At 66.7% G+C, this 54,326-nt stretch carries 63 protein-coding genes (1 of these 63 running past the window's edge); 33 read left to right on the forward strand and 30 right to left on the reverse strand.

The window, feature by feature from the left end; all coding sequences use genetic code 11:
* Window positions 1-300: 300 nt before the first annotated feature.
* Both CQY20_RS05480 and CQY20_RS05485 read left to right on the forward strand, forming a co-directional pair.
* Window positions 301-708, forward strand: coding sequence for a hypothetical protein (locus CQY20_RS05480; protein ID WP_097938821.1), 408 nt, complete (start codon window positions 301-303; stop codon window positions 706-708).
* A 107-nt stretch (window positions 709-815) separates the two neighbouring features.
* Window positions 816-1,226 (forward strand): hypothetical protein, encoded by a 411-nt coding sequence (locus tag CQY20_RS05485; RefSeq protein WP_097938822.1) that lies wholly within the window; start codon window positions 816-818, stop codon window positions 1,224-1,226.
* Between the two features lie 63 nt (window positions 1,227-1,289).
* Here the strand turns inward: CQY20_RS05485 and coaA are convergent, their stop codons facing one another.
* The gene (gene coaA, locus CQY20_RS05490) at window positions 1,290-2,228 is read right to left on the reverse strand and encodes a type I pantothenate kinase (protein ID WP_097938824.1); all 939 of its coding nucleotides are present in this window, start codon (window positions 2,226-2,228) and stop codon (window positions 1,290-1,292) included.
* A gap of 30 nt (window positions 2,229-2,258) precedes the next feature.
* On the opposite strand from coaA, the gene CQY20_RS05495 reads away from it, so the two are divergent.
* The 4 genes from CQY20_RS05495 to CQY20_RS05510 all read left to right on the forward strand — a co-directional run bounded on the left by CQY20_RS05495 (window position 2,259) and on the right by CQY20_RS05510 (window position 7,499).
* Entirely contained in the window at window positions 2,259-3,470 is a 1,212-nt protein-coding gene (locus CQY20_RS05495; protein WP_097938826.1) for a DUF885 domain-containing protein, read from the forward strand.
* Between the two features lie 93 nt (window positions 3,471-3,563).
* Window positions 3,564-5,039, forward strand: a complete 1,476-nt coding sequence (locus tag CQY20_RS05500) for a glycine hydroxymethyltransferase (protein ID WP_097938828.1) — start codon at window positions 3,564-3,566, stop codon at window positions 5,037-5,039.
* 67 nt (window positions 5,040-5,106) lie between these two features.
* On the forward strand, window positions 5,107-5,934 hold the full coding sequence (locus tag CQY20_RS05505) for an acyl-ACP desaturase (RefSeq protein WP_097938829.1): 828 nt from the start codon (window positions 5,107-5,109) through the stop codon (window positions 5,932-5,934).
* Window positions 5,935-6,185: 251 nt separating this feature from the next.
* A complete protein-coding gene (locus CQY20_RS05510) occupies window positions 6,186-7,499 on the forward strand; it encodes an RNA 5'-3' helicase PhoH2 (RefSeq protein WP_097938831.1) in 1,314 nt (437 codons plus the stop codon).
* A 63-nt stretch (window positions 7,500-7,562) separates the two neighbouring features.
* Here CQY20_RS05510 and CQY20_RS05515 read toward each other — a convergent pair whose 3' ends face one another.
* Both CQY20_RS05515 and glpX read right to left on the reverse strand, forming a co-directional pair.
* Complete coding sequence (locus tag CQY20_RS05515) at window positions 7,563-8,999, reverse strand: class II fumarate hydratase (protein WP_272938796.1); 1,437 nt, start codon at window positions 8,997-8,999, stop codon at window positions 7,563-7,565.
* A 23-nt stretch (window positions 9,000-9,022) separates the two neighbouring features.
* Window positions 9,023-10,051: a class II fructose-bisphosphatase gene (glpX, locus tag CQY20_RS05520; protein ID WP_097938833.1), complete on the reverse strand. Its 1,029-nt coding sequence runs from the start codon at window positions 10,049-10,051 to the stop codon at window positions 9,023-9,025.
* 55 nt (window positions 10,052-10,106) lie between these two features.
* On the opposite strand from glpX, the gene CQY20_RS05525 reads away from it, so the two are divergent.
* Complete coding sequence (locus CQY20_RS05525; protein WP_097938835.1) at window positions 10,107-10,742, forward strand: DUF4245 domain-containing protein; 636 nt, start codon at window positions 10,107-10,109, stop codon at window positions 10,740-10,742.
* 34 nt (window positions 10,743-10,776) lie between these two features.
* On the forward strand, window positions 10,777-11,571 hold the full coding sequence (locus tag CQY20_RS05530; protein ID WP_097938837.1) for a dienelactone hydrolase family protein: 795 nt from the start codon (window positions 10,777-10,779) through the stop codon (window positions 11,569-11,571).
* Here CQY20_RS05530 and CQY20_RS05535 read toward each other — a convergent pair.
* Genes CQY20_RS05535 through CQY20_RS05545 form a run of 3 tightly spaced genes read right to left on the reverse strand, consistent with a single transcriptional unit; the run spans window position 11,552 to window position 14,437 of the window.
* Window positions 11,552-12,784, reverse strand: a complete 1,233-nt coding sequence (locus tag CQY20_RS05535) for an AI-2E family transporter (protein WP_097938839.1) — start codon at window positions 12,782-12,784, stop codon at window positions 11,552-11,554. The two genes, CQY20_RS05530 and CQY20_RS05535, sit on opposite strands and share 20 nt — an antisense overlap.
* A gap of 52 nt (window positions 12,785-12,836) precedes the next feature.
* Window positions 12,837-13,667: an SDR family NAD(P)-dependent oxidoreductase gene (locus CQY20_RS05540; protein WP_097938841.1), complete on the reverse strand. Its 831-nt coding sequence runs from the start codon at window positions 13,665-13,667 to the stop codon at window positions 12,837-12,839.
* Window positions 13,664-14,437, reverse strand: coding sequence for an SDR family NAD(P)-dependent oxidoreductase (locus CQY20_RS05545; protein WP_097938843.1), 774 nt, complete (start codon window positions 14,435-14,437; stop codon window positions 13,664-13,666). The genes CQY20_RS05540 and CQY20_RS05545 overlap by 4 nt, the downstream gene beginning before the upstream one ends.
* Before the next feature lie 61 nt (window positions 14,438-14,498).
* Here CQY20_RS05545 and CQY20_RS05550 point away from each other — a divergent pair, with 61 nt between their 5' ends.
* The 3 genes from CQY20_RS05550 (at window position 14,499) to CQY20_RS05560 (ending at window position 15,910) form a co-directional block, all read left to right on the forward strand.
* On the forward strand, window positions 14,499-14,963 hold the full coding sequence (locus CQY20_RS05550; RefSeq protein WP_097938845.1) for an SRPBCC family protein: 465 nt from the start codon (window positions 14,499-14,501) through the stop codon (window positions 14,961-14,963).
* Between the two features lie 145 nt (window positions 14,964-15,108).
* On the forward strand, window positions 15,109-15,384 hold the full coding sequence (locus tag CQY20_RS05555) for a dsRBD fold-containing protein (protein WP_097938847.1): 276 nt from the start codon (window positions 15,109-15,111) through the stop codon (window positions 15,382-15,384).
* A 1-nt stretch (window position 15,385) separates the two neighbouring features.
* A complete protein-coding gene (locus tag CQY20_RS05560; RefSeq protein WP_097938849.1) occupies window positions 15,386-15,910 on the forward strand; it encodes a 2'-5' RNA ligase family protein in 525 nt (174 codons plus the stop codon).
* Here the strand turns inward: CQY20_RS05560 and CQY20_RS05565 are convergent.
* The 4 genes from CQY20_RS05565 to CQY20_RS05580 all read right to left on the reverse strand — a co-directional run bounded on the left by CQY20_RS05565 (window position 15,885) and on the right by CQY20_RS05580 (window position 19,037).
* Window positions 15,885-16,979 carry a 3-beta-hydroxysteroid dehydrogenase gene (locus CQY20_RS05565; RefSeq protein WP_097938851.1) on the reverse strand — a complete coding sequence of 365 codons (1,095 nt, stop codon included), beginning with the start codon at window positions 16,977-16,979 and terminating at the stop codon, window positions 15,885-15,887. The genes CQY20_RS05560 and CQY20_RS05565 overlap by 26 nt on opposite strands.
* A gap of 62 nt (window positions 16,980-17,041) precedes the next feature.
* Entirely contained in the window at window positions 17,042-17,254 is a 213-nt protein-coding gene (locus CQY20_RS05570) for an exodeoxyribonuclease VII small subunit (protein ID WP_097938853.1), read from the reverse strand.
* Entirely contained in the window at window positions 17,251-18,480 is a 1,230-nt protein-coding gene (xseA, locus tag CQY20_RS05575) for an exodeoxyribonuclease VII large subunit (RefSeq protein WP_097938855.1), read from the reverse strand. Before xseA ends, CQY20_RS05570 begins: the two co-directional genes overlap by 4 nt.
* Window positions 18,477-19,037 (reverse strand): lipid droplet-associated protein, encoded by a 561-nt coding sequence (locus CQY20_RS05580; RefSeq protein ID WP_097938857.1) that lies wholly within the window; start codon window positions 19,035-19,037, stop codon window positions 18,477-18,479. Before CQY20_RS05580 ends, xseA begins: the two co-directional genes overlap by 4 nt.
* A 53-nt stretch (window positions 19,038-19,090) precedes the next feature.
* Here CQY20_RS05580 and CQY20_RS05585 point away from each other — a divergent pair, with 53 nt between their 5' ends.
* Window positions 19,091-20,092, forward strand: coding sequence for a 4-hydroxy-3-methylbut-2-enyl diphosphate reductase (locus CQY20_RS05585; protein WP_097938859.1), 1,002 nt, complete (start codon window positions 19,091-19,093; stop codon window positions 20,090-20,092).
* A gap of 107 nt (window positions 20,093-20,199) precedes the next feature.
* Here CQY20_RS05585 and CQY20_RS05590 read toward each other — a convergent pair whose 3' ends face one another.
* On the reverse strand, window positions 20,200-21,357 hold the full coding sequence (locus CQY20_RS05590) for a DUF6542 domain-containing protein (protein ID WP_337424957.1): 1,158 nt from the start codon (window positions 21,355-21,357) through the stop codon (window positions 20,200-20,202).
* A 131-nt stretch (window positions 21,358-21,488) separates the two neighbouring features.
* On the opposite strand from CQY20_RS05590, the gene ychF reads away from it, so the two are divergent.
* The 5 genes from ychF (at window position 21,489) to CQY20_RS05615 (ending at window position 25,387) form a co-directional block, all read left to right on the forward strand.
* Window positions 21,489-22,568, forward strand: coding sequence for a redox-regulated ATPase YchF (gene ychF / locus CQY20_RS05595; RefSeq protein ID WP_097938863.1), 1,080 nt, complete (start codon window positions 21,489-21,491; stop codon window positions 22,566-22,568).
* A 9-nt stretch (window positions 22,569-22,577) separates the two neighbouring features.
* Window positions 22,578-23,180, forward strand: coding sequence for a YdcF family protein (locus tag CQY20_RS05600; RefSeq protein ID WP_097938865.1), 603 nt, complete (start codon window positions 22,578-22,580; stop codon window positions 23,178-23,180).
* Between the two features lie 18 nt (window positions 23,181-23,198).
* Window positions 23,199-23,945 (forward strand): alpha/beta fold hydrolase, encoded by a 747-nt coding sequence (locus CQY20_RS05605; RefSeq protein ID WP_097938866.1) that lies wholly within the window; start codon window positions 23,199-23,201, stop codon window positions 23,943-23,945.
* A 41-nt stretch (window positions 23,946-23,986) separates the two neighbouring features.
* On the forward strand, window positions 23,987-24,763 hold the full coding sequence (locus CQY20_RS05610) for a maleylpyruvate isomerase family mycothiol-dependent enzyme (protein WP_097939037.1): 777 nt from the start codon (window positions 23,987-23,989) through the stop codon (window positions 24,761-24,763).
* A gap of 63 nt (window positions 24,764-24,826) precedes the next feature.
* A complete protein-coding gene (locus CQY20_RS05615; protein WP_097939038.1) occupies window positions 24,827-25,387 on the forward strand; it encodes a dihydrofolate reductase family protein in 561 nt (186 codons plus the stop codon).
* On the opposite strand, the gene CQY20_RS05620 is transcribed toward CQY20_RS05615, so the two are convergent.
* Together CQY20_RS05620 and CQY20_RS35395 are read right to left on the reverse strand one after the other, a co-directional pair.
* Window positions 25,372-25,782: a class I SAM-dependent methyltransferase gene (locus CQY20_RS05620; protein WP_234816114.1), complete on the reverse strand. Its 411-nt coding sequence runs from the start codon at window positions 25,780-25,782 to the stop codon at window positions 25,372-25,374. The two genes, CQY20_RS05615 and CQY20_RS05620, sit on opposite strands and share 16 nt — an antisense overlap.
* A complete protein-coding gene (locus tag CQY20_RS35395; protein WP_234816115.1) occupies window positions 25,686-26,000 on the reverse strand; it encodes a class I SAM-dependent methyltransferase in 315 nt (104 codons plus the stop codon). The genes CQY20_RS05620 and CQY20_RS35395 overlap by 97 nt, the downstream gene beginning before the upstream one ends.
* A 23-nt stretch (window positions 26,001-26,023) precedes the next feature.
* On the opposite strand from CQY20_RS35395, the gene CQY20_RS05625 reads away from it, so the two are divergent.
* Entirely contained in the window at window positions 26,024-26,428 is a 405-nt protein-coding gene (locus CQY20_RS05625; RefSeq protein ID WP_097938868.1) for an ester cyclase, read from the forward strand.
* On the opposite strand, the gene CQY20_RS05630 is transcribed toward CQY20_RS05625, so the two are convergent.
* Window positions 26,429-27,913, reverse strand: a complete 1,485-nt coding sequence (locus CQY20_RS05630; RefSeq protein WP_272938797.1) for a PucR family transcriptional regulator — start codon at window positions 27,911-27,913, stop codon at window positions 26,429-26,431. It lies immediately after the preceding gene.
* Between the two features lie 163 nt (window positions 27,914-28,076).
* On the opposite strand from CQY20_RS05630, the gene CQY20_RS05635 reads away from it, so the two are divergent.
* A complete protein-coding gene (locus tag CQY20_RS05635) occupies window positions 28,077-29,465 on the forward strand; it encodes an MFS transporter (protein ID WP_097939040.1) in 1,389 nt (462 codons plus the stop codon).
* Window positions 29,458-30,474, forward strand: a complete 1,017-nt coding sequence (gene speB / locus CQY20_RS05640) for an agmatinase (protein WP_097938872.1) — start codon at window positions 29,458-29,460, stop codon at window positions 30,472-30,474. The genes CQY20_RS05635 and speB overlap by 8 nt, the downstream gene beginning before the upstream one ends.
* A 23-nt stretch (window positions 30,475-30,497) precedes the next feature.
* On the opposite strand, the gene CQY20_RS05645 is transcribed toward speB, so the two are convergent.
* Window positions 30,498-30,809, reverse strand: coding sequence for a hypothetical protein (locus CQY20_RS05645; RefSeq protein WP_097938874.1), 312 nt, complete (start codon window positions 30,807-30,809; stop codon window positions 30,498-30,500).
* Between the two features lie 166 nt (window positions 30,810-30,975).
* Between CQY20_RS05645 and CQY20_RS05650 the strand changes: the two genes are divergently transcribed.
* The gene (locus tag CQY20_RS05650) at window positions 30,976-31,338 is read left to right on the forward strand and encodes a hypothetical protein (protein ID WP_097938876.1); all 363 of its coding nucleotides are present in this window, start codon (window positions 30,976-30,978) and stop codon (window positions 31,336-31,338) included.
* 16 nt (window positions 31,339-31,354) lie between these two features.
* On the opposite strand, the gene CQY20_RS05655 is transcribed toward CQY20_RS05650, so the two are convergent.
* Genes CQY20_RS05655 through fdxA form a run of 4 tightly spaced genes read right to left on the reverse strand, consistent with a single transcriptional unit; the run spans window position 31,355 to window position 33,120 of the window.
* A complete protein-coding gene (locus tag CQY20_RS05655) occupies window positions 31,355-31,630 on the reverse strand; it encodes a hypothetical protein (RefSeq protein ID WP_234816116.1) in 276 nt (91 codons plus the stop codon).
* Between the two features lie 25 nt (window positions 31,631-31,655).
* A complete protein-coding gene (locus tag CQY20_RS05660; protein WP_097938879.1) occupies window positions 31,656-32,084 on the reverse strand; it encodes a hypothetical protein in 429 nt (142 codons plus the stop codon).
* Window positions 32,081-32,776, reverse strand: a complete 696-nt coding sequence (locus CQY20_RS05665) for a helix-turn-helix transcriptional regulator (protein WP_097938881.1) — start codon at window positions 32,774-32,776, stop codon at window positions 32,081-32,083. The genes CQY20_RS05660 and CQY20_RS05665 overlap by 4 nt, the downstream gene beginning before the upstream one ends.
* Entirely contained in the window at window positions 32,776-33,120 is a 345-nt protein-coding gene (fdxA, locus tag CQY20_RS05670) for a ferredoxin (RefSeq protein ID WP_097938883.1), read from the reverse strand. The genes CQY20_RS05665 and fdxA overlap by 1 nt, the downstream gene beginning before the upstream one ends.
* Before the next feature lie 47 nt (window positions 33,121-33,167).
* On the opposite strand from fdxA, the gene CQY20_RS05675 reads away from it, so the two are divergent.
* The gene (locus CQY20_RS05675; protein WP_097938885.1) at window positions 33,168-33,455 is read left to right on the forward strand and encodes a DUF2249 domain-containing protein; all 288 of its coding nucleotides are present in this window, start codon (window positions 33,168-33,170) and stop codon (window positions 33,453-33,455) included.
* A 112-nt stretch (window positions 33,456-33,567) separates the two neighbouring features.
* The gene (gene ctaD, locus CQY20_RS05680; protein WP_097938887.1) at window positions 33,568-35,277 is read left to right on the forward strand and encodes an aa3-type cytochrome oxidase subunit I; all 1,710 of its coding nucleotides are present in this window, start codon (window positions 33,568-33,570) and stop codon (window positions 35,275-35,277) included.
* A gap of 21 nt (window positions 35,278-35,298) precedes the next feature.
* Here the strand turns inward: ctaD and CQY20_RS05685 are convergent, their stop codons facing one another.
* Window positions 35,299-35,985, reverse strand: a complete 687-nt coding sequence (locus tag CQY20_RS05685) for a helix-turn-helix transcriptional regulator (protein ID WP_097939042.1) — start codon at window positions 35,983-35,985, stop codon at window positions 35,299-35,301.
* A 258-nt stretch (window positions 35,986-36,243) separates the two neighbouring features.
* Here CQY20_RS05685 and CQY20_RS05690 point away from each other — a divergent pair, with 258 nt between their 5' ends.
* From CQY20_RS05690 to CQY20_RS05700, 3 genes are read left to right on the forward strand one after another with little or no spacing between them, the layout of a single operon-like run.
* A complete protein-coding gene (locus CQY20_RS05690; RefSeq protein WP_234816117.1) occupies window positions 36,244-36,741 on the forward strand; it encodes a DUF5994 family protein in 498 nt (165 codons plus the stop codon).
* Window positions 36,731-37,042: a DUF3040 domain-containing protein gene (locus CQY20_RS05695; RefSeq protein WP_097938891.1), complete on the forward strand. Its 312-nt coding sequence runs from the start codon at window positions 36,731-36,733 to the stop codon at window positions 37,040-37,042. The genes CQY20_RS05690 and CQY20_RS05695 overlap by 11 nt, the downstream gene beginning before the upstream one ends.
* On the forward strand, window positions 37,039-37,881 hold the full coding sequence (locus CQY20_RS05700; protein ID WP_097938893.1) for a slipin family protein: 843 nt from the start codon (window positions 37,039-37,041) through the stop codon (window positions 37,879-37,881). The genes CQY20_RS05695 and CQY20_RS05700 overlap by 4 nt, the downstream gene beginning before the upstream one ends.
* Before the next feature lie 34 nt (window positions 37,882-37,915).
* Here the strand turns inward: CQY20_RS05700 and CQY20_RS05705 are convergent, their stop codons facing one another.
* Window positions 37,916-38,269, reverse strand: coding sequence for an HNH endonuclease (locus tag CQY20_RS05705; protein ID WP_097938895.1), 354 nt, complete (start codon window positions 38,267-38,269; stop codon window positions 37,916-37,918).
* Window positions 38,270-38,377: 108 nt separating this feature from the next.
* Between CQY20_RS05705 and CQY20_RS05710 the strand changes: the two genes are divergently transcribed.
* Window positions 38,378-39,538, forward strand: coding sequence for an LmeA family phospholipid-binding protein (locus CQY20_RS05710; protein WP_097938897.1), 1,161 nt, complete (start codon window positions 38,378-38,380; stop codon window positions 39,536-39,538).
* A gap of 4 nt (window positions 39,539-39,542) precedes the next feature.
* Here the strand turns inward: CQY20_RS05710 and CQY20_RS05715 are convergent, their stop codons facing one another.
* Genes CQY20_RS05715 through CQY20_RS05725 form a run of 3 tightly spaced genes read right to left on the reverse strand, consistent with a single transcriptional unit; the run spans window position 39,543 to window position 41,229 of the window.
* A complete protein-coding gene (locus tag CQY20_RS05715; RefSeq protein WP_097938899.1) occupies window positions 39,543-40,043 on the reverse strand; it encodes a nitroreductase/quinone reductase family protein in 501 nt (166 codons plus the stop codon).
* Window positions 40,044-40,094: 51 nt separating this feature from the next.
* Entirely contained in the window at window positions 40,095-40,496 is a 402-nt protein-coding gene (locus CQY20_RS05720) for a hypothetical protein (protein WP_097938900.1), read from the reverse strand.
* Window positions 40,497-40,533: 37 nt separating this feature from the next.
* Window positions 40,534-41,229 (reverse strand): guanylate cyclase, encoded by a 696-nt coding sequence (locus CQY20_RS05725; RefSeq protein ID WP_097938902.1) that lies wholly within the window; start codon window positions 41,227-41,229, stop codon window positions 40,534-40,536.
* 26 nt (window positions 41,230-41,255) lie between these two features.
* Between CQY20_RS05725 and CQY20_RS05730 the strand changes: the two genes are divergently transcribed.
* Window positions 41,256-41,423, forward strand: coding sequence for a hypothetical protein (locus CQY20_RS05730; RefSeq protein ID WP_097938904.1), 168 nt, complete (start codon window positions 41,256-41,258; stop codon window positions 41,421-41,423).
* Here the strand turns inward: CQY20_RS05730 and CQY20_RS05735 are convergent.
* Together CQY20_RS05735 and CQY20_RS05740 are read right to left on the reverse strand one after the other, a co-directional pair.
* Complete coding sequence (locus CQY20_RS05735; RefSeq protein ID WP_097938906.1) at window positions 41,420-42,136, reverse strand: cysteine hydrolase family protein; 717 nt, start codon at window positions 42,134-42,136, stop codon at window positions 41,420-41,422. The genes CQY20_RS05730 and CQY20_RS05735 overlap by 4 nt on opposite strands.
* A 110-nt stretch (window positions 42,137-42,246) precedes the next feature.
* Window positions 42,247-43,032: an adenylate/guanylate cyclase domain-containing protein gene (locus CQY20_RS05740; RefSeq protein ID WP_097938908.1), complete on the reverse strand. Its 786-nt coding sequence runs from the start codon at window positions 43,030-43,032 to the stop codon at window positions 42,247-42,249.
* A gap of 25 nt (window positions 43,033-43,057) precedes the next feature.
* On the opposite strand from CQY20_RS05740, the gene CQY20_RS05745 reads away from it, so the two are divergent.
* Window positions 43,058-44,011, forward strand: coding sequence for a hypothetical protein (locus CQY20_RS05745; protein ID WP_097938910.1), 954 nt, complete (start codon window positions 43,058-43,060; stop codon window positions 44,009-44,011).
* Between the two features lie 42 nt (window positions 44,012-44,053).
* On the opposite strand, the gene CQY20_RS05750 is transcribed toward CQY20_RS05745, so the two are convergent.
* Window positions 44,054-45,547, reverse strand: coding sequence for a purine-cytosine permease family protein (locus CQY20_RS05750; RefSeq protein ID WP_097938911.1), 1,494 nt, complete (start codon window positions 45,545-45,547; stop codon window positions 44,054-44,056).
* Window positions 45,548-45,648: 101 nt separating this feature from the next.
* Here CQY20_RS05750 and CQY20_RS05755 point away from each other — a divergent pair, with 101 nt between their 5' ends.
* The gene (locus CQY20_RS05755) at window positions 45,649-46,284 is read left to right on the forward strand and encodes a TetR/AcrR family transcriptional regulator (protein WP_133119024.1); all 636 of its coding nucleotides are present in this window, start codon (window positions 45,649-45,651) and stop codon (window positions 46,282-46,284) included.
* A 115-nt stretch (window positions 46,285-46,399) separates the two neighbouring features.
* Window positions 46,400-49,018 (forward strand): helix-turn-helix transcriptional regulator, encoded by a 2,619-nt coding sequence (locus CQY20_RS05760; protein WP_097938913.1) that lies wholly within the window; start codon window positions 46,400-46,402, stop codon window positions 49,016-49,018.
* A 13-nt stretch (window positions 49,019-49,031) separates the two neighbouring features.
* Here CQY20_RS05760 and CQY20_RS05765 read toward each other — a convergent pair whose 3' ends face one another.
* Window positions 49,032-51,989, reverse strand: a complete 2,958-nt coding sequence (locus CQY20_RS05765) for an aminotransferase (RefSeq protein ID WP_097938914.1) — start codon at window positions 51,987-51,989, stop codon at window positions 49,032-49,034.
* On the reverse strand, window positions 51,986-52,849 hold the full coding sequence (locus CQY20_RS05770; protein ID WP_097938915.1) for an alpha/beta fold hydrolase: 864 nt from the start codon (window positions 52,847-52,849) through the stop codon (window positions 51,986-51,988). The genes CQY20_RS05765 and CQY20_RS05770 overlap by 4 nt, the downstream gene beginning before the upstream one ends.
* Window positions 52,850-52,957: 108 nt before the next feature.
* Here CQY20_RS05770 and CQY20_RS05775 point away from each other — a divergent pair, with 108 nt between their 5' ends.
* Together CQY20_RS05775 and CQY20_RS05780 are read left to right on the forward strand one after the other, a co-directional pair.
* Window positions 52,958-53,563 carry a TetR/AcrR family transcriptional regulator gene (locus tag CQY20_RS05775; RefSeq protein WP_234816118.1) on the forward strand — a complete coding sequence of 202 codons (606 nt, stop codon included), beginning with the start codon at window positions 52,958-52,960 and terminating at the stop codon, window positions 53,561-53,563.
* Window positions 53,564-53,629: 66 nt separating this feature from the next.
* Window positions 53,630-54,103 (forward strand): VOC family protein, encoded by a 474-nt coding sequence (locus CQY20_RS05780; protein WP_097938917.1) that lies wholly within the window; start codon window positions 53,630-53,632, stop codon window positions 54,101-54,103.
* A 45-nt stretch (window positions 54,104-54,148) separates the two neighbouring features.
* Here the strand turns inward: CQY20_RS05780 and CQY20_RS05785 are convergent, their stop codons facing one another.
* A protein-coding gene (locus CQY20_RS05785) for a hypothetical protein (protein WP_097938918.1) crosses the window boundary here: on the reverse strand, window positions 54,149-54,326 show its 3' portion. 134 nt of this gene lie beyond the right edge of the window; only the last 178 of its 312 coding nucleotides appear in the window; its start codon lies beyond the right edge, outside the window — the gene reads right to left on this strand; its stop codon occupies window positions 54,149-54,151.

Here is a 54,326-nt window from a genome sequence, read left to right on the forward strand (position 1 = left end):
GGCTTCGCCCGCATCGTCGCTGACTGGGGTTTGATTGGTCAGCTTCTCCTCGGGCTTCGCCCGCATCGTCGCTGACTCAGGTTTGATTGGTCAGCTTCTCCTCGGGCTTCGCCCGCATCGTCGCTGACTGGGGTTTGATTGGTCAGCTTCTCCTCGGGCTTCGCCCGCATCGTCGCTGACTGGGGTTTGATTGGTCAGCTCCTCCTCGGGCTTCGCCCGCATCGTCGCTGACCTGCGGCTGGCAGTAGTTGGCAGCGTCTGGCGTCGACCTGGCAGCGGGATCTCCGCAGCATCGGAGCCATGACCGCAATCACCACCCGACCCAACCGGGAAAGCACCAGCTCGCTGTTGCGTTTCGCACTGCGCGCCGACGCCACACTGTGCGGCGCGCTGGGGTTGCTGATCGCGATGACCGCCGACCCGCTGTCGCGGCTGTCCGGTCTGTCGGCCACATCGGAGTTCATCGCGGGCGCGGCGCTCGTCGGCTACGGCGTCGCGCTGTATGCCGCGGCCCGTGTGCCCGACGTCCGGCGCGTCGGTGTCGGCGTGCTGGCCGGCAACATCGCGTTCGCGGGGCTGATCACCGTCGTGCTCGTCGCCGGCTGGCTGCCGCTGACCGCGTTCGGCGTGGCGTCGACGATCGCGTTCACCGTCGTCACGTTGGCCTTCGCCTACGCCCAATACCTCGGAGTGCGCCGTCTGGCGTGACTCCCGCATGACTGGGCCGGAGTCGCGCCGATAGAGGTTGCGGCGGCGACTCCGGCTCCGGTCCCAAGCCAGGACTGAAAAAGAACCCATCAAAAGAAAGGATCACGATGACCGCCATCACCATCCCCCGATTCAAGGAGTCGACCGACTCGCTGCTGCGGTTCGCGATGCGCGCCGACGCCGTGCTGACCGGCCTGGCAGGCATCGCCGGCGTCCCGCTGGCCGGCTGGCTGGCCGAGATCTCGGGCACCACCAAGACGTTCGAGTACGCGATGGCCGCGTTCTTCATCGGCTACGGCGTCGTGGTGTTCGGTCTGGCCGCACTGCCGAAGGTGCGCACCGCAGGCATCGTTGTGATCGCCGCCAACGTGGCCTACACCGTCGCGGCCGTGGTGTTCGTGCTGTCCGGCTGGATGCCGCTGACCACCCTCGGGATCGTGGGGTCGCTGGCCACCGGCGTCTACACGCTGGTGTTCGCCGAACTGCAGTACCAGGGGGTGCGCCGGATCAAGGCGTAACTCTGGCGAAAACCGTTGCTGCTGCGGCCCGTTCGGCACTGCCGGGCGGGCCTGCAGTGTTGGTCATAGTTTGCGGAGTCGAAGCCTGTTGATGGAGTGGTCGGCGTCCTTGCGCAACACCAGCGTGGCGCGGGGCCGCGTGGGCAGGATGTTCTCGATCAGGTTGGGGCGGTTGATCGAATGCCAGATGTCGCTTGCGGCGAACACCGCCTGCTCGTCGGTCAGCGTGGAGTAGTGGTGGAAGTGCGATGCGGGGTCGGCGAACGCGCCCGCACGCATCGACAGGAACCGCGAGATGTACCACTGCTCGATGTCCTCGATGCGGGCGTCGACGTAGACGGAGAAGTCGAACAGGTCCGAAACCATCAGCGCCGGACCGGTTTGCAGCACGTTGAGGCCCTCGAGAATGAGGATGTCCGGGTGCCGGATGATCTGCTTTTCGCCGGGCACGATGTCGTAGAGCAGATGTGAATACACCGGTGCGCACACCTTGTCGGCGCCCGACTTCACCGCGGTGACGAACCGCATCAGCGCCCTGCGGTCGTAGCTCTCCGGGAAACCCTTGCGGTGCATCAGGTTCCGCCGGGCCAGCTCCGTGTTGGGGTAGAGGAAACCGTCGGTGGTGACGAGGTCGACGCGGGGGTGGTGTTCCCAGCGGGCCAGCAGCGCCTGCAGCACGCGCGCCGTCGTCGACTTGCCCACGGCGACACTGCCCGCAACGCCGATGATGAACGGCACCGGCCGGTCCGGGTTCTGCTGCGGCTCGCCGAGGAACTCGGCGGTGGCCTGAAACAGCCGCTGCCGCGCCGCGACCTGCAAGTGGATCAACCGGGCCAGCGGCAGGTAGACCTCCTCGACCTCGAGCAGGTCGATCTTCTCGCCGATACCGCGGAGCTTGACCAGCTCTTCCTCGGTCAGCTTCAACGGCGTGGACATGCGCAACGCCCGCCATTGAGTCCGGTCGAACTCCACGTAGGGGCTCGGCTCGCTCAGCCGCGGCATATAACAAGTCTTACAGTTACCGTGATCGCTATGGACCCCGGCACCCTAATCCGCGAATATCTGCTGCTCGGCCTGCGGTTCGACCGGATCGAGGAGGGCTACGTCGACTCCTACACGGGCGATCCGGCCCTGCGCGAGGCCGTCGCGAACGAACCCGCGCCCGACCCCGCCGATCTGGCCAGGCAGGCCGACCGGCTGCTGGCCGAGGTGCCGAACGTGCCGCGCAGCAACGGCTTCGACGAGTCCCGCGCGGAATACCTGCGCGCTCATCTGCGGGCACTGGCGTGCGCGGCCCGCAAGTTCGCCGGCGAGGAGATCGGATTCGTCGACGAGGTCGAGGCGTACTTCGACGTGCACATCGAAAAGGGGGACCAGGAGCAGTATCTGCAGGCGCATCAGATGCTCGACGAGGCCGTGCCCGGCCGCGGCCCCTTAGCCGAGCGGGTTCGCGAATACCGCGCCTCAGAAGAGGTTCCGCCGGAGCGCCTGGAGGAGGCCATCCACGCGTTCTCCAGCGCGCTGCGCGATCGGGTGCGCGCCGAGTACCCGCTGCCCGAAGCCGAGACGATCACCTACGAGGTCGTCACCGACAAGCCGTGGTCGGGGTTCAACTACTACCTCGGCAACTACCGGTCGACGGTGGCGGTCAACGCCGACCTCAAGCAGCAGATGTCCAACCTGCCGGGGCTCGTCGCCCACGAGTCCTATCCGGGCCACCACACCGAGCACTGCCGCAAGGAAGCCGGCCTGGTGGAGGGCAAGGGCCACGCGGAGCAGACCATCTTTCTGGTCAACACCCCGCAGTGCCTGATGGCCGAGGGGCTGGCCGACCTGGCGCTGTATGCGGCCATCGGCCCGCAGTGGGGGAGTTGGGCCGCCGAGATCTACGCCGATCTGGGCCTGCGCTTCGACGGCGAACGCGCGGTGGCCGTCGCGACCGCGTACCACGCGCTGGGCAACGTCCGCCAGGACGCGGCGATCATGCTGCACGACGAGCACCGCGACGAGGACGAGGTGGTGGCCTACCTGCGGCGCTGGCTGATGGTGCCCGAGGAGCGGGCCAGGCACATGCTGCGCTTTCTGTCCTCGCCGCTGTGGCGTGCCTACACCAGCACCTACGTCGAGGGATACCGGTTGCTGCGGGCCTGGCTGGACGACCGGCCCGCGGACGTCGGCCTGACCGAACGGTTCGGCAGGCTGCTCGACGAGCCGCTGATCCCGTCGACGCTGCAGGCCGCCTGACGCCGCCGACTGTGCTGTGTCGTAAGCAACACGCCGCCGCGCCGTACGAATCCGCACATCGGCGCGATTGCCGGTGGACGTAGGCTGACAAGCATGGCTGTCGACCCCGTCACCACCTCCGCCCCAGCCCCTGGCGCCGACTACGTCGAGACCGCCAGCGCCGCCTACCGGGACATCCTGCAGATCATCGAGACCGTCGAGCCGCGAATCGCGGCTGCGACCCGCAAAGAGATTGCCGACCAACGGGATTCGCTCAAGCTGATCGCCAGCGAGAACTATGCCTCGCCCGCCGTGCTGCTGACGATGGGCACGTGGCTGTCCGACAAGTACGCCGAGGGCACGATCGGGCACCGCTTCTACGCCGGCTGCCAGAACGTCGACACCGTCGAAACGGTGGCCGCCGAGCACGCCAGGGAGTTGTTCGGCGCGCCGTACGCCTACGCGCAGCCGCACTCGGGCATCGACGCGAACCTGGTCGCCTACTGGGCGATTCTGGCCACCCGCGTCGAGGCGCCCGGACTGGCCGATGCCGGGGTCAAGAACGTCAATGACCTGTCCGAGGAGGGCTGGGAGAAGCTGCGCGCCCAGTTGGGCAACCAGCGTCTGCTCGGCATGTCGCTGGACGCGGGCGGACATCTCACCCACGGGTTCCGGCCCAACATCAGCGGCAAGATGTTCCACCAGCGCAGCTACGGCACCGACCCGGAGACCGGCCTGCTGGACTACGACGCGCTGGCCAAGGCCGCCCGCGAGTTCAAGCCGCTGATTCTGGTCGGCGGCTACTCGGCCTACCCGCGGCGGATCAACTTCGCCAAGATGCGTGAGATCGCCGACGAGGTGGGCGCGACGCTGATGGTCGACATGGCGCACTTCGCGGGTCTGGTCGCGGGCAAGGTGTTCACCGGCGACGAGGATCCCGTGCCGCATGCGCACGTGACCACGACGACGACGCACAAGTCGCTGCGCGGCCCGCGCGGCGGCCTGGTGCTGGCCACCCCGGAGTACTCCGACGCCGTCGACAAGGGCTGCCCGATGGTGCTCGGCGGGCCGCTGTCGCACGTGATGGCCGCCAAGGCGGTCGCGCTGGCCGAGGCGCGCCAGCCCGCATTCCAGGCCTACGCGCAGCGGGTCGCCGACAACGCCAAGGCGCTGGCAGAAGGCTTCCTCAAGCGCGGCGCGAGGCTGGTCACCGGCGGCACCGACAACCACATCGTGCTGCTCGACGTGCAGTCGTTCGGCGTGACGGGGCGGCAGGCCGAGTCCGCGCTGCTGGACTCCGGCATCGTCACCAACCGCAACTCGATCCCGGCCGACCCGAACGGCGCCTGGTACACCAGCGGCATCCGGCTGGGCACCCCGGCGCTGACCACCCGCGGCTTCGGGCCCGACGAGTTCGACCGGGTCGCCGAACTGATCGTCGACGTGCTGGCCAAGACCGAACCGGCCGCGGCGGCGTCGGGCCCGTCGAAGGCCAAGTACTCGCTGGCCGACGGCACCGCCGAGCGCGTGCACGCCGCCGCCTCTGAGCTGCTGGCAGCCAACCCGCTCTACCCAGGGCTGACGCTGTAACCACCCGGCTCGCGACACGGTTCACCCGATTTCAAAAAAGGTGTGAACCTGGGTTACAGTTATTTTCATGGCGCAGAAACCTGTCCCTAATGCACTGACGCTCGAGCTGGAGCCGGTCGTGGCCGAGAACATGGCCAGGCATCTGGAGACCGAGGACGTCTGGTACGCCCACGACTACGTGCCGTACGACCAGGGAGAGAACTTCGCATTCCTGGGCGGTCGGGACTGGGACCCCTCGCAGGTGACGCTGCCCAAGCACATCACCGATGCGCTGGAGATCCTGCTCATCCAGAAGGACAACCTCGCCGGATACCACCGCGAGTTCGTGTTCAGCTTCATCCTCGAGCAGAAGTGGGGCCGCTGGATCGGCCGGTGGACCGCCGAGGAGCACCTGCACGCCATCGCGCTGCGCAACTACCTCGTCGTGACCCGTGAGATCGACCCAACCGCCAACGAGGACGTGCGCGTCGAGCACGTCATGAAGGGTTACCGCGCCGACACCTACAGCCAGATCGAGCGGCTGGCGTTCATGGCGCTCTACGAGCGCTCCTACGCCGTCTTCTGCCGCAACCTCGAGGCCCAGATCGACGAGCCGGTGCTCAAGAGCCTGATAGGCCGGATCGCCCGCGACGAGGAACGCCATGAGGAGTTCTTTGCCAACCTGGTGACGCACCTGCTCGGCTACAGCCGCGACGAGACGATCGAGGCGATCGCCAAGCGCGCCGCCGACCTCGCGGTGCCGGGCACCGACATCGACGCCTACCAGGACAAGGTGGCCAATATCGCCGCTGCGGGCATCTTCAACGACGATGCGCTGCGCGAGGTCGTCGCCGGCCGGATCGCCGCGTGGGGGCTGGCAGACGAGCCGCGGCTGCGTCAGCTCGCCACCGTCTGAGTTGCTGGGCGGTTGATACTCGGCGCGCCTGCACGGCACGCGCGCATTTGGCGGAGTAGCGTCGTTTGCGATGGCTAGCGACATGCTCTGCTGTCCGGGCGGCACCGATCGACTCGACTCGAAAGGGCCGGCCCCGGCCCTGGTGCCGCAGTGTCCGCCGAGAAGTTCGTGCGGGGCCGCGCGGGCTACGGTCGATGTCGATGCGGCACCGCTGCCGTTGAGGATTCGGCCGAATGCTCAAGGAGCGCTAAGTGACCGATTCCTCCACCCGGACCTACGTTCTCGACACATCGGTATTGCTGTCCGACCCCTGGGCCTGTACCCGATTCGCCGAGCACGAAGTGGTCGTTCCGCTGGTTGTCATCAGCGAGTTGGAGGCTAAACGCCATCATCACGAGCTGGGGTGGTTCGCCCGCCAGGCGCTGCGCCTGTTCGACGATCTGCGGCTCGAGCACGGACGACTAGATCAGCCGATTCCCGTTGGCACGCAAGGCGGTACGCTGCACGTCGAACTCAACCACAGCGACCCGTCGGTGCTGCCCGCCGGTTTCCGCACCGACACCAACGACGCGCGCATCCTGACGTGCGCGGCCAACCTGGCCGCAGAAGGCAAGCGAGTCACGTTGGTCAGCAAGGACATCCCGCTGCGCGTCAAAGCCGGCGCGGTCGGGTTGTCGGCCGACGAGTATCACGCCCAGGACGTCGTCACGTCCGGCTGGACCGGGATGGACGAACTGGACGTGTCGCCCGACGTCATCGACCAGCTGTTCGCCGAGGGCGACATCGACCTGGAGTCGGCGCGGGATCTGCCGTGCCACACCGGCATTCGCCTACTCGGCGGCACCTCGCACGCCCTCGGCCGGGTCAACGCCGACAAGCGGGTCCAGCTCGTGTGGGGCGATCGCGAGGTGTTCGGCCTGCGCGGCCGGTCGGCCGAACAGCGGGTGGCGCTTGACCTGCTGCTCGACGAGTCCGTCGGCATCGTGTCGCTGGGCGGCAAGGCGGGCACCGGCAAGTCGGCGCTGGCGCTGTGCGCGGGGCTGGAGGCGGTGCTGGAGCGGCGCACCCACCGTAAGGTCGTCGTGTTCCGGCCGCTGTACGCCGTCGGCGGCCAGGATCTCGGCTATCTGCCCGGCAGCGAAAGCGACAAGATGGGGCCGTGGGCGCAGGCCGTCTTCGACACCCTGGAGGGGTTGGCGAGCCCGGCCGTTTTGGAGGAGGTGCTGGCCCGCGGCATGCTCGAAGTGCTGCCGCTGACCCACATCCGCGGCCGCTCCCTGCACGACTCGTTCGTGATCGTCGACGAGGCGCAGTCGCTGGAGCGCAACGTGTTGCTGACGGTGCTGTCGCGGCTCGGCGCCGGGTCGCGGGTGGTGCTCACCCACGACGTTGCGCAACGCGACAACCTGCGCGTCGGCCGGCACGACGGCGTCGCGGCGGTGATCGAGAAACTCAAGGGGCACCCGCTGTTCGCGCACATCACGCTGCTGCGCAGCGAACGCTCGCCGATCGCGGCGCTGGTGACCGAGATGCTGGAGGAGATCAGCCCCGGCGCCCTGCCCTAACCGGCGATTTCGGCGCGCTAAGCGGCGCTGGGCGCACGTTAGCGCGCCGAAATCGCGGTGTGGTTAGGCGTCTTCGTCTTTCACCTTCGCCATGGCCAGCACGTCCAGGCGCTTGTCCAGCTCTTCCTCGGACAGCTTGTCGCCGATCAGGCCGCGGTCGATGACCGTCTGCCGGATCGTCTTCTTCTCCTTGAGCGCCTGCTTGGCCACCGCTGCGGCTTCCTCGTAGCCGATCGCGGAGTTCAACGGGGTGACGATCGACGGTGAGGACTCGGCCAACTCGCGCAGCCGCTCCTCGTTGGCGACCAGGCCGTCGATGCAGCGCTCGGCGAACAGCCGCGACGCGTTGGTCAGGATCTTGAACGACTCCAGGATGTTTCGCGCCATCATCGGGATGTACACGTTGAGCTCGAACGCGCCGTTGGCGCCGCCCCACGCGATCGCTGCGTCGTTGCCGATGACCTGTGCGGCAACCTGCGTGACGGCCTCGGGGATCACCGGGTTCACCTTGCCCGGCATGATGGAGCTGCCCGGCTGCAGATCGGGCAGGTGCAGTTCGGCCAGGCCGGTCAGCGGGCCCGACCCCATCCACCGGATGTCGTTGGCGATCTTGGTCAGCGAAACGGCGATGGTGCGCAGCGCGCCGGACGCCTCGACCAGCCCGTCGCGAGCCGCCTGCGCCTCGAAATGGTTGACGGCGACCCGCAATTCGGCAAGCCCGGTCTGCTGCGACAGCACCGCGACCACGCGCTCGTCGAAGCCGTCGGGCGCGTTCAGGCCGGTGCCGACGGCCGTGCCGCCGATCGCCAGTTCACCAAGCCGCGGCAGTGTGGCCTTCACCCGTTCGATGCCCGCCTCGACCTGGCGCGCGTAGCCGCTGAACTCCTGGCCCAACGTCACCGGCACCGCGTCCATCAGGTGGGTGCGGCCCGACTTCACGACCGTGCGCCACTGGCGCGCCTTGTTCGCCAGCGACTCGTGCAGCACCTCAAGCGCCGGAATCAGATGCCGCACAGCGGCTTCGGTCGCCGCGATGTGCGTGGCGGTCGGGAAGGTGTCGTTGGACGACTGCGACATGTTCACGTCGTCGTTCGGGTGCACCGTGACGCCGTTGCGCGCGGCGATGCTGGCGATCACCTCGTTGGTGTTCATGTTCGAGCTGGTGCCCGAACCGGTCTGGAACACGTCGATGGGGAACTGGTCGTCGTGCTGGCCGTCGGCGATCTCCCCGGCGGCGGCGATGATCGCGTCGGCCTTCTCCGGGTCCAGCAGCCCGAGGTCCTTGTTCACCTGCGCGCAGGCGCCTTTCAGCAGACCGAGCGCCCGGATCTGGGTGCGCTCGAGGCCGCGACCCGAGATCGGGAAGTTCTCCACCGCGCGCTGAGTCTGGGCCCGCCACAACGCATTCACCGGCACCCGGACCTCGCCCATGGTGTCGTGCTCGATGCGGTATTCCACGCCCTCTGAACCTGTTTCTGAACGAACGGAGTCGACGCTCACTATCTGATCCTTGTCGTTGTGCGTTACGGCAGCGGGTAAATCGCGTTGCTGTCGCCGGTGAAATCGATGGCCGAGTACTCGTTGAGCTTGGACAACCGGTGGTAGGCCTCGATCATCCGCACCGTGCCGGACTTCGACCGCATGACGATCGACTGCGTCGTGCAGCCGCCGCTGTAGTAGTGCACGCCCTTGAGCAGGTCGCCGTCGGTGACGCCGGTCGCGGCGAAGAAGACGTTGTCGCCGGACACCAGGTCCTCGGTGAACAGCACGCGGTCGAGGTCGTGGCCGCGGTCGATGGCCTTCTGCCGCTCCTCGTCGTCCTTGGGCGCCAGTTGGCCCTGGATGGCGCCGCCCATGCAGCGGATCGCGGCGGCGGCGATGATGCCCTCGGGCGTGCCGCCGATGCCGACCAGCATGTCGGTGCTGGTGTTGGGCCGGCACGCCGAGATCGCGCCCGCGACGTCGCCGTCGGAGATCAGCCGGCACCTGGCGCCCGCGGCGCGGACGTCGGCGATCAACTGTTCGTGGCGCGGCCGGTCCAGGATGCACACGGTCAGGTCGGACACCGAGACCCCCTTGGCCTTGGCGACGCGGCGGATGTTGTCGCCGATCGGCCCGGTTATGTCGATGGCGTCGACGGCGTCGGGCCCGACGGCGATCTTGTTCATGTAGAACACCGCCGACGGGTCGAACATGGTGCCGCGCTCGGAGACCGCGAGCACCGAGATGGCGTTGTTGAGGCCCTTGCTCATCAGCGTGGTGCCGTCGATCGGGTCGACGGCGAAGTCGCACTCGGGGCCGTCGCCGTTGCCGACTTCCTCCCCGTTGTAGAGCATCGGCGCGTTGTCCTTCTCACCCTCGCCGATGACGACGACGCCGCGCATGGACACCGAATTGACCAGCTCACGCATGGCGTCGACGGCGGCACCGTCGCCGCGCTCCTTGTCGCCCCGGCCAACCCAGCGCCCCGCCGCCATCGCACCCGCCTCGGTGACTCGAACAAGCTCAAGGGCAAGGTTTCGGTCGGGGGCTTCCCCGCGGGATGGGGTCATGGCTGCGATTCTCGCATTAGCGGGTCGAGTTGTGGGAGCTGGGATACTGGCAGTCATGACGACCGAGCCACAGCCCGCTCCCAAGGCCGCCAAGCCGCGGCTCCTGCAGGACGGCCGCGACATGTTCTGGTCGATGGCGCCGCTGGTCGTGGTGTGCATCCTGTTCGCGGGCGTGCTCGGAATGTGCTCGTTTGCGCCCAGCGGCCCTGGTCCCGGCCCGGTGCCGAACTACGACGCCCCTGCGGCGCTGCAGGCCGACGCCGACGCGCTGGGCATCCCGATCCGCGTGCCCGCGCTGCCCGAGGGCTGGCGCTCCAACTCCGGCAGCCGTGCAGGCATCGAGGGCGGGCGCACGGATCCGTCCGGCCGGCAGGCGCGGGCGGTGTCGTCGACCGTGGGCTATCTCACCCCCAGCGGCATGTACCTGGCGCTGACGCAGAGCAACGCCGACGAGGAGAAGCTCGTCGAATCTGTCGAGAACGACCTGGTGCCCACCGGCGCCCAGGACGTCGCGGGCGTCTCCTGGGTCGTCTACGAAGGCAACGAGGGCGCCGAGCCGGTCTGGACGACGCGGCTGGACGGCCCGACCGGCCCGGCACAGATTGCGATCAAGGGTGCCGCCGGTACCGACGAGTACCGTACGCTGGCCTCGGCGGTCCAAAAGCAACCTCCGCTGACCGTCAACAAGTAGCGCCCGCGCCGGCGCCACGACCGATGGAGACGCGATGACCGCCCCCAAGGCCGACCTGACCGGATGGACCGCCGCACCGTTCACCGCCGCGGGCATGACCCGCGACGTCTACCGCAAGGGCGACGGCCCGGGCGTGGTGCTGATCCCGGAGCTGCCCGGCTTGACGCCGGAGGTGCTCGCGCTCGGTAACCATCTGGTGGACAACGGGTTTAGCGTCGCGGCTCCGTCGCTGTTCGGCACGCCGGGGGCGGCGGTGCGGCCCGGTGCGGTGGGCGTGATGTTGCGTAGTTGTGTGGCAAGGGAATTCGCGGCGTTCGCCACTAACGCGGACCGGCCGGTGGCGCACTATCTGCGGGCGCTGGCGCGCGACCTCAACGCGAAAACCCCCGGCAAGGGTGTGGGGGTGATCGGCCAGTGCTTCACCGGCGGCTTCGCGTTGGCCGCCGCCGTGGACGACAGCGTGCTGGCGCCGGTGCTCAGCCAGCCGTCGTTGCCGCTGCCGCTGACGCCCAAGCAGCGCCGCGACCCGGGGCTGTCGGAGGCGGAGCTCAAGGTCGTTGAACGGCGCGCCGCCGACGAGGGATTGTGCGCAATCGGCCTGCGCTTCAGCGAGGATCCGCTGGTTCCGGCCGAGCGCTTCAAGACGCTCAAGGATCGGCTGGGCGACGCGTTCGAGGTGATCGAAATCAACTCGAAGAAGGGCAACAAGCACGGTTTCAGCAGGATGGCGCATTCGGTGCTGACTCTCGAGGTCCGTGAGGAAGACGCCCACCCGGCCTACGAGGCGCGCAAGCGGGTGGTCGAATTCCTCACGGAGCGTCTGGTTTAGCTTCTGCTGCTTCGTCGTCTTTCGAGGCATCCGCGTCCGGTTCGGGTGCGGCCGGCTCGGACCGTCGAGCCCGCCGGGTCAAGCGCTGCAGCCACCCCTTCTTCTTGCGGGCGTTCATCGACTCCTCGTCGTCGGGGTCGTCTGACGGTTCCAGCGGAACACCCTTGTACACGGCGAGGTAGACGCTGATCGTCGTGACGATGACGATCATCAACACCGGGCCGATGACGATGCCGAATGCGCCGAACATTCCGATCCCGGCGAACACCGACAACAGCATCAGCGCCGAGTCGAGGCGTGCCGCGCGCGGAACCAGGATCGGCCGCAGAAAATTGTCGATGTTGGTCACCACGATGATGTGGAACAAGATGACGAATACGCCGCCGAAGATGTTGCCGAACAACATCATTCCGATACCGAACGGAATCGTGACGATGCCGCTGCCGAGCGGGATCACCGACAGCGCGCTCAAGATGATCGCGAAGATGAAGAACCCGTCGTGAAACCCCGCGATGTAGATGGAGATCGCTCCGGACACACCTTGGCAGACGGCGATGATGAACTGGCCCCGCACCGTGCCGCCGACCATCGCGCCCATCTTGGCCAGATAGAGGTCGGTGACCTCCTCGCCCAGCGGATTGAGTTGACGGATCAGCCGCTGCACGGCCTCCTTGTTGGTGAGCAGCGAAATGAACACGTAGAGAAAGAGAATCGCGGCGGTGATGCCGCCGACCACGCCGCCCGCGGCGCCCTGCAGCAGGTGCAGCAGCCACTGCCCGACGTTCTGCGCGACGGTCGTCATCGCATTGCGGATCATCTCCGGGGTGACTGTGACGTCGGTGAACGGCACCCTCGCCAGTAGTTCGTTGACGAACTTCAGCGTTCGATCGCCGAGCGTGGACAGGTCGGTGCGTTCCACCCATGCGGCGACACCGCGCACCATTTCGGTGATCTGGACGACCGCCAGCGCGCCGATCAGGACGACCGGCACGATCACACACGCGAACACCGTCAACAGCGTGATGGTCGCCGACAGGCCGGTGCCCATCCGCTTCCTCAGCCGGTCGTAGAGCGGGCTGAACAGATAGGCCACCACCGCGGCGACCACGATGAGCATGAAGTACGTTCGCAGGAAGTAGGCGCCGAACAGCAGGGCGATGACCGTCGCGACCGCCAGCGCGCGCTTCTGTGTCAGCGTGAATTCGGTGTTCATTGCGGCCACTGGCATACCGTAGCCAGGTTGGGCGGCCGGAAACCCGCTTTGCTCAGCCAATGTGCGACGGCGCCGAAGACTGTCGCGCGCGCTGGTTGGCGATGAAGCGGATCGACATGCGTTGCATCAGCCCCGGCGCCAACCGCGCTAGCAGCCATTGCGCATGTGCGCGAAGCGGTTTGACCAATAGCGCCTTGTTGCGTTCGACGGCCTTCAACGTGTCGGCGGCGAGGCGGTCGGCGTCGTAGGCGGTCTTCACGCCTTGGCCCTTCAGGAAGTAGTCGCGGCCGACGAATCCGCCGACGGCGCCCTTGTCGAGGATGGGCGTCTCGACCGCCGACGGACAGACGGCCAGCACGCCGACGCCGCGGGCGGCCGCTTCCGACCGCAGCGCCAGCGACAGCCCGACCACCGCGTGCTTGGTCATCACGTAGCTGGTGATCTGGCCTGCGGCGGTCAGCCCGGCCATCGATGCGGTGTTGACGATGTGCCCGTGGCCCTGCCGGACCATCTGCGGGTACGCCGCGGCCACGCCGTGCACCACGCCGCGGATGTTGACGTCGATGATCGCGTTCCACTGCTCGAGCGTGAGCAGTTCGGTGTCACCGCCCCAGACGATGCCTGCGTTGTTGAACATCAGGTCGAGTCGACCGGCGCGGGCCACCACGTCGCCGACCGCCGCCAGGACCGCGTCGGCGTCGGTGACGTCAAGGCATGCCGACCGGCCGCGTCCGCCCAAGGACGTCGCGGTGCGTTCAGCGGCGTCACCGTCGATGTCGGTGCACAGCACGTCGGCGCCCGCGGCGGTGAGCGCCCGACACAGCGCGGCGCCGATGCCCGAGCCCGCGCCGGTGACGATGGCGTTCTTGCCCGCGAAACTCACTGTGTCTCCGTCATTTTCATGACGTGGCCAAGCACGTCGGGATAGCGCTTGAGGTGCGCCCCACCGTTGAGGTCGAGCACTTCGCCGGTCAGCCACGACGCCTTCGGTGAGCAGAGGAAGACGACGGCGTCGGCGATTTCTTCGGGCTTGCCCGCGCGGCCGAGCGCGGTGTTCTCCAGATAGTCCTCGACGAGACCGGGCACCGCGTACGAGCCTTCGGTCAGCGGGGTGTCGACGAGGCCGGGTGCGATGGCGTTGACGCGGATGCCGCGCGGGCCCATCTCCAGTGCGGCGACTTCGGTGAGCATCGACAGGCCGGCCTTGGCCGAGCAGTAGGCGCTCATGCCGATCGCGGGTTGGCGAGCGTTGAGCGAGCTGATCGACACCAGCGATCCGCCCTCGCGCAGGTTTCGCCCGGCGTGCTTGGCGACGATGAAGCCGCCGGTGAGGCAGACGTCGACGACGGAGCGGAACTCCTCGACGGCCAGGTCGGTGATCAGCCCGATGCTGCCGAAACCGGCGCAGTTGACGACGATGTCCACGGCGCCGATCTGGTCGAAAAGCCGCTGCACGGAAGCCTCGTCGGTGACGTCGACCCCGGCGGCGGTGTGCGGCGCGCCCAGTTCGTCGGCCCGGCTGCGCGCCCCGACGCCGTTGCGGTCGGCCAGCGTGACCCGGCAGCCGTCGGCGGCCAGCGCCCGCGCGGTCGCCCAGCCGATCCCCGACGCCGCGCCGATGACAGCGGCGATCCGTTCGTTACTGTCGCTCATCCAGTTGGCCTTTCGACGGAGTGCAACGCGTTACAACGTAGCGCTTTGACACACTCATAGCGTGACCGAACTCAGATTGTCTGAATCGATTTCCGTTGCCGTGCCGCCCGACAAGCTCTACGAGCTGGTGTCGGACGTGACGAGGATGGGCGAGTGGAGCCCGATCTGCCGCGCCTGCTGGTGGGACGAGGGTGCCGGGCCCTACGTCGGCGCCTGGTTCACCGGCCGCAACGAAACGCCGGAACGCACATGGGAGACCCGCAGCCAGGTGGTGGCCGCCGAGCCTGGCCGGAAGTTCGCCTGGGAGGTCAACAACGGCTGGGTGCACTGGGAGTACACCTTCGAGCCGGAGGACGGCGGCACTCGGCTCACCGAGTCGTGGGTGTTTCTGCCCAAGGGCATCGCGGGCTTCCAAGAGCGCTACGGAGACACCGCCGAAGCCGAAATCCAGAAGCGGCACGAGGCGGCCAAGAGCGGCATCCCTGCGACGCTGGCGGCGATCAAGAAGGCCGCAGAGGCGTCGTAGTTGTAAGGCGTTGCTGCTGCGTCGTTTCTGCGGGCAGGGTCGTAGATCGGGCGGCGATTTCGCAGCCCTGACCGCAAAATCGAGCTCCGTCGCGCTGGTGTTGGGGCGCGCGACGGCGCACGCTAGTAGGCGGAAAGGCACGCCCATGTACGACAAGGTTCTGGACAACGACTGGCACATCGACATCTCGTTCGACGAGGACGACACGCACACGCATGCGACGGTCCGCGCGCGGTTGGGTGACGACACGATGACGGCGGTCGGCGACGCATTCCGCAATCCCCGCGACAGCGCCCAACCGATGATCGGCGAGGAGATCGCTGCCGCGCGCGCCCTGCTCGCGCTCGGCACCGACCTGCTGCACCGTGCGAGCGCACAGATCGAGGCGGCGACACGGCACCCCGTGCATTTGACCGGCTGACGTGGCGCTGGCCGTCTGTCTGCTGTTCGACCGGCGATCCGAGCGGGCGGTGCGCTCGCTGTGGGACCGCGTCGAGGAGGCCGGCGTCCCGAGCCTGCGCTCACACACCCACGGCCGACACGTCCCCCACGTGTCGTATGCGGTGCTGCGCAGCTGGGACCAGGACGCGGTGGTCGCTGCCGTGAAATCGCTCGATAGCGGCGCTCCGGTGCAGCTGCAGTTCGACGGCCTCGGCCTGTTTCGCCGTGGCAGGGCCTGGCTGGTGGCTGGGGTGGGTGCGGATCTCGTTGCGCGCCAACAGCGCATCGTCGAAGCGCTCACAGCGACGGGCGCCGATCTGCACAAGCACTACGTGCCGGGACGTTGGCTGCCGCACTGCTCCCTGGCGCCGCGGGCGACGTTGTCTCAGCTGTCGACGGTGGCAGCGGCCGTGTTCGACGTGTTGCCGATGCAGGCGACGCTGGATCGTGCCGCGTTGGTCAACAGCGCGACGGGGGAGATCACGCCGCTGGACTTCCTGCCGTAGTCAGGCGCGCCGCCTTCATCTTCTCGAAGAGTTCCACGTAGTAGGGCAGGCAGTCGCGCATCGCCTCCGCCGTGGTGAACAACGGCCGATACCCCAGTTCGCGGTGGGCCTTGGCGATCGAGAAGTAGTTGTCGATGTAAAGCCGCTCCACCGCAAGCGGTTCGAACGGCGGCTTGGGCAGCCCGACGCGGAAGTGCAGCGACTGCCAGACCGTCATCACCCAGCGCACGAACACGCCCGAGATGCGCATCCGCGGCCACCGCCGCCCGCACGCCTCGACGACAGGACGGGCGAACTCGAACATGTTGACCGGTTCACCGTCGTTGATGAAATACGCCTGCCCCGGCGCGGTTCCGCCGGGCACCAGATGCTCGGCTGCCAGGATGAACCCGTGAATCAGGTTGTGCACGTAGGAGTTATCGAGCTTGGCGTGCTTGCTGCCGACCAACACCTTGACGTGCCCGGCCAGCACACTGTCGAAAAGCCGGCGAAACATCGTCTGGTCGCCGTGCCCCCAGATGCCGCTGGGGCGGATCGAGCAGGTGAGCATGCCGCCAACGCCGTTCTGCGACAACACGTATCGCTCAGCAGCGACTTTGGTCTCGGTGTAGAGGTCGTTGAACCGCTCGGTGTAGGGCAGCGTCTCGTCGCCGCCTGCGATGCGTTGGCCGCCCATCACCACGCTGTTGGACGCCGTATAGACGAACCGCGCCACGCCGGCCGCCTGCGCGGCCTTCACGAGGTTCTCGGTGCCGCCGACGTTGACCGCGAAGCTGCGCGCACGGTATTCGTCGGTGACCGAGGCGCCGCCCATCAGCTCGATGATGGCCGCGGTGTGAAAGACGGTGTCGATTCCTTCGACGGCCGCCGCGACGGTGTTCTCGTCGCAGATGTCGCCGGTGAGCACCTGCAGCCGCGGGTGCTCGGGCAGCGGTGAGGGCGCGCGGTCGAAGGAGCGGACGTCATGGCCGCGCTCGAGCAGGGCCGACACCAGGTTGGCGCCGACGAAGCCGGAACCGCCGGTGACCAAAACACGGCCGAGGTCAGTCGTCAGCGTTGCATCAGCCATGCGGGAAGCCTAACTGAAACATGTTTCAGTTTCGACTCTGATGCGGAAATCTGATTGAAATTTCAAATTTCTTCGTCGTCGCCAGACGCCAGCACGTCCTCGATCTTCTTGCGCGCACCAGCTAAGTGCTCATCGCAGCGTCGAGCCAGTTCTTCGCCTCTTTCCCAGAGCTTCAGCGACGCGTCGAGGTCGAGACCGCCCTGCTCGAGCTGGCGTACGACTTCGATCAGTTCGTCGCGGGCCTCTTCATAGCCCAATTCACTAATAGGCTTCATGTACTTCCCTCGCTGACCGCCGTTACCGCCCCATCGGATACCCGCACCCGCAGCCGCGTTCCCGCCGGCGCGTCGGCGACCGTCTTCAGCACCGCTGCCTCGCCCGTCGGCGCCACCGTCTGCACGACGGCATAGCCGCGCGCCAGCGTCGCCGCCGGACCCAGTGTCGTCAGCCGGGCCGACAAGTGGCCGATGCGCTCGGTCTCGACCGCCACCATCCGGTTGATGTCGCGGCGGGCCGCCGTCCGGCAGCGGTCGATCTCCTCGGCGCGCGCCGTCAGCGCGGCCAGCGGCTGGGCCAGCACCGGCCTGCTGCGCAGTTGCTCGATGACGCGCTCCTCGCGATGCACCCAGTTGCGCAGCGCACGCGCACTGCGCCGGCGGAGGTCGCGCAGCAGCGCCTGCTCGGCTGCGGTGTCGGGCACGATCCGCTTGGCCGCGTCGGTGGGGGTGGCCGCGCGCAGATCGGCGACCAGGTCGCACAGCGGATTGTCCGGCTCGTGGCCGACCGCGCTGACCACCGGCGTCGTGCACGCCGAAATCGCCCGGCACAGCGTCTCATCGGAGAACGGCAGCAGGTCCTCGACGCTGCCGCCCCCGCGGGCGATGACGATGACGTCGACGTGCGGCTCCGCGTCGAGCGACCGCAGCGCCTCCACGATCTGGGGCACCGCGTTCGGGCCCTGCACGACGGTGTTGCGGACCTCGAAGCGCACCGCGGGCCAGCGTCCCGCCGCGACCGTCATGACGTCTCGTTCGGCGGCGCTGGCTCGGCCGGTGATCAGGCCGATCGTGTTGGGCAAAAACGGGATTGGCCGTTTCAGCCGCATGTCGAAGAGGCCTTCGGCATCGAGCAGCTTGCGCAGCCGCTCGATACGGGCGAGCAGCTCACCGACCCCGACGGCGCGAATCTCGCTGATGCGCAAGCTGAATGAGCCGTTGCGGGTGTAGAACTGCGGCTTGCCGCACATGATCACCTGCGTGCCTTCGGACAGCGGCACCGGGGAGTTGGCGATCAGATCCCGCGGGCAGCTCACCGAAAGCGACATGTCGGCGGCGGGGTCACGCAACACCATCCACGCCGTCGTCTGGCGCAGCTTCAGCTCGGTCAACTGACCTTCGACCCAGACGAAACCCAGGCGGTCGATGTACTTGGCGAGGCGAGTGGCGACCGCCCGCACCGGCCACGGGTTGTCGGGAGATTTGCCTGGCTCAGGCTGGGTCACTTGGCGGACGCGCGGGTGATCCTGTTGGCCAGCAGCGTCTGGAACGGCGCCCGCGCCCTGGTGGCCTCCTCGTAGGCAAGCAGCGCCTCGAGATCCGCGACGCGCAGCGACGACAGCCGCGCCCGCAACTGCGCCAGCGTCAGCGTGTCGTAGTCGAGGCGCTTGACGACCTCTGGCACCTCGTTGGCCGGGGCCGGGGCGGGCGTCTTCTCCTCCTCCGTGACGGCGTCGGCGCCGCCGGTGAACAAAGCGAAACGTCCCTCGGTGAGGCGTTGGCCGTCCGGACCGCCGGCGGCGGACTCATCGTCGGGCAGGTCTTCGTCGAACGTCGCCCACGCTGGCTGCTCGTCCTTCGGCGGGAAGAGGTTCTCGAGCGTCTCGTCCCCCTTGTTGACCAGGTCGGCCACGTCCTGCTGCACCTTCATGACGAGGTGCGCGACCTGACTGACCACGGTCATCGGGTAGGTGAGGATGGTCTGCGGAAGCCGTCGTGTTTCCTCGATCGCGGTTACCGCCGCTCCGACCAGCAGACGGACCCCATAGGGTGCAGTAGCCATGGACCCAGCCTACGGCTGGCCACCGCGCGATGCGGATCAGTACCCTGGGTTGCATGCCGCCGACCGTCAACATGGGGATTCCGGGTGCCTCCAGCTCGGCGGCTACGGCCGTCACCGGTAAACGGGTGTTGCTGGCCGAACCCCGCGGGTACTGCGCCGGCGTGGACCGCGCGGTGGAGACCGTCGAGCGCGCCTTGGAGAAGCACGGCGCGCCGGTGTACGTCCGCCACGAAATTGTGCACAACCGCCACGTGGTCGAGACGCTGGCGAAGGCAGGTGCGATCTTCGTCGACGAAACCGACGAGGTGCCCGAGGGCGCGATCGTGGTGTTCTCCGCCCACGGCGTCGCCCCGACCGTGCATCAGAACGCCAAGGAACGCGACCTGCAGGTCATCGACGCGACGTGCCCGCTGGTCACCAAGGTGCACAACGAGGCCAAGCGGTTCGCCCGCGACGATTTCGACATCCTGCTGATCGGTCACGAGGGCCACGAAGAGGTCATCGGGACCGCGGGTGAGGCGCCCGACCACGTCCAGCTCGTCGACGGACCCGACGCGGTCGACAACGTCACCGTCCGCGACGAGAACAAGGTGATCTGGCTGTCGCAGACCACGCTGTCGGTCGACGAGACGATGGAGACCGTGCGCCGGCTGCGGGAGAGGTTCCCGACGCTGCAGGATCCGCCCAGCGATGACATCTGTTACGCCACGCAGAACCGCCAGGTCGCGGTCAAGGCGATGGCGCCGGAATGCCAGCTGGTGATCGTCGTCGGCTCGCGCAACTCGTCGAACTCCGTGCGACTCGTTGAGGTGGCGCTGAACGCCGGCTCCGATGCCGCCCATCTGGTCGACTACGCCGACGACATCGACCCCGCCTGGCTGGAGGGCGTCACCACCGTCGGCGTCACCTCCGGTGCCTCGGTGCCCGAGATCCTGGTGCGCGGCGTGCTGGAGCGGCTGGCCGAATACGGCTATGAGACGGTGCAACCCGTCACGACCGCCAACGAGACGCTGGTGTTCGCGCTGCCGCGCGAGATCCGCCCCGCCCGCAACTAGCGCTCACCCTTCTTCGGCGAGCAGACACAGAATCGCACTGCGCGGCGGCTGTTCGTGCGATTGTGCGTCTGCTCGCGAGGGAAAAGCGAGAGAAACGCGAGCGCCGGTCATACGTCGAACTCCCAGTTCTCCGCACGGTGCTTGGCCGTGCGCGGCCGCGACCGGTATTGCGGACGATCGCCGTCGTCGGCGCCGCGATAACGCACCCGCGACACCGGGTGATGAGTCCCGTTGCGGCCGCCACTGCCGTTGGAGCCGTTGGAGCCGTTGGAGCCGTTGCCGTTGGAGCCGTTGCCGTTAGAGCCGTTGCCGTTAGAGCCGCTGGTGCCGTGCGGCTCGAACGGGGCGAAGCCGTCGAAACGGCTGTGCCGGTCGGGCCGGTGGTTGGACCGGCGCTCGACGGGCGGCGGCTGCTTGCGCGGCTCGCGTGGCTCGCGCGTGGAGGAAGACCGGCTGCGACGACGCGGCTCGGGTGGCGGGATCATCGGCTCGTCGGTGCGGCGCGAACTGCGGGGCCGACGCGGCCGTTCGGCGATCGGTTCGATGATCTCGGTCTCGGGCGGGCGGGTATGTCGCGACCGCGACGGCTGCGTGCGCTTGACCGGGCGACCGCTGCGGGTGCGCGCCGTGGAGGCAGCCGTACGGCCCGCCCTGGCGGTCGACTTGCCAGACTTGGTGGACTTGGCCGCCTTGGCGGCCGTCTTCGCGGTCTTGGCGCTGCGGTCGATCTTGTGCTGCCTGGTGCGGCGCGGCGCTGCCTCGTCGTCGGTGTCGTCGGTGCCGCGCGTCAGCAGCGCCGAGATCTTGGCTGTCACCGCCGCGAGCGGCCCGTCGGTGGGCTCCGCGGCGGCGGCTTCGGCCGCTGGCGCGTGGCGGCGGGCCGACATGCCGATGTACCAGCGGATCAGCCCCAGAAACAGCACGGTCGCCGACGTGAAGAACATCAGCGGGAAGCGTTCGATGAGGGGATAGCCGCAGTTGATCGCCAAGTCCTTCAACCCGTCGACCTCACCGCCGTGGAAGAGGAAATACGCGCCGGGAACGCTGACGAACAGGATCAGAGGCGGCTGGATGACCGCGGTGAAAACGCCCGACTGCCGCACGGTCAGGACCGCGGCGACGCATCCGATGACATAGGCGCCAGCGAACGCCACGGTCAGTTCCCTGGCCCCTGAACCGGCGTCGAAGGCGAAACCGATAGCGGTGAAGGTGACCGCGAGGAGCACCGCTCCCCACGACGGCACCCCGGGAAGGGTGGAAATCATGGAGCGATGCTCGGCCGCCACCGCAGACCTCGCGCGCTGTGATGACACAGGTAGACCGTACCGGCTCTCGCTGGATGTGGCTGCCAGCGCACGCGGGCGTGCCCGAGGCTGTCTCCTAGACTTGAGTCCCTGTGAGCCTGAACCTCGGAATTGTTGGCCTGCCGAATGTCGGTAAGTCAACGCTTTTCAATGCGCTGACGCGCAACAACGTGCTGGCGGCCAATTATCCGTTCGCGACGATCGAGCCGAACGAGGGTGTGGTGCCGCTGCCGGACCCGCGCCTCGAGGTGCTCGCGAAGATGTTTGACTCCGAGAAGATCGTGCATGCGACCGTCACGTTCGTGGACATCGCCGGCATTGTCAAGGGCGCCTCGGAGGGCGCCGGGCTGGGCAACAAATTCCTCGCAAACATCCGCGAGAGCGACGCGATTTGCCAAGTGGTGCGGGTGTTTACCGACGATGACGTGGCTCATGTCGATGGGCGAATCGACCCCAAGTCCGACATCGAAGTGATTGAGACCGAGCTCATATTGGCCGATCTGCAGACGCTGGAGCGGGCGCTGCCGCGGTTGGAGAAAGAGGCCCGTACGCACAAGGACCGCAGGGCGACGCATGAGGCGGCAGTGGCCGCGCAGCAGATCCTCAACAGCGGCAAGACGCTTTTCGCGGCGGCCCAGTCGGTGGACGCCCGGCTGTTGCGAGAGCTGAATCTTTTGACGACGAAACCGTTCCTTTATGTGTTCAACGCCGACGAGTCGGTGCTGACCGATGAGACGCGGATCACATCGCTGCGGGAGATGGTCGCCCCGGCCGACGCGGTGTTCCTGGACGCCAAGATCGAGGCCGAACTGCAGGAGCTCGACGACGAGTCGGCCGCCGAACTGCTGGAGTCGATCGGCCAGACCGAACGCGGCCTCGACGCGCTGGCACGTGCCGGATTTCACACGCTGCGGCTGCAGACATTCCTCACCGCCGGGCCCAAGGAGGCGCGGGCGTGGACGATCCATCAGGGTGACACCGCGCCGAAAGCCGCCGGGGTCATCCACTCCGACTTCGAGAAGGGCTTCATCAAGGCCGAGGTCGTCTCCTACGACGACCTCGTCGAGGCGGGGTCGATGGCCGCCGCCAAGGCCGCGGGCAAGGTCCGGATGGAGGGCAAGGACTACGTCATGCAAGACGGTGACGTGGTCGAGTTCCGCTTCAACGTCTAGGCCCACACGGTGAGGCGGTTCGGTCTCGTCATCCTCGGGTTGGTCGGTTGCCTCGTGGCGTGGGGTGAGTTCGTCAATTGGTGGGCGTCGCGACGGTATCTCGGTTCTGGCGCCGGCCCGGACGGGCCCGAGGCGGTCGTCGTTCTGGGCTACCGCAATAAACATACGTCGCGAGCCAACGCGCTGAACCGTTGGCGCGTGCGTGCCGCGTTGCGGTCCGCGGATGCCAGCGCGCAATCGCGGTTCGTGTTCTGCGGCGGAAGTGCTTTCAGCGACAGTCCATCCGAGGCGGTCTTGATGGCTCGGTATGCGGCAGAGCGCGGATTCCGGGGACCGATGGAACTGGAGGACCGGTCGCGTACGACCTGGCAGAACATCGACAACGCCGTGCCGCTCATCGAAGACGCTGCCCGCATCAAAATAGTTTCCAATCCGCTGCATGCGTTGAAGGCGCGCATGCACCTGCACCGGATTCGCCCCGATCTGGTGCAGCGGCTTGTTCGCGCCGACGACTACCGGCTGGGTGAGTGGGCTCTGCTGAAGCCCGTGTTCGCCGCCTACGGGTTGTGGGACTTGCGCGCTGCGACCCGTCTGCTCAAAGAGTCGGGCTGAACGTGGGAGCATGCTCGAATGGCACTCGTTTTGGTGCACGGTAATCCGGAGACTGATGCGTTGTGGGGCCCGCTCGTCGAGGCCCTCGGTCGCGACGATGTGGTGCGATTGTCGCCGCCGGGATTCGGCGCTCCGCTGCCCGAAGGATTCTCGGCGACCTACCTCGCCTACCGCGACTGGCTGGAGGATCGCCTCGAAAGCATCGACGCGCCAGTCGATCTCGTCGGGCATGACTTCGGCGGCATTCACGTGATGCACGTGGTGATGCATCGCCCAGAATTGGTGCGCAGTTGGGTGAGCGACGTCGTCGGACTGTTCGACCCCGACTACGAGTGGCACGAACTGGCCCAGGTGTGGCAGAAGCCCGGCGAAGGCGAGCAACTGATCGAAACGTTCCTCGGCGGCACCCCCGAGGAACAGGCAGCCATGTATGCCACGGCCGGCATGCCGCTGGAGGTCGGCAGATCGATCGCCGCGGGCCAGGGCCCCGAGATGGGGCGTGCGATTCTGCTGCTGTACCGCTCGGCGGCCCAACCAGCCTTGAAACACGCGGGACGTGACTTGGAAAAGGCCGCGGCCCGCCCGGGTCTGTCGGTGCTCGCCACCGAAGACACCTACGTCGGGTCGGCCGAGATGCGGCGTCGCGCCGCGGATCGAGCGGGCGCTCGCACCGCGGTACTCGACGGTTTGGGGCACTGGTGGATGGTCGAGGATCCCGTCCGCAGCGCTGCGGTCCTCACCGAGTTCTGGGATCAACTCGGCTAGCTCTTGACGATGTGGTCCTCCTCCTGGGCAGGATGGGGTCGATGGACCGACTCGCGGTGATTTCCTCTGAATCGCAACGCTTCGCAGACGTGTTAGCTGACGTCGACCCCGACCGTCGCTGCCCGACCTGTCCCGACTGGTCGGCATCCGACCTGCTGTGGCACCTGACCACTGTCCACTTCTTCTGGGCCGAGATCCTCGAGCGGCGAATGGTGGACGAGTCGGGGTTGCCGGATGTCGAACGGTCCAAGCCTCAACGGCCCTCGGCGACCGCCGACATGCTGGCGCTTCGTCAACGGGCAACCGCCAGACTCACCGAGCAGTTGTCGATGAAGGCTGACGACGACGCTCTGTGGTCGTGGTGGCCCGCAGATCAGACCGTCGGTTTCACCCGCCGCATGCAGACCTACGAGGCGACGATGCACCGGGTGGATGCCGAGCTGACGGCCGGTGTTCCGGTGAGTCCGATCGCGCAGGACGTCGCCGGGGGCGCGGTCGATCACGCCGTCGATGTCATGTGGGGCTGGATGCCCGATTCTGCGACGTATCAGCCCGATTGCACCGTGGAGTTTCTCGCCACCGACACGGATCAACGTTGGCTGGTCGAGTGCGGAAGGTGGACCGCACAAGACGACGAGGACGGCTTGCTGCAGGGCCGGACCGCGCGGCGAGGCACGGATACGCCACGAGCGGCGGTCAAGGCTCCGGTAGTGGATTTGGCGCTGTGGGCGTGGACACGCGGCGGCTCTGTCGTGACATCAGGCGATCCTGCGGCGGTCGCGGCGATCACGGCGGTCGAACGCGAGGGAATCCAATAGCGTGCCGAGCCCCGTTCGGCCGCAGCGCGATGAGTTCAACCAAGCGTGGAGGTCGGTATCGGCATGGGAACGCTCAGTTTCGGCGCTACGGTATCTCTCGACGGCTATGTCGCCGACGCCAACGGTGACTTTCAGTGGTCGGCGCCAAGCGACGCGGTGTTCGCCGCCCATATCGAGCGGATGGCCGCGGTGTCGACCGAAGTGCTGGGCCGCAAGACCTACGCGCTGATGCAGTATTGGGAGACTTACCCGGACGATGACGACCATCCCGCCGACGATCGCGAGTTCGCCAGGCGTTGGCGAAAGATCGAAAAGGTGGTCGTGTCGTCGACTCTGACACCCGACGAGGTCAAGGCAGGCCGGGACCGGCTCGTGACGAGCCTCAGCCTCGATGAGCTGCGGCGGATCGTCGACAGCGCACCAGGAGTCGTCGAAATCTTCGGGCCCACCGTCGCGGCCCCGGCCATCCGCGCGGGCATGGTCGACGAGTTCCAGTTCTTCGTCGTCCCGAAGGTCGTCGGCGGCGGCCTGCGCGCCCTTCCCGACGACGTGCGCCTCAACCTGCGGCTTGTCGCGCACAAGATCTACGACGGTGTTGCCCACCTTCGCTACGTAGCTCGCTGAGGCCATGCGGCGCGCGCTGCGAGCGCCGCGTGCGCCCGGATGTCGTCGCTGGCGGGGCGGCGCACCCGATCGATCTCGACGAAGCCCGCCGTCGCCAACACCCGTGACATCTCGTCGGCAGGCCAGCGGTACGCCGTCGTCACCTTGTGGTCGAACGGTTCGACGTCGTCGCCGTCGCCGTCGAAGAATCCGACGACGAGCCTGCCGCACGGCGCCAGTGCCCTGCGGAACTCCGCCAGGATGCCGCCGAGTTCACCTGGCTCGCAATGGATCAGCGCGTACCAGGCGAGGATTCCGCTCAGCGAGTGGTCGGCGACATCGAGGCCGCGCAACGAACCGACCGAAAAGTCGATTCGCGGCCACTGTGCCCGCGCACTGTCGATGAAGCGCGGCACAAGGTCGAGATACCTCGAGCGGACAGGCCCAGGTTGCTCAGGTAGGCCGTGAGGTGCCCCGGACCGCAGCCGGCATCGAGCACCGCGCCGTCGCAGTCACCGAGATTGCGTTTGAGGAACGCGAGATCCTCGGGATCGACGTCGGCGACCGAGCCGAACTTTAGGATGTAGACATCCGCAATCTCGGTGTAGCTGCGTCGAATAGCGGCTTTCTTCATTGGCCTGAGTGTAGGAGTGGACGATGAGCGCAGGCGACCTGTCTGTCGTCTACCGCGACTATCTGCGGTGCCTGAACGAACGGCGGTGGCCGGACCTCAGCGAGTATGTCGCAGATGAGCTGTCCTACAACGGAAATCGCATGACCCTGGCCGACTACCGTGCGTTGCTGGATGCGGACACCCGCGCCACGCCCGATCTGCAGTACCACCCCGAACTTCTCCTGGCCAACGGGGACATGGTGGCCTGCCGACTCTACTTCCGGTGCACCCCGCGGCACACGTTTCTCGGCATCGAACCGACAGGTGAACAGGTCTCCTTCGCAGAGCACGTGTTCTACCGGTTCGACGGCGGCCGGATCGTCGAGGTGTGGTCGCTGATCGACAAGGAGGTCGTTCGCGAGCAACTGTCCGGGCCGCCGATTCGATAGCTATTCCGGCTGTCCCAGCAGCTGACGCGCGTTCATCGCCAACCAGTACTGCGAAATCGCAGCGGTATCCGACAGACTGCACCCGCCAATCTTCTCGATGCGCCGAATCCGGTAGATGACCGTCTGCCGGTGAATGCACATCGCATCGGCGGTACGTTGCCACGACCGCTGATTGGCCAGAAAGCAGGCGAGTGTCTCGAGGAGCGAGGAGTCGTGGGTTCTGTCGTAGTCCTCAAGCGGTTTGAGCAGCCGGTCGACGAGGGCTTGAGCGTCTTCCGCGTTCGACAGGCCAACCCACGCAATCTCGGTGCCATATCTCGATACCGGTGTGTTGAGTCGCTCCGCGCTCGACAGCGCCCAGTTTGCTTCGCGCGACGCGTCGGGAAACCGTGCCAACGACCCCAGCGGCCGACTCATGCCGATCCGACCGCCCGTACCGAGCGCGTGGGTCAAGGCCACTTCCACGTCGGCGGTGTCGGGAACGAGCGCATGAAACGTCTTCCCGTCGAGCGCACTGATGTAGGGAATGTTGTGGCGCCACAACCACACATGCGCATCCAGCAGCGCGGTGTGATCGGACGCCGACGCGGAGACGACGATGGACGAGCTCTCGCTCAGGCCCAGCTCCTGCAACTCGCGCTGCATCGTCGATCGGTCAATCCGCCCCTCCAGCATCTGAGTCATGATCACCGAGCCGTGCTTGCGTTGCTGTTCCAGCATCAGCGCCGTTCGGGTCACCTCCAGCGACACGACGGTGGCAACGTGCTGCGTCTGGATCGGATCGACGGCAAACCTGGTGTCACTGATGGTCACCAGGGCAGCACCCTGATGGCCCGGGATGTCCGTCAACATCGCCGACGTCGAGGCGTCCGACGGCAAGCCAAAAGCGCCGCCGGACACGTTCTTTGACGCACCAGGAAGCGATGCCACCGCCGCGCGGATCCGCTCATCCAACCTGGGGGTGTTCGGGAACCAGGCGTCGCCCGTCGAGCGGGTGCAGACATAAAGGTCACATTCGAGTTCTCGGCCGAGGGCGCTCAGAAGATCGGCCGTGTTCAATCCCCGCGCGACCTGTCGGCGGATCAGGTCGTAGACGCGCATGGTGCGCGTCAACCGCTGAGCCTGCTCGACCAGGGTTGCTTCCGCCACGGCGCGCGAGATCAGCTCGAACGGCAGCGGATATTCCACCCACAGCACCGGGAAGCCGGTTTCGTCGCTCTGCTGGGTGAATGTGCGGGTCAGCGGCGGGCAGTACATCTGTTCGCCGATCGCAAGGGCAGCGACACCGGCCTCGCGCAGGCGATGGACGACCTCGCCCTGGTCGCGGGCCGACTTCGGAAACGACAGGCCGTTGGTCAGGAGCAGCTCGCCGCCCGTCACCCACCTCCACGGCTCGGGCAGATCGCACACATGCGTCCAGGTCACCGGGCTGTCGAGGCCGCTCCCGCCGGAGTGCACGCGCATCCTCAGGTGTGGCCGCGACACAGATCTCGCACCGTGATCCCCACACCGCCACCTTAGACAATTGGATAACAGTTCAGCGGACGTCTTAGACGTTCTCCGCTATCGGCGGGTGAGGTCGGCGGCGACAGTAAGACGCAAGGACAACGAGCACGGCGTGGTGCACATCGCACGATTGGAGTCACACATGTCAGGTCATCTCATCGATGATGCGCCGCTGACGTCCTTCCACAAGAAGCTCGCGCTGTACTCGTCCGGCGGACCGTTCATCGACGGGTACGCCCTCACGATCATCGGTGTCGCGCTCATCACCATGGAGCCGGCGCTGGATTTGTCGTCGACCGAGATCGGCTTGATCGGCGCCGCGAGTCTGGTCGGCGTGTTCGTCGGAGGCATGTTCTTCGGCTATCTCACCGACCGGATCGGCCGGCAGTTCATGTATATCGCCGACCTGCTCGCGCTCGCGCTCTTCTCCGTCCTGTCCGCCTTCGCCGGGGAGGCCTGGCAACTCATCATCCTTCGCTTTCTGCTCGGCGTCGCGATCGGCGCCGACTATCCCATCGCCACATCACTCTTGGCCGAGTACTCCCCGAAGAAATACCGGGGCACGTTGCTCGGTGCCATGTTCGTCGTCTGGGCGATCGGAGCGGCGGCGGCGTTCGTCGTCGCCTATCTCCTGCGCGGTGTCGGCCCCGACGCGTGGCGCTATCTCCTCGCCAGCCCAGCGATATTCGCCGTCGCCACCCTGCTGGCGCGCCTGGGCACGCCCGAATCGGCGCGATGGCTCCTGAGTAAAGGCAGAGTCGCTCAAGCGGAAGCCGCCGTGAAGAAGGTCTTCGGTCCGCAGTACGGCGTCAAAGATCTCCCCGCGGAGCCGGAGGTGAAGACCTCCTTCGTCAAAGTCTTCCAACGGCCGTACCTGCGCCGCACGATCTTCGTGGCGGTGTTCTGGACGGCCCAGGTGATACCGCTGTTCGCGGTGTACACCTTTGCGCCCGATCTGATGACGTCCTTCGGCCTGGAAGGTGATGCGAACCTCTACGGCGGCTCGCTGATCATCGCGCTGCTCTTCGTCGTCGGCGGGTTTCCCGGCCTCTACCTTGTCGAGCGCATAGGTCGACGCAAGCTGCTGTTGGGCTCATTCGCGATCATCGTTGTCGCGTTGGCGATTCCCATTGTGGTTCCGGATGTTCCGGCATGGCTGTTCTTCACGGCGCTCGCGGTTTTTGCGGTCACGTCCGGCGCGTCGAGCTTCCTCGAAGTCGTCTACCCCAACGAGATCTTCCCCACGGAAGTGCGCGCAACCGGTGTCGGCGTCGGGACGGCCGCCAGCCGAGTGGGGTCGGCGGCGAGCACCTACCTGATGCCGATCGCCTTGGCAAGTATCGGCGCCTCCGGAGTGATGGCCATCGGAGCCGCAATCACCCTGGGCGCGTTGATCATCAGTTACTTCCTGGCCCCCGAGACCCGCGGAATCGCCTTGCACGCCACATCCGCGGGCGACGCTGATGCGACGTCCGGGTCGCCGGTTGCGTCATCCGAAGTCACGCTATCGAGAACGGAATCCCATGACTGACAACATTCAAGTGGGTGCGGTCCCGTCCACGCAGGTCCCTCGCTATGCGGGCAAAAGCACGTTCGCACGCATCGTCGAGGCACACGAGGTCGGCGATTACGACATCGCGGTATTGGGCGTGCCGTTCGACGGGGGAACGTCCTACCGTCCTGGCGCGCGGTTCGGACCGATGGCCGTCCGGCAGGCCGCGCGCACGCTTCGGCCGGGCCATCACGTCGAGCTCGACGTCGCACCGCTACAGACCGTGCAGATCGTCGACGCAGGCGATATCACCGTCACGCCCTACGACATCGACGAAGCCTGCCGACAGATCCAGGACCGCACCGCCGAAATCCTGGGCGACCGCAACCGCAGGATCGTGTCGATCGGCGGGGATCACACGATCACGCTGCCCAGTTTGCGTGCGCTGCACAAGAAATACGGTCCGGTCGCGCTGGTGCACTTCGATGCCCACCTGGACACCTGGGACACGTACTTCAACGCGCCGGTCACCCACGGCACGGTCCTGCGGCGCGCGTTCGAAGAGGGGCTGCTGATCGAGGACCACTCCGTCCACGTGGGAATCCGCGGGCCCATCTATGACCGAATGGACCTCAACGACGACGCCCACATGGGTTTTCGCACCTTCCGTGCCAGTGACCTGGACGTTATCGGCATCGACGCCGCCGTCGACGTGATCCGCAGGCGGGTGGGTGACGCCCCGCTGTATCTGTCGATCGACATCGACGTCTTGGACCCCGCGTTCGCCCCGGGCACCGGCACGCCGGAGTCCGGCGGCCTGACCGCGCGCGAGTTGTTGCGAATGCTGCGCATGCTTACGGGGATGAACCTCATCGGCGCGGACGTCGTCGAAGTCGCGCCGGCCTACGACCACGCCGAGATCACGTCGGTGGCGGCGGCGACGGTCGTCTTCGATCTGCTGTGCCTCATGGTGCAGGACACCACTCCGACCGGGCCTACGAGTAAAGCGGCCGAGCAATTGGTCGGCCCGCCACCAGCGAACCGGTGACGGGCCGAGGAATTCAGTTGTCGTCAGTTCCCGACCGACGGGGTGGCCACCCGCACCGAACCGTCGCCCAGCTTGGCTTTCGGAGTTGACACGCGTACCGAGTCACCCACCTTGATCCCGGGGTTGACCTTCTCCGAGGCGCCGCCGAGCACGCTCTTGTTGCACTGGATGCACTCGACAACCGGGACGCCCCAGTCCGAAACGTCAATATTGGGTTGCGGATTCGACGGAGAGGCGCTTGCGACGCCCGTCGTGAAACCCAGCGCGGCGAGGGCGAGGCCCCCCGACGTCAGTGCTCCGACGATCACCTTCTTCACGCTGTGGGTGGTGTTCATGTTGTTGCTTCCTTTCGTGAGGCTCCGCGCTTCTCGCGTCGCCGTTGCGACAAGTACAGAGGCACGTTGCGACTACCGATCCCAAGAACGGCCAGGCAGCGGCCGAGCAGGGTATGGGGTTGACGATGCGCGCAAGATGGGGGGTACCGCAGTAAAGGGGAGAGCCATGGCCAGCGACGAACGAGCTGAGGCGCCCGACGAGCTGGATCGCCGGTCAGCCGAACTCGATGAGCATGAAAAGGCGCTTGAGCATCGCGAGGCTCAGCTGAACAAGCGCGAATATCTCGCGGCCGAACGGGACCGCATCGCGGCGGAGCGCGACATGTTGGCCAATGACCGGGAAGCGGCGGCCGACGAACGGGAGAGGAGCGCCGACGAGCGCGAGGGCACGGCCGCCGAACGTGAGCGGGAGAGGTTAGGGCGGGCCGTTGACGAACAGCAGCGCAGGCGTGCAGGCGCGCGGCGCGAAGACGCCGAGGTGTCACGTGAGATGGCCGAGTCAGAGCGCCGCAGCGAAGGTGGCCAGTGACGGCCAGTACGCGGCTTTACGGTGACGCCAGCTGGCCGCGCAGGTCGTCGACGTAGCTGTCGTAGGCGGCAGCGACCGCGTCGAGGTCGATCTCCTCGGGCAGATCGTCGGGGCTTTGACGCGCGACGAGATAGTCCGCGGTGGCCTCGACGACGCGTCGTTCGTCGTCGGCGATCTGCCCGACGACGTCGGGGTCGGCATGAATGCGCACGACGACGGTGTCCTCGCCGTATCCCGGCAATCGGACCACATAGTCGTGATCACCGAGCGGCTCAAGGGTGGGTTGGTTCATGCCCATCACTTCTCCTTCGCGGTCTTCATGTCGACAGCAGCGCGGCGCCAAGCGCGACAAGCGCCCCGAACTTCATGACTTCGGAGCCGACGTAGGCGTGATGCGCGCGTGAGCGAGGCCCGTCCTCCCCGCCCAAGATTCGCTCCGAGCGTCGGTTCAGACGGGGCCGCACCAGCAGTAGCTGGAAGGCAAGCAGTGCGCCGGTCAGGGTCGCGAGCACCAGCACCGGGCCTGATGGTTTCGCGACGGCCAGACACACCGCGATGACCACCGCCCATACCACTTCGGCGATGTTCAGTGCGCGGAACACGATGCGTCCGATCGCCAGGCCCACGCGAACGTCGAGACCCTCGGCGCGGAATTTCAGCGGCGCTTCCATAAACGAGATCGCCAATACCATCCCGAGCCATATCAGCGCCGCCGCCGCGGCAACCCGGATGGCAACTTCGGTCATCGTGTCTCCTCAGTGCTTCTTTTTGCGCGGACCAGACGCGCCACGCACAAGTCAGGTTCGACGAAGGGGTCCAGGCGGTTGACGTCGACCGGTGCCCGCATCGCGGTCAGTGCGCCCTGCATGAGGCCGAGGTGCACGGAGCAAACAACCTCTCGGTGCTGTTCAGCCAGACTCTGAAAAGGGCAGTGCCGCAGTCGAATTTCGCGTGTGCGGGGTCCTTCGGCGGGTTCCGGCTCGAAGCCAAGCCCTGCCAGGATTTCGATCAGTTCGTTGACCGCTTCGGTTTTCGACGGGGTGCGACGCCGGCTGGGTGCGCTAACCAGCGTCGCGCTCGTCGAACGGCCCAACTGTGCCGCGATCGCCGCGGCGTCAGGGTCAGCGGCCACGTAGTCGGTCAGGATGCTGGCGAGAAACTCGTAGTTGGTCGGTCCGTTCGGATCCATCCGGCGACTGGCACAAAACAGAACCGGCGGGCGGCCGGGGCCGGCGGAATCGCCCATCACCTGCTCGACCCGACCTGCGCGCAGCAACGCCTCGATGTGGAACCGGACCGTGTTCGGGTGCACACCGAGTTCATCGGCGATGCTGCTGATGCTGCGCGGTTCGTCCGATGCGCGCAGCAATTCGTAGATGACGTCCCGACGAAGGGGCGGCCGCGTCGTCGACCGTGGCACGGTCGTGTCGGTCGGCATCAGTCGCCTCGCGGCGGCAGCGCGGCGATCATCGGAGTGTCGGCGTCGACGACGCCGAGTTTGGCGGCGCCGCCTGGTGATCCCAACGGGCCGGGCTGCCCGGGCAGTGTTTCGGTGAAGAACTTCGCGTTCTCCTCGAGGTACGGCTGCAGGGGCTCGGGCAGGTCGTCTTCGTAGTAGATGGCTTCGACGGGACAGACCGGTTCGCACGCGCCACAGTCGACACATTCGTCGGGATGGATGTAGAGCATCCGCTTTCCTTCGTAGATGCAGTCCACCGGACACTCATCGACACACGCGCGGTCCTTGATGTCCACGCAGGGTTCTCCGATCACGTACGTCATGGGGCTGATATTACTCCAAATATAACTTGGAGGAATAGTATGTTTGTATGACGCCCTACGACGCCCCTGCGGTCGCCGACGCCGACGAATTCGACGTGCGGCGGATACCCAAATATCAACGGCTGCCGTTGATTTTCGCGCGATTCGACCTGCTCGCCGCAGGCGAGTCATTCGTCCTCGTGGTCGATCATGACCCGGTCGAGATACACGAGGACTTTGCGCGCCACCGACCCGGCGCCTACGCATGGCGCTACCTGGAGGGCAGCGACTCGGACAGGCGGTGGCGGATCAGGATCGTTCGCATCACCGACCCCGTGGCGATGCGCCTGCTGTGAGGGCTTCCGGTGGTGCTATTTAGAGGGCTATACTCATTTAAATAGGAGCTTCCGAGGAAGTGGTGCAGATGGCACACCAGATGCCTGGGCGCCGCGACGATCCGGGCCCAGCATGAGTACGCTCGCCGAACTGGTACCGACCCGGCCGCTGCCGGCGCAACCAAGCGTCAAGCAGGCACTTGTCTACCGGGTGGTGACGACCACCGACCCGAAACTGCTTGGCGTCATGTACACGGTCACCTCGATCGCCTTCTTCATGGTCGGTGGGTTGATGGCGTTATTGATGCGCGCCGAACTCGCGCGCCCCGGGCTGCAGTTCGTTTCGAACGAGCAGTACAACCAGCTGTTCACCATGCACGGCACGATCATGCTGTTGCTGTATGCGACCCCGGTGGTGTTTGGCTTCGCCAACTGCATTCTGCCTCTGCAGATCGGCGCGCCCGATGTCGCGTTTCCTCGGCTGAACGCATTCAGTTACTGGCTCTACCTGTTCGGGGCGCTGGTCACGGTCGCCGGATTTGTCACTCCTGGCGGGGCAGCGGACTTCGGCTGGACCGCCTACACCCCGCTCAGCAGCGCACTGCATTCGCCTGGCGTAGGTGGCGACCTCTGGATCATGGGTCTCGCGATCGCGGGTCTGGGCACCATCCTCGGTGCGGTGAACATGATCACCACGGTGGTGTGCATGCGAGCCCCCGGCATGACGATGTTCCGAATGCCGATCTTCACCTGGAACATCCTTGTCACGAGCGTCCTGATTCTGATTGCTTTTCCACTCCTGACCGCGGCGCTCTTGGGGCTGGCAGCGGATCGGCACCTGGGGGCGCACGTCTATGACCCCGCCAACGGTGGTGTGATCCTGTGGCAGCACCTGTTCTGGTTCTTCGGCCACCCCGAGGTCTACATCGTTGCGCTGCCGTTCTTCGGCATCGTCACCGAGATCATCCCGGTGTTCAGTCGCAAACCGGTGTTTGGGTACACGAGCATGGTGTACGCGACGGTGAGCATCGCGGCCTTGTCGACCTCGGTGTGGGCGCACCACATGTTCGCCACGGGCGCGGTGCTGCTGCCGTTCTTCTCGTTCATGTCATATCTGATCGCGGTGCCGACCGGGATCAAGTTCGTCAACTGGATCGGCACGATGTGGAAGGGACAGCTGACATTTGAGACGCCGATGCTGTTCACGGTCGGCTTCATGCTCACCTTCCTGCTCGGTGGCCTGTCGGGTGTCATGCTGGCCAGCCCACCGCTCGACTTCCACATCACCGACACCTATTTCCTGGTTGCACACTTTCACTACGTGCTGTTCGGCACGATCGTGTTCGCCACCTACGCGGGCATCTACTTCTGGTATCCGAAGATGACCGGCCGACTGCTCGACGAACGGCTGGGCAAGCTGCATTTCTGGCTGACGCTGATCGGGTTTCACACCACCTTCCTGGTGCAGCACTGGTTGGGCAACGAAGGCATGCCGCGCCGCTATGCCGACTACCTACCCAGCGATGGGTTCACCACCTTGAATGTCGTGTCGACGATCGGAGCGTTCATCCTGGGCATCTCGATGCTGCCGTTCCTGTGGAATATCTTCACCAGCTACCGCTACGGCGAGCCGGTGACCGTCGATGACCCGTGGGGCTACGGTAACTCGCTGGAGTGGGCGACCAGCTGCCCGCCGCCGCGGCACAACTTCACCGAGCTGCCGCGGATCCGTTCCGAGCGGCCGGCATTCGAGCTGCACTATCCGCACATGGTGAACCGGATACGCCGCGAAGCGCACATCGGTCGCACAGACCACGCGCCCGCTGTCAGGTGGCACGGGTAGCCGACCGTTTCTCGCGAGGAATTAGGACCGTCGCGAGGCTAGCCTGGCGATGCACAGTTCCGGTTCGACGAATGGGTCGAGCCGAGTCGATACCCCGTTCACTTGTGCGGCGGGTGGTGGACCGGTTGCAGCGGCCGTGTCGAGCAGGCCCTGCAGCAAGCCCAGGTGGATGCCGCATGTCACCTCAGGATGGGATCGAGCCAGTTCCCGGACCGGGCAGGCGCGCAGCCGAATCACCCGTTGTTTCTCGACGACTTGTTCACTGTCAGACGACAGCGATGCCATCGGCTCGGACGGTGCAACCAGTTCAGGGTCGAAACCCATGCGATCGAAGATGTCGGCAGCCAGCGCGGCGCCGCGATCCAGCGGCGTCGCCCGCTCAGCGTCGTCTGCTGGGGCCTCACCACGCGATCCCGCTATCCGCTTGGCCCACCGCAATCCGGTGCGCTGTGCGCGGCGAGCGCGTTTCTCCGCGGTCCTGCCCAGTTCCATCGCGAGAACCTCGGCGAGGACTCGATAGTCCAGCCGTTCCTCTACTGTGCGGTAGCCGGTTCGTGGACGACCGACTCCGTCGCGGTTCATCCGCACCCGTTCCAGAGCGCCTTGATCGCACAAGGCGTCTAGGTGAAATCGAACCGTCGTGATGTGCAAGTTGATCCGCGACGCCAGCTCGACGGCGTCGATCGGCCCGTCGTGTTCACGCACCATCTGCAGCACTCGGTCGCGTTGGTGGTTGCGTGGCAGACGATTTCGTCGCACACCTGTGGCTTTGGCGCCGTCTTCTGCGTTCAGCGGACTCTTACCTTCTCTTATTTTTAGCGGATATACTTCATTTATATTAACAGCCTTTCAACGAGCTGCGGCCGTACAGAATTCGATTTCTTCACAACTCAACGACTCGCGACGGGAGGGCCGCACATGTCACCAACTCTGTCCAGCCGACCCGTCGGTGCGCGCCGAACACGGATGGGCAACTTACGGTTGCGATTGAAGCCCCCGCACCGGTCGTGTGGGATCGTCCAGGGCGCCTGGTGGCCCCGGACGGATCAATTGCGCGTCGAGCTGCCGCCTCTGCTCACCGCGGTCTCGCGGCGAGTAGGTCCCATCGCGCGCGTTGTGTACGACGAAACAAGTTGGACGTCAACACCGTCAGCTGCGGAGCTCGACGGCCGGAGCATCCTCCTCGAAGCCTCCAGCGTCGCCCCGACCGACACGCTGTCGGTGTTCGGTGAGTGGATCAATCGGCTGGTGCTGCTGGTAGTGCCGCCCTATACGAACCCCACACGCGCATACATGGCCGTAGTGGCGGCGTCGAACCCGCACGATGACTCGACGCCAGACGAACTGCTCGGGATCACGCCGCGGGAAGCACACGATCGCCGACTTGCGGTGTCCGCTCGACAACGGTGGGAGTCTGGAGGGGGAGCGGCAATCGACGTTGAGGCGGTGCGGCGTGCTCAGTGACAAGGAGCGGAATGCCCTAGACGAGATCGAGCGCCAGCTGCGCTGGTCGAGCCCCGAGCTCGTTCGGCTGTTCAGCGGCGAGGAGCCGTTGCCGCCGACTCGGCGGCGGGCCAGATTCCGAGTACTGCTCGCTGCAGCGGCGCTGACGGCGCTGATCTTGCTGGGTCCGCGCACGCCCACCGAGGCCGAACTCCGATCTCAGCATCGGCGGCCACGGAGTGAACCATCACAGAGATTTGAGGCCCGAGCACACCGTCACCCCCGACAACCTTGGCCCGGGCGGAACTGGAGAGAATCATGATCGCCTTCTATTCCGTGGCCACCGCGGTTTGTCTAGTCGTGCTCTGGTTCGGCAGCAACCTGCGCATCATCAAGCAGTTCGAAAGAGGTGTCGTCTTCCGCTTCGGCCGCGTGCAGGGCGGCGTGCGTCGACCGGGATTGACGATGCTGCTTCCGATAGCTGACCGACTGACCAAGGTCAACATGCAGATCGTCACGATGCCGATCCCTGCCCAGGACGGCATTACCCGAGACAACGTGACCGTGCGCGTTGATGCCGTCATTTACTTCCAAGTCGCCGATCCGGTGCGCGTGGCCGTCGACGTCCAGGACTACATGTCGGCGATCGGCCAGGTTGCACAGACGTCGCTGCGTTCCATCATCGGCAAGAGCGACCTGGACGACCTGCTGTCCAATCGAGAGCGCCTCAACCAGGGCTTGGAGTTGATGATCGACAGCCCGGCATTGGACTGGGGTATTCATATCGATCGCGTCGAGATCAAGGATGTCGTCTTGCCCGACGCGATGAAGCGGTCGATGTCGCGGCAGGCCGAGGCCGAGCGTGAGCGTCGGGCGCGGATCATCACCGCCGACGGTGAACTTCAGGCATCGCAGAAACTCGCCCGGGCTGCCGAAGTGATGGCCGAGCACCCGGCCGCGCTGCAACTGCGGCTCCTGCAGACCGTCGTGGAGGTCGCCGCCGAAAAGAACTCCACACTGGTCCTGCCGTTCCCCGTGGAGTTGCTCCGCTTCTTGGAAAGGTCCACGCCGACGCCAGAGCCGCACGAGGAGCCGATTCCGATGACCGAACCCGCTCGCGGTAAGCCCTCGAACGCGTTGGGGGCCAGCCAGTTCAGCTGAACCGATAGCCGCTGAACAGCGCCTACGGGGCCGGTCAAACAGGTTCGGCGGCGAGCATCCGGTTGATCTCGCTCAGCCGCAACAAGAAACGGCGCTCGTCGAGCTTCTTGCGCCGCATCCAGCTGGTCACCTCGGCGTTGCACTTGCTCGTGTTGCATGACCGACAGCACGGCACGACGTTGTCGATCGCGTAACGGCCGCCCCGCGAAATGGGCAACACACAATCCTTTTGAAGCGGCGTCCCCGCAGCACCGCAGTAGGCGCAACCGCCCCAAGCCGCCTTCAGCGCCACCCACTGAGCCTCGGTGAGGTCGTGCACCTTCGCGGCCATGCGCCGCTTGCGGCGCCGCGCGTATCTCGCGGCACGCGTGGGTCTTCGGGACGGCACACGCCGAATTATCCCTGTCAGTGGCGCCATCGAGCCGCTGCGCGCCGGCGTGTCTCATTCGCTGGCATTCAACCGATGCGGCGCGCCTGATGAGGCAGAATCGCGGAAATGACCACGCCGCCGCAGCCTCCGGGACCGCCTGGTCGGCAGGGCCCGGACAACCCGCATGACGACCCTGCGACGCGTCGGCTGCGTCGCCCTGAGCAGCCGCCCGAGCCTCCGACCGAGCAACTCCGTTCGCGCCGGCGGCCTCCCGATGCGGCGCCGACGGAGCGGTTCCGCCCCTCCCCGCCACCGCCAGGGCCACCACCGTCGGCACCGCCACCGTCGGGACCGCCAGCCGGACCGCCGCCAGGGCCGCCTCCGGGTGCAGGTGCGCCCCCGCCACCGTCCCGCCCGGGTGCGCCTGGCCCGCCGCGGCCAGCCGGGCCACCGCCACCGCCTGCCGGTGGACCACCGCCGCCGCCTGCCAAGGCGCCGCCACCACCGCCTCCGCCACCCGCGGCGCCCGAGACGCCGACACCCGCGCCGAAGAAGCGCCGCGGTAGGGGATTTCTCAACCGGCAGTCGATCATCCTGATAGCGGTCATCATTGTCGCGTTGCTGGCGGGCGGTCTGGCCGGCGCGGAACTCTACGCGCGTCACCGCGCCGACGACGTCCTCATCGATGTCGCCGAATGTGTTGTCCGCGACGGCGTTACGATCTCCTACGGAGTCAACCCGCCGTTCCTGTGGCAGCACATCGCCGGCCACTACACCAACATCTCGGTTGAAACCGCCGGCCACAACGTCCAGGACGCCGACGGGATGACCGCCGACGTGACCGTCTCCGACGTGCGACTGCAAGACACCGGCGACTCCAAGGGCACCATCGGGGAGTTGACCGCGACGCTGACGTGGAAGTCGTCCGGCATCAAGGAAACGCTGGCCGAAAACCTTCCCGATGTCGGCAACCTGATCACCGGCGTGCGCACAGATCCCGCCGCGGGCACACTCATCGTAGACGCCGGTGAGAACAGTGTCACCGCCAAACCCGTTGTCACAGACGGTGATCTGAACCTCGAAGTGCTCGACGTGACCGGCCCGCTGCCGAAGGACGCGGTGCAGGCGGCGCTGAACGATCTCACCAAGAAACTCAACGACAACTATCCGCTCGGCATCCACGCCGACAGCGTCGAGGTCACCGACACCGGAGTGGTCGGCAAGTTCTCCAGTCAGGACGCATCCATCCCGAAGGAGGACGACAACCCGTGCTTCGCCCGGCTGTGACGCTCTAGCGCGGCGTCAGCCGAAACAGGGGAATGCGCCGCCCGGACGCTGCCGTCTTGACGCGATAGTCGGCGTAGCCGGCATACACCTGCTCGGCCAACCCGAAGAGCCGGGCGTACTCATCGGGATCGGTGACTTCGGTCGCGGTGAACGGCTGGTCGCCGAGCTCGCATTCGGGATGCGCCTTCAGGTTGTGGTACCACTGCGGGTGCTTCGCCTGGCCAGAGTTCGAGGCGACCAGAATCGGGGTCGGCCCGTCGTGGAAGTAGGTGAGCTGGTGCTCGCGGCGCTGCCCGGTCTTGGCGCCGGTGCTGACCAGTGGCGCGGTCGCGTTGCCGCCGAGGACCCACGGATAACGGCCGCCGGTGACGCGGAACAACCACGGGTCGATATGGAAGAAGACATGGCGCGCCACGAATTGGCCAGGACGCGAGCGGGCAAAGCGTTCCTGCGCCCGATACCACCGGCCACGTTCCTGCAGCGGGTCGACGTAGTGGAGCGGCATGGGCGGACCATAGCGTCGGGCTTTCGCGGCGAGGCCGGATTCGACAATTCGTCAGCTCGGGAGGGAACTGCCCGCCACGACGTTGATGTGCAGCGGCAACACGATGCGATCGTCGCGGCCCTCCAGCCGGACGGTGTAGATGTGCGGGCCGCCGCCGGGCTCGATGGGCAGCGCGATCGGCGGCGTCACCATGAAGGCGATTCGGCTCGGCACCGTGAAATACGACGAGCGCGCGGGCGTCCACTGCTGGCCGGTCGGGCCTGCGGCGTCGATGTGCAGGCCGAACTGTTTGCCACGGTCCTGCCTGCTGACCTCGCAGAAGATGACGCAGCGGGTCGCGAACGCGTTCGAGCCGTCGGCGACGGTCGTCGACGTCCAGCATCCGCCGGTCACATTGAGCATGTCGTCGACGACTTCGGCGTGGTTGGCAAAGAACGCGTTTGTTAGCCGCACCCCACGAAAGCTAGCGCATCTACCCACCCGGCGAGCGCTAATCGAGCACGACGGCGACTTCCTCGCCCAGCTTGTAGCCCTCCGCCAGGGGCAGTTTGTCGCCGCTCCAGAACTTGCCCGGATCGAACCAGCTGTAGTGCTTCTCGGTCGACAGCAGCCCCATCTCCTCGTAGGTGATGGCGACCGTCTCCGCGCAGTAGGCCGTCTCCAGGCCTGCCGTTCGCTGTTCGGCCTTCTTGCGCTGGGCCGACTCCCGAAGGCGCTTCTCCAGGAACGGGATACCCCTGGCCAGGTCGCCCGCCGTCGGCACCCGGCCGCGGAACCAGCGTCCCGTCAAGCGCGCGGTGGTGGGAAACGGCGTGCCGTCCATCCGGGCAACGACCCGAAGCGCTTTGTCCTCCTGCTCGCGGCTCGCGTGCGGAATGAGCTGCCGCAGCCAACACCGCTGGTGGTAATGGAGGATCCAGCGCTCGACCGCCGCGCGCGCGTCGTTGAGTTGGACGCCGCGGTGGTTGGTGCCGCTCCAGACGTCGAGCAGCTTGTCGCCGAGTTCGGCGTGCCACATCAGCGGCGGCAAGTCGTCGATCGCCAGCGTCATCCCGACGTGGTTCACCGGGGCGTTGGTCATGGTCTGAATCGCGCGGTCCGGCCCGGAGGCGCCGCGGAACAACCAGATATCGCCGGTGCGGGTCTCGTCCAGGGCGCGCGAGAGGGTGACCGTGTTCGCATCCACCAGCGCAGCTTAGGCACACTGACGGGATGCGCAGCATCTGGAAGTGGGTCGGGCTGGCCGGTGTCGCCGGGGTCGTCGCCGGCGGTGTACTGGTCGCGCGCGATCAACGCCGCCGCAACTCCTATACGCCCGAGGACATCCGCGCCCGCCTGCATCAGCGGCTGGCCGAATCGGAGCGGCAAGACCGCGGTTAGCGGGACGGAGGCGGAGCCAGCTTGGCGCGCAGCTGATCTATGGTCAGCACCCATGCGACGCTGCCCGCCATCAGTTCGAGCGCCATTTGATGATGGTCGTCGCCGCGCATGCTCGCGACACATTCCTCGATGACCACCGGGCGCAAGCCACGTGCGGACGCGCCGAATGTGGTGGCGTACACGCACGTGTCGGTGTTGATACCCGCGACGAGTACGACCTCGGGACGTAGGTAGCGGCGCAGAATCATCTCGAGGTCGGTGAGGTGAAAGCTGTCCATCTCACGCTTGTTACCCATCATGAAGTCACCCTCGGCCACCAGCGCGGGCATTACCTCTTCGGTACCCGACCCGGCGACCCGGTCGACGCGCGTGCGTGCGGGCGCGATGGGGTTCTGCGACAAGCCGGCCCGCTGTCCCGCCATCGTGTATTCCGCGTGATGACCGCCTAGCGCCGCCTCTTCGGGGCGCCTGCTGACAAAGCAGTGCACCACGGGAATGCCGTGTTCCCGGCACATGTCGAGCATCGCGACGGTGTCGGCGACCACTTGCTGGGCGATGTGCTCGGCAACCGGAGCCGATGCAACGGACGGGTCGAGAAAGTCGCGCTGCATGTCGATGGTCAGCGCGACGGTCCGTGTCGGATCTACGGTCAGCAGATCCCGCATGCGACGTTTGTAGTCCTCGCGATCGCGCAGCTGGATGGTCCGAGTCATCGCGTGTCCTTCCCGCGATGCGCATGATCCTGCGGCGCATCGGATTCGGCAACTATCGGCACGCGGATAGTTCGGCGTCGAACGGTTGCAGAGTCCGCGGTGCCGGTGTACTAGGCGGATGCGACCTCGTAGAGGCGGTGCGTGCCGCTGAAGCCTTTCAGCTCGACCTCTCGACCGTCGTCGAAGAAGATGTCGTCGCCGGTGACGGAGTCGCGCACCGCTTCGCTGACCAACGTCTCACCGCCGTCGGCTTGCGCGGCCACCCGTGCCGCCATCGCGACGTTGCGGCCGAACAGGTCGTCGCCGCGTCGCACCGACTTGCCGGTGTGGATGCCGATGCGGACCCGAATTCCGTTGGGCCGCTTGTTGAGCACCCGTTGCACAGCGATGCTGCACCGCACCGCCTGCTCGGGCTCGGCGAACGCGACCATGAAACCGTCGCCCTGACTCTTCACGACATGGCCACCATGGCGTTCCACCTGTCGGCGAATCATCTTGTCGTGCTTGTCGATCAGCCGGACATAGGCTCGGTCGCCGACGCGCTCGTTGAGGGCCGTCGACCCCTCGATGTCGGAGAACAGGATCGCGACCCTGCCGTCGGGTGCCAGTCGCGCCAGATCCGGGCGCTCCACCTCGGCCCAGTCGGCGAGGTCCTCGATGGAGGACCGGACCGCGGCGCCGAACCCCTCCCTGCGGATGATGTTGGCGGTCTGCCACATGGTCTTGACCGCCTCACGCCCACCGGACAAAAGCATGTTGCGGGTGTCGACGCGGCCGCGCAGCTCCTCGTTCTCGCGGCGGACGCGACTGAGCTGGACGGCCAGAATCCCGATCACCACGGCCTCGACGACGGCCACACCACCCAGCACGTAGGCGGCGATCTGCGTCCCGGTCACCGGTCAAGTATTGGATGCTGGTCTGATGCAGGCGAAGGCGCCCTACTACGAGAGCCGCTTCATCCGCGCGAACGCCCCCGACCGCGCGCAGGCGTTGTGGCTGCGGTCCACGGTGCTGCTGCCGACCGCCGGGGTACCCGTTGCCGACTCATGGGTGATGATCTTCGACCCCGACGGCGCAGGAAACCGCGCGCTCAAGGTGCCCCATCCCATCGACCAGTGTGCATTCGAGTACGACACCTGGACCGCCCGGATCGGCGCCACCTCGATCGACGATGTCTCGTCTCGCGGGACCGCCACCGGTTCGGGCCGGTCGGCCCGCTGGAACCTGCGCATCACCCCGGGCGACGAGGCGCCGGTGAAGTTGCTGACCGAACGCGCGTACAACGCGAAGTTCCCGACGGCCAAGACGATGGTGCGCCACCCGCTGGCCCAGTTCGACGGCAGCGTCGAACTCGACGACATCGCCGTCGATGTGGACGGATGGACCGGCAGCGTCAACCACAACTGGGGCCGCCGCCACACGCCCGGCTACGCGTTCGGGCAGGTGTGCGGATTCGATGAGGCGCCCGCCTCGACGCTTGAGGTGGTCACCGCGCACGCCGCCGTCGGTCCTGTCTCGCTGCCCGCCGCCACTCTGCTGGTGTTGCGCCACGACGGGCGCGAGCTCGCCGTCCGCTCGGTGCTCGCGACCCGGCACACGCGCGGCCAATACCGGCCGTTCCATTGGACGTTCGCCGCACGCGTTGACGACGTCACCGTCGACGGCGAGATCACCGCAGCGCAGTCCGATGTGATCGGGCTGACCTATACCGACACCAACGGTGAGTCGAAATACTGCTACAACTCCGCTCTTGCGACGTGTCGAATTCAGTTGACGGGCAGCGGAATCGACGCCACAGAACTGACCGCGACCCGCCGGGCGATGTTCGAGATCCTGACCGACACCCGCCACGAGTCGGTGCGCCTACTCACCTAGCCCGCCTTATCCCGCCGCTAGCCCGCGCTCTATCCCGCGCCCTTATCCCGCGCGAGCAGACGCAAAATCGCATGAATTGGGCCGGCCGCTGCGTGCGATTCTGTGTCTGCTCGCGGAGGAGGGGAACCGGGAGAGGGCGAGGTAGATGGCACCGGCGAGGACCGCCGAGCCGATTGTGCTCAGATCGACCCCTGCGGCGATGTCGGCCAGCGCCCCGACATACAGCGTGGTGTTCACCGTCAACATGCCGAACGTCGCACCGGCCAGCCACGCGACGACGGCGGCGACGTTCCAGCCGCCGGTGAACCAGTACCGACCACCGCGGCGGCCCTGCGCGAACGCCTGAAGATCGACCGGGTCATAAGCTTTCGTGCGCAGCGCGCCGATCGCCAGGATCGCCACCCACGGCGTGATCACCGCGTTCAATGCGACGGTCATCGCCGTGACCGATTCGACGGCGTCGAACACGAACACGCCGACGTACAGCAGCGCGATCGCGACGGCCGCGGTGATGATCGTGGTCTGCGTGCGCTTCAACCGCGGCGCCAGCCCCTCGAGGTCCAAACCGCTGGCGTACACACACAGCACGCCTTGGCTCATACCACCGAAGAGCGAAATCGCCACGATCGGAAGCACATACCAGGCGGGGGAGGCGGCGACGAGGTCGTCGATGTAGGAGTCGGTCGGGTTGACGAACGTCAGCGCCGTGAACGCCCCGAACAGGCTGGGCAGCAGCACGCCGGTGAACATTCCGGCCGCGAGCGCTGCGCAGATCTGCTTGTCGCCGAACCGCTTTGGCGAGATGCGACGGGTGTAATCACCGATGGTCGGGCCATACGAGATCGGGGCGGCCGCGAACAGCACCGCCGACAGCGCCCAGGTCTGCCAGAAGCCGCCCAACGCGTATTCGCCGCCGGTGGCGCCGGGATCGAAGGTGCCTGCGAACGCGAACACCCCGACGATCATCAAGCCGCCGACGACGGGCACGACCACCTTCTGGATTGCGACGATCGTGGCGTGGCCGTAGAGCGCCACCGTCACCATCAGCGCGGCGACCGCGGCGTACGCGACGGCGTGTACGACGTCGCCGACCGGGGTGCCGAGCAGCCGATGGGCCGCCGCGACGATGGCATCCCCGCTGGTCCACACCGTCACCGCGGCGAAGCCCAGAGCGATCGCGAGCGCCAACGCCGAACCGATGAACCGGCCGCGGATACCGAAGAACGCCCCGCTGGACACGGTCATGTTGGTGCCGGTACGCGGCCCGATGCCCGCGGTCGGCAGCACCGCCAGCGTGCCGACGGCGATCCCCACCACCATCGAGGTCACGGTCTGCCAGAAGCTCAGCCCGAACAGGATCGCGAACGCGCCGAAGACCACGTTGGTCCAGGTCAGGTTCGCGCCAAGGAACACCGCCGCGAGGTTGCGTGGTCCGGAGTCGCGGGCGTCCTCGGGCAGGTACTCGACGCCTGCGGCCTCGACGGCGCCGATGCGGTCCGCGGTGAATTCGGCGGGGGTAGGTGATGGTCGGGCCATGAGCTGCTCGATTCAGCTTGTTGATGGATACTTCAATAGTGTTGATGTAGTGTTCAATAACCATCGCGATTCGTCAATAGCCGGAAGGATCGAACTTGACCGTGAACTCCGCTTCCCCGCGCGAGCCATCTCTGCTGGAGGTGCGCGACGCCAAGCGGAAGATGCCGGCCGAACGCCACGGCGAGCTACTGGCCAAGGCCGTCGAGATCAGCGCCGCCGAAGGGCTGTCGGCCGTCACCCTGCGGCGCGTCGCGGCCGACCTCGGCGTCACTCCGGGCCTCGTCAGCCACTATTTCTCGTCGGCAGAACAACTCATCGTCGCAGCCTTCAGTAAAGCGGCCCTCGCCGATTTCGCCGAGGCCCAGTCGCGCGTCGCCGCCGCCGAAGGGCCGATCGCCAAGGTGGACGCGCTCATCGACTATCTCCTCGACGAATCCAGCGATGACGCAAGTGCGCTGTGGCTCGAGGCGTGGAGCCTGGGTCGGCGCAACGCGGCGTTGGCGGCCGAGGCCAACGCACTGACCGACCAGTGGCTGGCATGGCTGGCCGACATCGTGCGATCGGGAGCGCAATCCGGCGAGTTTCATGTCGTCGACGCCGATGTCGCGGCACGGCGGCTGTTGACGATGATCGACGGCCTTGGCGCTCAGATGGTCGTGCGCGCCGTTCCCTCGGCGGAGGCCAAGCACATCGCGCGGTCGTACTTCACGTCGGAGTTGGGCATCGCCGCGGGGTGAGCTAACACCCGATTGCCCCGCTATTGCCCATCTCGACGCCGTCTGAGACCTATGCTTAGCCCGGAAAAAGTCCATGACCGGCGGAGGGGCAGATGGCCGGTGCGGAGGCACGTCGATGACGGGCGATCTGCTGGCGGGGCGTGACAGCGAACTCGCGGTCATTCGTCGCGCACTGAGCGGCACCGGCAATTACTCGGGCGTCGTGATCTGCGGCGCCGCAGGCGTCGGCAAGACCCGGCTCGCGCGCGAGGTGCTGGCCCGCGCACAGGCCGCCGGTGAGCGGACGAACTGGATCACCGGAACAGAGTCCGCGCGGGCGCTTCCGCTTGGCGCGTTCACCGGATCGATCGCCGAAACCGGTTCGCCCTCAACTCCGGACGTCGGCAGGCTCATCAATTCCTTTGTGGCTCAACAACGTCAGGGTCGCGTGTTGATTGGTGTCGACGATGCCCATCTGCTCGACGGGCTCTCGGCGCACGTCGTACATCAGCTGGCGCAGACGCGCGGGCCGCGGCTGGTGGTCACGGTGCGCACGGGTGAGCCGGAGCCCGACGCGGTGACCGCATTGTGGAAGGACGGCCTGCTCGCCCGGCTCGATCTGGGGCCCCTGTCCGAAGCGGGCACGCGCAGCCTCATCGAATCGACCCTGGATGGAAGTGTGGATGCCCGCAGCGCGCAACGGTTCTGGAAGCTCACCGGCGGCAATGCGTTGTTCCTGCGGCAACTGCTGAGCGATCAGGTCTCGGCTCGGCGCATGCGTCAGGTCGCCGGGGTGTGGATGTGGGACGACCGAGTCGCGGTGTCGCAGAACATCAGCGACATGGTGGGCCGTCGACTGGGCGAGCTGTCCGACGGCGTTGCGCTGGTCGTCGACGCGCTGTCGCAGTGCGAACCGCTGAGCGTCGACGTGTTGTGCAGGATCGCCGATCGCGCCGACCTGGAAACCGCCGAGCAGATGCGCCTGGTCACCGTCGAGCGGTCCGGTAACGAGTTGATGGCCCGACTGGCGCACCCGCTTTTCGGGGAACTGCGCCGCGCGGCCGCAGGAGAGATGTACCTGTCGCGGATCCGCGGCAAGCTGGCGCAAGGGCTCGGCGAGAGCGTCGACTCCGACATGCAGTCCACCGTGCGCCGGGCTCTGTTGCGGCTGGAATCGGACCTGCCACCCGACCCTGAGTTGTTCGTCGAGGCGGCCCGCTTCGCGATGACGTTGCTCGATCTGGAGCTGGCGGATCGGTTCGCCGCCGCGGCGGTCGCCGCAGGCGCCAGCGAGGCGCCCGGCGTGCAGGCGATGAATCTGGTGCTGCGCGGCCGCGGCGACAACGCCGAGAAGTTCCTCAAGGAGATCACGTCCGGCGGTGGCGAAGATACTCACCGGTGGTCGACGGTGCGCGCCGCCAACCTGATCTGGACGCTGGGGCGGCCCGACGACGCCGCGGCGATTCTGGCCGGGCTCACGGCGGGCGACGAATCACCCGAGGAACGAGCATCACGCGCGGCGGTCGAGGCGTGTGTCGACGCCGTGTACGGGCGCTGCGAGCTGGCTGCTGAAAAGGCAAGCACCGCTTTGGATTCGCACGACCTCGGCGATTTCCACGCCATGATGGCGTCCTTCGCCTTGACCATGGCCTACGGTGCACTCGGACGCGGCGACGAACTCACCGCGGTCGCCGAGCGGGCCCTCGACCGGGCGTCGACGTCGTTTCAGACGGCGCCGCTGCGGTTCTGGTTCGGCGGCGTCTACGCACGCGCCTGCCGGTTGACGGGACGGATCGACGACTGCGCCAAGATGGCAAAGCAGATGGCCGACTCGGTGAACGAGATGCCGGGGCTGGCCTACGCGAATCTGGTGTTCCTGCTGGGGCAGACCGACCTGATGCGCGGTGATCTGACCGGCGCGGTCAAGCTGCTGCACGAGGCCCTCGCCGGCGTCGAGCATCACGGCATCACAACGGGTTTGCGACCGGCCACCTGTTTCGCGCTGGCCGAGGCGCACGCCAAGCTGGGGCAGGCCGCCGAAGCCCAGGCCGCGCTGGACGAAGCGCGCCAGAATGTGCCCGACGACTACGTCTACATGCACACCGCGCTGGCGATTTCGACGGGCTGGACGCTGGCGGCGGGCGGCTACCTGGCCGATGCCGTGTCGACCGTGCTGTCCGCCGCCGAGCAGGCCCGTGGGCGTGGACAGCCGACACACGAGCTGATCTGCCTGCAGGTGGCCGCGCAGTGGGGCGACGCATCGAAGGCGGAACGAGCTCGCGAGCTGGCCGACGAGTTGTCGCTTCCGCTGGCGGATGCCGTTGCGCGCCACGTCGAATCGCTGGCCGCCAATGATGGCGAGGGTCTGCTGTCCGCGTCGACCGATTATCGGGCGCTCGGCGACCTTGCGACGGCGGCCGACGCGGCAGCGCAGGCGGCAGTGGCGTTCTCGCAGAACCAGCAGCGCAGGCGTCGGCTGTACGCCGCTGCCATCGCGCAGGAGTTGTCGAAGGAATGCGGCGGCATCTGCACACCGGCGCTACGCAGTCCGACCGGCCATCCGCTCACCCAGCGGCAGCGCGAAATCGCGGAGTTGGCCATCGCGGGGATGTCCAACAAGGACATCGCCAAGCGGCTGTACATGTCGGTGCGCAGCGTCGAGGGCCACCTCTACCGGGCGTGCCAGCGGGTGGGCGCCAACTCCCGCGAAGAACTGGCCGAGATCTTGCGGAAGGGTCCGGCCGCATCGGATTGAATCGCCGTTGCGCTCAGAAGCCTTCGGTAAGCACCCGGTCGAGCGTGTCGACGTAGAAGTCGGCGGATTCGGTGTCGATGCACAGCGGCGGCTTGGTTTTCAGGATGTTCTGGTGGTCGCCGGTAGGTTGGATCACCACACCCAACTCGAGCATGCGGTTGCAGATCGCCGTGGTTTCGGCCACCGCGGGCTCCAACGTGTCCCGGTCGCGGACCATTTCGACGCCGAGGTAGAGCCCGATGCCGTGCACGGTGCCGATGATGGGGTGTTTGTCCTGCAGCGCCTGCAGTCTCGCTTTGAGGTGGCCGCCGACGCGATCGGCGTTCTCCTGCAGCCCTTCGTCGCGCAGCACATCGAGCACCGTGATGCCGATGGCACACGACAGCGGACTGCCGCCCGTCGACGAGAAGAAATAGCCCTGGCTGGAGAACTTGTCGGCGATCTCGCGGCTGGTGATCACCGCGCCGAGCGGCGAGCCGTTGCCGGTGGACTTGGCCACCGAGACGATGTCGGGGATGACATTCTGCTGTTGAAATCCCCAGAACCACCTGCCCAGCCTGCCGTAAGACACCTGCACTTCGTCGGCGATGGCCAACCCCCCGCCAGCGCGCACCGCGGCATACACCTGCTCGAGGTAACCATCGGGCAACGCCATACCACCGGCATTGCCGTACACCGGTTCGGCGATGAACCCCGCCGGCGCGCGGCCGTCGGCGATCAGTTGCTCGATCTGGGCCACCGCCTCCGGCGCATAGCGCCACGCCTCGGCGCCGCGGAACTTGCCCCGGAAACTGTTCGGCGACTCCACGGTGTGAACCCAATCGGGCCGCGTGGTAAGCGCATTGGGGTTGTCGGCAATGGACGTCGACACCGCATCGGTGGCATAGGTCCAACCGTGATATGCCTCGCGCACCGCGACGATGTCACGCCTGCCGGTGGCGGCGATCGCCAACCGAATCGCCAAATCGCTTGCCTCCGAACCGGAGTTCACCAGAAACACGGTGTCCAACGGGTCGGGCAGAAGCGCGGCCAGCCGCTCGCTGTACTCGACCACGGCCTCGTAGTTGAAGCGCGAATTGGTGTTCAGCCGTCGCAGCTGCCGGGTGGCCGTCTCGGCGACCCGGGGATGAGAATGGCCTAGCACCGTGACGTTGTTGATCATGTCCAGGTAGGAGCGGCCCGCTGTCGACATCAGGAAATGCCGCCAGCCGCGCTCGATCTGCGGCGGGCGGTCGTAGTAATGCTCCTGCACGCGGGCGAAACGCGCGTCGCGACGCGCCAGCAGATCCGCCGCGGCGCGGTCGTCGGGCAATGCGGGCAGGCCGAGGAGCGGACGCGGGTCGCGGCAGAGCGCCAGCCATCCGCGCGACAGTTCCGCCGAGACAAACCGCGGCGCGGGTTGCGTGCCTGCGGGGCGCACGCTGAGTTCGGCCCACCGGCCAGGCGATATTTCGGCCAGCGGGTCACCCGCGCGCAACTGATCGCCGGACGCTGGATTCGGCGTCACCCCTGCCAGCGTCAGCTCGTACTCACCGCCGCGAATCGTGACGCTGTCATTGCTTCGCTCGACAACCTCGCAGTCCCACGGTGCCACCGCGTTTCGAGTCGACGCCGGCCACAGGCCGATGCCGGTCGCCACCACCTCGGGGCTGTCCTGACTCAACGGCTGAGCCCTGGTCAGCCGTGGCTCACCGAACCGAGTCACCACCAGTTCGGCGCCGTCGGTCACTGCGGCCCTTGCGAATTCGTCTTCGCAATCGGCGCGGAGCCAGGCACCGGGCACGAACGCGGTGTCGAAGACGTCGGCTTGCGAGGACAGATCCAGCGTCACCACCGCGGCCGGATCAAGCCCGTCGATCAACAAAGCGTCCGCGACCAGGTCAGCGTGTCCGTCGTCGAGACCGAGGTCGACCTTGATCAGGGTGGTCATCACGTCGATGGGCACCGAGGTGGCCTGCTCGAACATCCGAATCTCGCCGGCGGTCTGTTCGGTGACATACGGGTTGTCCGGGTCGAGCGCCGCCTGCTGGGCACCGCTGACGATCAGCACCGCGGTGCGCAGCACCAGCATCGGCCACAACACTTCCGCTTCGGCCGCGCTCAACGGGCGGATCGCGTGGAATGCCCGCACCCCGGGCAGGATCGACGGCGGACCGGTGCCGGGATGACCCAGCACCGAGGACACGGTGATGGCCAGCTCCGACACGGCCCAGCTGCGGGAGAGGTCGCCGAAGTCGATGACGCCGTCAGGGCGCACGGCGCCGCCGCCCTCGCGGGTCACGACGACGTTGGCGTCCGTCAGATCCAGATGCGTTGCCTGGCACGGTAATTGGCCGGCCAGCGGGCGGATCCGCGACCACGCCGCGGCCGTCACCTCCTCGATCCGCGCGCGCCGCGCTTCGTCGCCGACATACGAAATCAGCTGCGCCACAACGTCGGCGCCGTAGCGGAGGTCCCACTGCAGTGCGCGGTCCAGGCCGGGATGCTCGAAACCGGCCAGCGCGCGACTGACCCGACCGGACAGCTCACCGAGGCCCACGACCGCTGCCTGCGGCAGATAGCCCGACTCGTAGAGGGTCCCGCCGGGAAGGAACCGCAGCAGTCGCACATAGGCGGTGCGGTCGAGTAATCCCTCGAGCACGGTGCACTTCTCGCCGTTGACGTTGGGCAATGGCACGGCGATGCGCAGGGCAGGCTCGGCCTCGGCGATGAGTTCGGCCGCCGCGTCCTGGGCCGCCAGCTCCGTCGCATTGAAGGCGGGATTGGCGATCTTCAGCACGCCGACGATGTCGTCGTTCGCGTCATGGATGGTGAAGTTGCAGTCCTGGTTGCTGCCCAGCCATTTGGCCCGCGCCTGCAACCCGTAGTGCTCGGCGACGATGCGTTCGGCCTGGGCCTCGCTGACCTGCGGGCAGGGCAGCGCGGGTTGTTCGAAAAAGTTGAAGCCGACGGTGCGGCCGGAGGTGGTCATCGGTCGACGAATTGGACGACGACGTCACTGAAGGCATCGTTGTCGTCGCCTGCGGCGGTGTGCCCGGCATCAGACAACTCGACGAACTCGGCATGCGGCACGGTTTTCAGGAAGTGCTGCACACCTTCCTCGCTGACCACGTCGGACAGCCGGCCGCGGATCAGCAGGATCGGGATCGTCAGCTCGATGGCGGCTCGCTCGAGCTTTTCCTCGCGCACGAAGGAATCGTCCACCGGCTTGGTCAGAAACGCCGGATCCCAGTGCCAGTACCAGCGCCCGTCGCGCAACCGCAGGTTTTTCTTCAGGCCCTCGGGGCTGCGCGGCTTCTTGCGATACGGCAGATAGGCGGCGACGGCCTCGGCCGCCTCGTCCAACGACGCGAAGCCGTCCAGGCCGCTGGCCATGAACTCCCGGATACGCGCGCTGCCGCCCTTCTCGTAGCGGGGCACCACGTCGACAAGCACCAGCTTGGTCACCTTGTCGGTCCCCGCCTGGTGGGCGGCGAGAATGCCGGTCATACCGCCCATGCTGGCACCGATCAGAATCACCGGGCGGCCGATCTGATCAATGACCGCGAGAGTGTCGGCGCAGAGGGCGTCCACCGTGTAGTTCGCGTCGGGGGAGCGGTCGCTGTCGCCGTGCCCGCGAGAGTCGAGCGCCACGACATGCAGGCCCTCGTCCGCGAGGATCTGGCTGGTGGCCTTCCAGGAGTAGCGGTTCTGCCCGCCGCCGTGCAGGAACAACACCGCGGGCCGGTCGGCGGCCGATTCGGCGTCACGGTTCCACTCGTCTGCCACGAGGGTCAGACCTTCAGCGCCCTGGAACTTCACCGTCTGCAATTCGCTGTGTTCCGTGCTCACGACATCCTTCCGGCCAACCCCTCGCGGACACACGTTACCCAGCGAATAACCCGCGCTAGCGGCATGGTGACCCAACCGCCCATCACCGCCTCCCTACAATTTCCCGTCGTGCAGCCCCACTCGACGACGACCGATGACCGGCAGGACATCATCGACGCCGCTTACGGCTGCCTGTCCGAGCCGCACAGCGGCGCCATACCGGTAGCGGCGATCCTGGAGCGTGCCGGCCTTTCAACGCGGGCGTTCTACCGGCATTTCACCTCGAAGGACGAGCTGTTTCTGGCCATGCTGTGCCAGGAGGCCGACGCGCTGGCCGACCGGCTCGACAGCATCCCCGAGGAGGCGCCCGGCCACCCGGTCAAGCAGCTGACGGCCTGGATCGAGGTCATGTTCGAGCTGGCGCAGGACCCGCAGTTGCGCACGCACCTGTCCGTCATCGACTCCGACGAGGTCCGCGCGGCCAAGGGCTACCGCGAGACCCGCGAGCGCCTACATGCCGATCGGGCGCGCTCACTCGAACAGATCCTGGCCTGCGGTCGCGACAACGGGGTGTTTCCCCTGGCTGACCCGCAGCGCGACGCGATGGCGATCAGCGCGGTCGTCAGCCGCTCGCTGACGGTGTCGGCACCAGGCGGCGCCGACGAGCTGGAGGCGGCGCGCGCCCATGTGCTCGACTTCGCGCTGCGGGCGCTGGGCGGGCCACGGCGTCGATGATTTTCCGGCGGCTGCGGAGTCTGCACTTGCGAGCCCCGACAGCCCGCAATCAGGAAGGAGTCGGCGATGCCTGCCATCACCCCGTCGCTGTGGTTCGACGACAACCTCGAGGAAGCCGAACAGTTCTACACTTCCGTCTTCCCGAACTCGTACATCGAGCAGGTGCAGCGCACCACCGAGGCCGGGCCAGGCACGCCGGGAGACGTGTTGGCGTGCTTCTTCGTTCTGGACGGCACGCGGTTCATGGGCATCAACGGCGGGCCGCATTTCCAGTTCTCCGAGGCGGTCTCGTTCGTGGTCCACTGCAAGGACCAAGAAGAAGTGGACTACTACTGGGATCGGCTGGTCGACGGCGGCGAGGAGTCGCAGTGCGGCTGGCTCAAGGACCGTTTCGGGCTGAGCTGGCAGATCGTGCCGGATCGGTTGTTCGAGTTGGTCAACGATCCCGATCCGGCCCGCGCGACCGCCGCCACCAAGGCGATGCACGGCATGCGCAAGATTGTCATCGCCGAGATGGAGGAGGCCGCCGCGAACGCCTGACGGAGGCAGGGTCCGCGTCTTCGGTTGCGACCGAATGGTGTTCGCCTAGATGTCGGGGATCGTCTGGCTGACGTAGGTTTGCCAGGTGGCGATCCTGCCTGCCTCGAGCATGGCTGCCTGCATGTCGGGATCGTTCATCATGCCCTGCTGCACTTCGCCGTACTTCTTCCAGTCCTCAACGGACGACAGCACGCCGATGGTGTTGGTTTCTTGGCCGCCGACC

The organism is Mycolicibacterium agri (assembly GCF_002553505.1).
GTDB classification, from domain to species: domain Bacteria; phylum Actinomycetota; class Actinomycetes; order Mycobacteriales; family Mycobacteriaceae; genus Mycobacterium; species Mycobacterium agri.

Bases quoted from the DNA above. Each gene is read 5' to 3' on its own strand.
- CQY20_RS05480 (WP_097938821.1), top strand. From the start codon at position 301: ATGACCGCAATCACCACCCGACCCAACCGGGAAAGCACCAGCTCGCTG.
- CQY20_RS05485 (WP_097938822.1), top strand. From the start codon at position 816: ATGACCGCCATCACCATCCCCCGATTCAAGGAGTCGACCGACTCGCTG.
- coaA (WP_097938824.1), bottom strand. From the start codon at position 2,228: ATGCCGCGGCTGAGCGAGCCGAGCCCCTACGTGGAGTTCGACCGGACT.
- CQY20_RS05495 (WP_097938826.1), top strand. From the start codon at position 2,259: ATGGACCCCGGCACCCTAATCCGCGAATATCTGCTGCTCGGCCTGCGG.
- CQY20_RS05500 (WP_097938828.1), top strand. From the start codon at position 3,564: ATGGCTGTCGACCCCGTCACCACCTCCGCCCCAGCCCCTGGCGCCGAC.
- CQY20_RS05505 (WP_097938829.1), top strand. From the start codon at position 5,107: ATGGCGCAGAAACCTGTCCCTAATGCACTGACGCTCGAGCTGGAGCCG.
- glpX (WP_097938833.1), bottom strand. From the start codon at position 10,051: ATGACCCCATCCCGCGGGGAAGCCCCCGACCGAAACCTTGCCCTTGAG.
- CQY20_RS05525 (WP_097938835.1), top strand. From the start codon at position 10,107: ATGACGACCGAGCCACAGCCCGCTCCCAAGGCCGCCAAGCCGCGGCTC.
- CQY20_RS05530 (WP_097938837.1), top strand. From the start codon at position 10,777: ATGACCGCCCCCAAGGCCGACCTGACCGGATGGACCGCCGCACCGTTC.
- CQY20_RS05535 (WP_097938839.1), bottom strand. From the start codon at position 12,784: ATGAACACCGAATTCACGCTGACACAGAAGCGCGCGCTGGCGGTCGCG.
- CQY20_RS05545 (WP_097938843.1), bottom strand. From the start codon at position 14,437: ATGAGCGACAGTAACGAACGGATCGCCGCTGTCATCGGCGCGGCGTCG.
- CQY20_RS05555 (WP_097938847.1), top strand. From the start codon at position 15,109: ATGTACGACAAGGTTCTGGACAACGACTGGCACATCGACATCTCGTTC.
- CQY20_RS05565 (WP_097938851.1), bottom strand. From the start codon at position 16,979: ATGGCTGATGCAACGCTGACGACTGACCTCGGCCGTGTTTTGGTCACC.
- CQY20_RS05570 (WP_097938853.1), bottom strand. From the start codon at position 17,254: ATGAAGCCTATTAGTGAATTGGGCTATGAAGAGGCCCGCGACGAACTG.
- CQY20_RS05580 (WP_097938857.1), bottom strand. From the start codon at position 19,037: ATGGCTACTGCACCCTATGGGGTCCGTCTGCTGGTCGGAGCGGCGGTA.
- CQY20_RS05585 (WP_097938859.1), top strand. From the start codon at position 19,091: ATGCCGCCGACCGTCAACATGGGGATTCCGGGTGCCTCCAGCTCGGCG.
- CQY20_RS05590 (WP_337424957.1), bottom strand. From the start codon at position 21,357: ATGATTTCCACCCTTCCCGGGGTGCCGTCGTGGGGAGCGGTGCTCCTC.
- CQY20_RS05605 (WP_097938866.1), top strand. From the start codon at position 23,199: ATGGCACTCGTTTTGGTGCACGGTAATCCGGAGACTGATGCGTTGTGG.
- CQY20_RS05610 (WP_097939037.1), top strand. From the start codon at position 23,987: ATGGACCGACTCGCGGTGATTTCCTCTGAATCGCAACGCTTCGCAGAC.
- CQY20_RS05615 (WP_097939038.1), top strand. From the start codon at position 24,827: ATGGGAACGCTCAGTTTCGGCGCTACGGTATCTCTCGACGGCTATGTC.
- CQY20_RS35395 (WP_234816115.1), bottom strand. From the start codon at position 26,000: ATGAAGAAAGCCGCTATTCGACGCAGCTACACCGAGATTGCGGATGTC.
- CQY20_RS05625 (WP_097938868.1), top strand. From the start codon at position 26,024: ATGAGCGCAGGCGACCTGTCTGTCGTCTACCGCGACTATCTGCGGTGC.
- CQY20_RS05635 (WP_097939040.1), top strand. From the start codon at position 28,077: ATGTCAGGTCATCTCATCGATGATGCGCCGCTGACGTCCTTCCACAAG.
- speB (WP_097938872.1), top strand. From the start codon at position 29,458: ATGACTGACAACATTCAAGTGGGTGCGGTCCCGTCCACGCAGGTCCCT.
- CQY20_RS05645 (WP_097938874.1), bottom strand. From the start codon at position 30,809: ATGAACACCACCCACAGCGTGAAGAAGGTGATCGTCGGAGCACTGACG.
- CQY20_RS05650 (WP_097938876.1), top strand. From the start codon at position 30,976: ATGGCCAGCGACGAACGAGCTGAGGCGCCCGACGAGCTGGATCGCCGG.
- CQY20_RS05655 (WP_234816116.1), bottom strand. From the start codon at position 31,630: ATGAACCAACCCACCCTTGAGCCGCTCGGTGATCACGACTATGTGGTC.
- CQY20_RS05660 (WP_097938879.1), bottom strand. From the start codon at position 32,084: ATGACCGAAGTTGCCATCCGGGTTGCCGCGGCGGCGGCGCTGATATGG.
- CQY20_RS05665 (WP_097938881.1), bottom strand. From the start codon at position 32,776: ATGCCGACCGACACGACCGTGCCACGGTCGACGACGCGGCCGCCCCTT.
- fdxA (WP_097938883.1), bottom strand. From the start codon at position 33,120: ATGACGTACGTGATCGGAGAACCCTGCGTGGACATCAAGGACCGCGCG.
- CQY20_RS05675 (WP_097938885.1), top strand. From the start codon at position 33,168: ATGACGCCCTACGACGCCCCTGCGGTCGCCGACGCCGACGAATTCGAC.
- ctaD (WP_097938887.1), top strand. From the start codon at position 33,568: ATGAGTACGCTCGCCGAACTGGTACCGACCCGGCCGCTGCCGGCGCAA.
- CQY20_RS05685 (WP_097939042.1), bottom strand. From the start codon at position 35,985: ATGGTGCGTGAACACGACGGGCCGATCGACGCCGTCGAGCTGGCGTCG.
- CQY20_RS05690 (WP_234816117.1), top strand. From the start codon at position 36,244: ATGGGCAACTTACGGTTGCGATTGAAGCCCCCGCACCGGTCGTGTGGG.
- CQY20_RS05700 (WP_097938893.1), top strand. From the start codon at position 37,039: ATGATCGCCTTCTATTCCGTGGCCACCGCGGTTTGTCTAGTCGTGCTC.
- CQY20_RS05710 (WP_097938897.1), top strand. From the start codon at position 38,378: ATGACCACGCCGCCGCAGCCTCCGGGACCGCCTGGTCGGCAGGGCCCG.
- CQY20_RS05715 (WP_097938899.1), bottom strand. From the start codon at position 40,043: ATGCCGCTCCACTACGTCGACCCGCTGCAGGAACGTGGCCGGTGGTAT.
- CQY20_RS05730 (WP_097938904.1), top strand. From the start codon at position 41,256: ATGCGCAGCATCTGGAAGTGGGTCGGGCTGGCCGGTGTCGCCGGGGTC.
- CQY20_RS05735 (WP_097938906.1), bottom strand. From the start codon at position 42,136: ATGACTCGGACCATCCAGCTGCGCGATCGCGAGGACTACAAACGTCGC.
- CQY20_RS05745 (WP_097938910.1), top strand. From the start codon at position 43,058: ATGCAGGCGAAGGCGCCCTACTACGAGAGCCGCTTCATCCGCGCGAAC.
- CQY20_RS05750 (WP_097938911.1), bottom strand. From the start codon at position 45,547: ATGGCCCGACCATCACCTACCCCCGCCGAATTCACCGCGGACCGCATC.
- CQY20_RS05760 (WP_097938913.1), top strand. From the start codon at position 46,400: ATGACGGGCGATCTGCTGGCGGGGCGTGACAGCGAACTCGCGGTCATT.
- CQY20_RS05765 (WP_097938914.1), bottom strand. From the start codon at position 51,989: ATGACCACCTCCGGCCGCACCGTCGGCTTCAACTTTTTCGAACAACCC.
- CQY20_RS05780 (WP_097938917.1), top strand. From the start codon at position 53,630: ATGCCTGCCATCACCCCGTCGCTGTGGTTCGACGACAACCTCGAGGAA.